Below are 57,671 nucleotides of genomic sequence, written 5' to 3'. Positions count from 1 at the left end.
AAACACCCAGAATGAAACCGAGGAACGATTGCCTGCTCATCGGGCCGCGCATTTCTTTGAAATCTGCTTTACTAAGCTTCAAACTTCCGATATCACCTTGATTTTGAAGCGATTGATCCTTCCGGTTTTTCACAAGAAAACAAATCTCAGCCAACGCGAATAATCCGAGCGCGATAACAAGAAAATCGATCCCTTCCAGTAAGTTGGGATTGCCAAACGTAAAACGGCTCGTCCCCGTCTGGCCGTCAATTCCTATGGTCGCGACCATAAAACCGATTGTCGCTGTAATCAAAGCTTTGATTGTAGAGCCATCAGATAAACTTGCGATTGCCGTCAGACCTAAGAACATGAGGGCAAAATATTGAGGCGGACCGAATGAAACAGCGACCGCAGACAAAGCAGGAGCGAATAACATCAAAAGAACGACGGAAACTGTTCCACCGACGAAAGAGGATATCGCAGCAATCGCCAATGCTTTTCCTGCCTCTCCCCGTTGGGCCATCGGATAGCCATCAAAGGATGTGGCGACCGTTCCGGATATTCCTGGCGCGTTCAAGAGAATGGAAGACGTCGAACCGCCGAATACTGCTCCATAATAGACACCCGCCATCATTACTAAAGCGACAGAGGGATCCATTCCATATGTGATCGGAATCATGATCGCAATTGCACTGATCGGACCAAGCCCTGGCATCATCCCAATAAGCGTGCCGGCAACGACGCCGATCAGAACGAACAAAATCCCCTGCCAACTGAACGCGACCTGAATTCCCTGCATTAATCCTTCCATTGCACCCATGGTGACTCACCTCCCCTTAAAATGGTAGTAACCCTTGTGGTAATCGGATTTGTAATAAGTAGTTGAACGAAAGGTACATAATCAGTGGAAATAGAACCGCAACGAGGATGGTCGTGACGAGCTTTCTGTACCCCAGGAACCAGGAACAGGCAAAAATGAATAGCATGGAACTCAAAACAAAGCCGATGATTTCAAGTAAGAAGATGTAAAGAAAAATCATGCCACCGACCGCGAGCAATACCAGCATTTCTTTTTTCGGTACCTGACGTTTTTCTTTTTCTTCTTCTGTTTCTGAAGATTTATCAAAAAATAAAAAGATGGCAAGTATGATCAATAAGAAGCCTAGGATCTTAGGAACAAAATCCGAATCGACCGGTACATAAGGGTATTCCTTTAAGTTATAGCTCAAATAAAGATAACCAGCAGCGAACAAAATCAAGAAGATACTCACTTTCTGGTTCAACGTTTTCAGCAAAAACATCACCTTCGATCTAATAGAAAAGGGCCTGCGTACAGACCCTTCCTATCTATTATTGATTCAAACCAAGCTCTTCCATTAAGCTTCCAAGTTGTTCTCTTTGTTCATCAAGGAACTGGCTGTATTCTTCACTATTCATGTACATTTCGTCCCAACCGTAGTTGTTACGGATTTCCGCAAATGCTTCCGAATCACTGACTTCTTTCAGATTTTCTTCATAATAAGCGACTTGTCCTTCGGTCATATCTCCAGGTCCGAAGAAGCCTCTCCAGTTTACAAACGTGGCATCGATGCCCTGCTCTTTCGCTGTCGGGAAGTCTTCAAGCACTTCACCATCCAAGCGTTCTTCTGCTGTAATTCCTAGCACACGAACTTTTCCGGCTTTTACTTGTTCGACGGTTTCAGCAATTCCTGTAGAATAAACGTCAGCGCTCCCGTTCAGGATTTGTGTCATCCCTCCGCCATCTTGAGCAGAAACGTACTTGATTTTTTGAATATCGACACCCGCTTCTTTAGCAATAGTGACGAATTGCATATGGTCCATCGAACCAGGAGAAGACGTTCCGACGACCGTTACGCTGGAAGGGTCGTTTTTCATATCTTCAAACAGCTCGTTCAAGTCTTGCCACTTGGCATCATCTGCGACAGCAAAAGCGGCATAGTCTGCAATCATGTTGGAAAGTGGTGTAAAATCTTCATGTGACAAATCCGACTGTCCGTTCAATGGGACGAAGATCAGTGGAGGAGAAGAAACGAAAATGTTGTGTGGGTTGTTCGTACTGTTTATGTAAGACCAACCGACAGCTCCACCGCCACCTTCTTTGTTGACGACACCGACGTTCTGCTCGGTGATGCCTTCTTCTTCAAGGATTTTTCCGACAGAACGAGCAGTCGTATCCCAGCCACCGCCGGCACCCGCAGGCGCGACGATTTCGATATTTTTATCCGGCGTCCATTCGCCATCGCCCCCGTCTCCACTCGTTTCCGAAGAGTCGCCGCCACAAGCAGCTAAGAACAAAACAATTAGTAAACTACCCATCATCCATAAATGCTTCTTCATATAATGAATCCCCTCTCTTCTTGCTATTTGATGATAGTTTATAAGAAACAGGTCTAAATGTAATCGTTTTCAAAATAATCAAAATTAAAAGCATAAAATCAATTAATCAAATAAAATTCACGAGAGTTAATATGTAAGAAACTGTAAGACCTGGTCATCCAAGAATTGGATGACCAGGTCTTACAGTTTTATCCATGCCTTTCAATCCAATAAAAAAACTCGTCCTAATGACGAGTTTCTCCTTAGCTTATCCTCTATAGTATTTCCTCTGAGGCCGACCGACTTTTCCGTAGTTCATCTCAGCCTTGCCTTTCCCAATACTGATCAAGTACTCAAGATACCTCCGAGCAGTTGTTTTTGATGCTCCCATCTGCCCGCTTGCCTGTTCAGCAGTCAATCCATTTTCCCGCGCATCAGACAGCATCCTTTCCACCTTTTCAAGCGTCAGCGGATCGATGCCTTTAGGAACAGATATGGTAGTGGCGGCCGCTTCATTGGAAGACTTGATCAACTGATCGACAGCTTCCTGATCGAACGTCTCAATTTGAGCCATCCGCTTTTTCCGCTCCTGATAGTTTTCAATCGTCTCTTGAAATCGTTCCATCGTGATCGGCTTAATGATATAGTCGAACACACCATACTTCAGCGCCTTTTCCACAATCTCTTTTTCCTTCGCGGCGGTAATCATGATCACATCCGTATGTGGAGCGATCGAACGAATGTCATGCAGGAGGTCGACGCCTAACTGATCAGGCATATACACATCCAACAAAAGAAGATCCGGATGTTGTTCCTCAAGCATCTCTAAAGTCTCTTCAGCATTCAAAGCTTTGCCGACAACTTGTACACCATCAACCACTCGCAAAAATTGCGCATGCAGTTCAGCCACCCTGAAATCATCTTCACTGATCATCACCTTCATCAGGTCCACCTCCTGTATGTTTTGGTAAAAAGATCGAGAACACAGCACCACCAGCATCACTATCATCCACTTCCATGGTCCCTGAGAGGCGCTCGACAATTTCCCTCACATTATGAAGACCATACCCTCGATGATCTCCTTCTTTCGTTGAGAAACCTCTGACAAACAGGGAAGTGTACACATCTTCAGGTATGCCCGGCCCGTTATCTGACACTTCAAAAACGATATCTTGGCCGACATCCGTCACAAAAAACTCGACTTTCTTCTCCTTTTGACCACTCACCGCTTCAAAAGCATTATCGATCATGTTGCCTAACATTGTGACTAACTCCGTCCTTGTGATATGTTGGGGAACGCGCCGTAATTCCGAATCTTCCTGAATGATGAAGTCCACTTTCTGCTCAGAGGCTGTACTCATTTTCCCCGTCAGGATTGCCTGAACCGTTTCATCCTGGATCCGGTCAAAAATCATAACTTGATGCTTTTGAGACATATGGAAATCTTCTTCGATCATACCCCTCGCCTCTTCCTGTTTCCCTAACTGCAAAAGCCCGAGCAGCACATACATCTTGTTGGCATGCTCGTGCGTCTGGGAGCGCAGACTTTCCGAGTGCCTTTTCACTTCCGACAACGTCTGAACCATGTTTCTGACTTCTGTCTTATCACGAAAACTGGAAACGACTCCGGCTACCTGCCCTTCATGCTTAATCGGAGTTCGATTGACGATGACGACCTTATCCAGCAAAATCATCTCTTCGTCCCTGGTCGCATTTCCTGTTTCCAGCACCTTGAGCATTTGTGTATTCGGAAAAACCTCAGAAATCAAACGTCCCTCGGCTCCCTCGGACAAGTTCAACAATTCAATGGCCGACTGGTTGATCATCGTCACCCGGCCCGCTGCATCAATGGATATAATCCCTTCTTTAATAGAAGACAGAATCGCTTCACGCGTTTGGTAAAAGGAAGTAATTTCATAAGGCTCCAGGCCAAGCGTATCTTTTCTTATGCTCCGCGCCAGTAAAAGGCTTCCGACAGCCCCGACCACTAATACAAGGACTGCGACACCAAAGACATTCTCAAGCTTATTCCACACAATGGAACGAACGTCCTCAAGCAAAAAACCGACCGAGACGATGCCGATAATATCCCCATTTTCACCTATGATCGGCGCTTTTCCCCTTAACGAAGGTCCAAGCGTACCTTCTGCTTTTGATATGTAATACTCGCCGTTCTTCAGCGCCCGTTCGTTGTCTCCACCGACCATACGCCTGCCGATTTTCCATTCGTCCGGATGGGCATAACGGATGCTCTCCTTATTTCCGATCACAACAAACTCCGCCCCCGACTCCTCCTGCACACTCAAAGCGATCGGCTGAATGACTTCAGATGGGTTCTCTGTTTCGAACGCTTCTTTAATGGAAGGCATAAAAGAAACGGTACTCGCGACCTGGAGAGCGAGCTGTCCCATCTGATCTTCGACATCTCTTTTTTCCATATAAGCAAAAACACCGGCTAACAGCCCGATCACCAAAACAAGTAACGACAAAATCAACACCATAATTTTCGTGCGCAGGGAAACTTTCACTGACATCTCCACCTATGAAAACGTTATCTCAATCTATCGTAACATAGGAGAAGATTCTAGAGATTGATAAATTCTGAATTTTTCATCTTCTGAAAACTCCCCTACTCTTTTTTCCTCATAAAAAAAGGATAAAGAAGCATCCAGACGTTTCTTTATCCTCTCTTTTATTAAGCGGCTTTCACATTCTTTCGTTGAAGGCTCGCCACCACGATGTATAATAGCAGACTAACAACCCCACCGAAGAATATATAAACAGGTGTGTAATAGGGCAGTCCAATCAACCACACAGGCTCTCTTGGTCCAACATCCCGCAGGAAGTGAGTAAATCCTATAAGATATACAGCTAACCTTTCCACTATAATGACAAAAAGACCCAGACGAATCACACTTTTCAACGAACTTCTCTCCCCAAGAATGATACTCGAAAACACGCCTAACAGGATATAGGGGATGGTTACAGTAAGTGCTCCAATGAAAATACCCGATACCTCAAATCCGCCCACAAACCTTGTGTCCACAAAGTAGCCAACCATCAGAACAAGAACATAAAAGAATGCGGTCATCCCTGTTCCTTCCAAGTATTTCTTCATAAAAGCCTCCATTCTTAGTTAACTAACGGCGCCTTACATTTAATTTTATTTTAGCATAAATTCCCATAACAAACTCCAAGCCTAGTAATATATTCCATGTGATACAATTGAAGAAAACCAAGGGGATTTGTCTAATGCTAAAAACGCTGTTCAGCATCATAACCATCTGTATTATAGCGGTATTTGGGTTATGGATTTATGAAAGCATGACGACCAAAGAAACCTCGGGCAATCCATATAGTGAAGCGATCCCCAGTCAAATGGGAGAACCTGATTCTAGTAAGTATATGTTCACGGAACGCTTTCCTTACACAGAAGAAGAAATCTTAGAAAAAACAGGATATGGGTCGAAAACAGGGGAAGGGTTTAACAGTAGCAATATGATCGCCCCGATTGCTGATTTTCAAATCAACCAACCTGGAGAAGAACAAGGAACATACATAGAAGGGATCCCAGAAGAACATACAGTCAAAGTAGAACTGATTGAACGGACGAAAGAATTAGAGAAAATGGCTAAGGTAAAAGAAGTGACGTACAAAGAAGGCGAGAAAGGACTCGTCGCCACCCTCCCGGAAAAAAGAGACCAACTTTATTCCCTTAGTGCAGAGATGATGAACGGGAATGGAGAGGTCATCGATACTTATGTCGGTATTGTCTATGTAACACCCGAGCCTGAAGTGAATGCAGAAGTTTCTATCGACAAGACTTCCTACTCTCCCACCGACACGATGGATTTCAGAATCACCAATTTCGGTCCTTCCAGGTTAAGTTATGGGGCCAGGTTCATCATTCAATCTTATGAGAATGAGGCATGGGAGACTGTCGAAGGACCAGAAGCAGTCGTAGCTATGGAATATATTCTGCTTCCAAAAGAATCAACTACCCATACTGTCAAACTCGAATCCTACGATCTTGAAAAAGGAAAACACCAAATCATCAAGCGTCTGGGTGTTTCCGACACCGAAGTGGAAGAAGGATTGGCTGCTGAATTTAATATCCAATAATAAAAACAACTTAATATTATATAAAAGTAGAGCCCTGGAACCAATAGATCCAAGGCTCTACTTTTTATGAGTTCAAGAAATTCAAAGCGGCTTGCCTATAGATTTCCGTTGTTTCTGCTAGTTCATCGATATCCACATATTCATCGATTTGATGTGGTACTTCACGATCTCCTGCTCCAATCGTTACAATCGGCACACCGGCTACATGTAAAAATGTACCGTCCGTCGCACCAGGAACGCCGTTGTACACCGGTTCTTTTTTCAAAACAGAACGGACCGCTTCAGAAATAGCGGTGACGACAGGTTCATCTTTCTCCGTCGATGTCCAAGGACGATCTTCAATGACCGTATAATCTGCTTTGAAATCCGGATCATCCTTGGCAAGTCGATCTAATATTTGCTGTAGCTCTTCTTTCAATACCTCATGGTCCTGACCAGGAACGGTGCGGATATCCAGCGTTGTCATGCATTGTTCCGGTATGACATTGATCTGGGCGTCCCCTTTGGCCGGCGATTGTAAGATCGTCGGGGTAATACTGGGCCAGCCTAGAGTTGGGTGCTTACCGAGCCGCTCTTGCTCCCGTTTTTCCAGTTTCTCTAATTCTACGATGATTTTCGCTATCCGCCAGTTCGGGTTGATGCCACTCCATGAGATCGCTCCATGAGCCATTTTTCCGTACGCATTCAAAACCACTCTCATAGCTCCGCGCTGGGCGATGCACACTTGGTTTTCCTCAGGTTCGCAAATAATAGCTCCATCTACGGCATCGGCCCAGCCTTGCTTGATAAAGTGTTTGATTCCGATCATCATTCCCTCTTCGTCACAGGGGATACATAATATAATTTTCCCGGACCATTCTTCTTGATCTTCCAGGAGCGATTGGACAGCCGTAATCATGCAGGAGAGGTTCCCTTTCGTATCATTCGTACCTCGGCCGTACATCCGCTCCCCAACAATCTCAGCACCGAAGGGATCGTATGTCCAGGATTCATGATCTCCTTCCGTCACGACATCCGTGTGCCCCTCAAATAAAAGCGTCGGTCCGGGCTTTCCTGAGTCGATCACCCCGATGACGTTCGGCCGCCCAGGTTCCACTTCCTCCACATGAACTTCGATGCCAAGCTTTTTCAGATGGTCAGCCACATAATGAGCCGCTTTTTCCTCATTCCCACCCTCAACTCCAGGTCTGTATACACTTGGGATACGAACAAGCTCTTGAGTTAAAGAAATGACCCGTTTTCGATCACGAATTTTTCTCGTTTCGATTTGTGTATGGGACATAAATTACATGCTCCTCTCTAATTGGTCATGAGAAATGGATTGATTTTGAATGAGCGATTTGGTCAATAAACTAATGGAGACAAAGGCGATAAAGGAAAGGAGAATTGGGACAACAACGTTATGCATACCGAATAAACTCGGGAAAAATTGGTCGACGATGATATAGGAAGCAATCCCGACGACCATCGATGCAAGCGCCCCGTATTTATTCCCGCCATCCCAATAAAGTCCAAGAACCACAGGCCAAATAAAGGTCGCTTCAAGTCCCCCGAAGGCAAACAGGTTCAGCCAAATCAATAAATCCGGAGGGCTTAAAGCCATAAGGAAAACTAAAATCCCAAGGATGGCTGTAACACCAAAGCTCATTCGCTTCACTCGTGTATGCGAAGCATCCGGTTTAATGTAATTTAAATACACATCTTTCACAACAGCAGAGCTGACAAGGAGCAGCAAGGAATCCACCGTGGACATGATGGCTGCCATCGGAGCAGCTAAAACAATACCGGCAAGCCATGGCGGCAGCACCTCCTGAGCAATTAAAGGCATGACTTTGTCCCCGACTTCAATACCAGGAAGGATCGGACGTGCGAATACACCAATCAAGTGCATGTTCAGCATGATGAATCCTACAACAATCGTTCCAATAATGAGCGCTCGGTGCATGGAACGGGAGTTTTTATAGGCCATGGCACGAACGGTTACTTGCGGCAAACCGACAACAGCGACACCGACGAGAATCCAGAAGGAGGATACATAAGTCGGGCTTAACCCACCATCGGCACCGTACGGAGTGACGAGGTTAGGATTCTCTGCTGTAAGGTCTGCCATGATGTTGTCGATTCCACCTCCTGCCATGATCGTCGCAATCAGCAAGATGAGCGTTCCCCCGAACATGACGACACCCTGGACCGTATCGGTAAGAGCGACCGCTTTGAATCCACCGATGATGACATAGACGAGAACGGAAACTGCAAAGATGAACAAGGCAGTCGTATAATTCAAACCAGTAAGAGATTCAATCAGACGTGCTCCGCCGACCCACTGGGCAGCCATTGCGGAAAAAAGGAAAACGATGATACTGAAGGCAGCTGTAAGTACGACCCATTTGCTTTGATAGCGACCTTTCAAGTAGTCGATGAGTGTGACCGCCTTATATCGACGGGCCATGATGGCAAACTTTTTACCGAGGATCATCAAGACAAAATACCCGGTAGCTACCTGGGACATGGAAAGGAGCACCCAGCCGAAACCTTGGGTGTAAGCAACCCCCGGCCCGCCGATGAAACTGCTCGCACTTCCATATGTAGCAATCATCGTCATGGCGAGAATGAATCCTCCGAGCTGCCTGCCTCCGAGGAAGTACTCCTGAAGGAAAGAATCTCCCGTCGCACTTTTAAGGGAACGACTCGACCAAAAACCGATGGCGAAAATCAAAACAAGGAAAATAGCGAGTGATATGACGACCGGTGTGTTCATGTTCGTTCACCATCCTCTTCATCAAACGGCACTTCCACAAACCAGACCTTCACGACAAAAATGACGAGTAAAGCCATGATGATGAATCCTAACACACAACTGTAAAAGAACCAGGAAGGTAACCCGAAAACGTATGAATAGTCTTCAGGTGTTCGATCTCCGAGACCGTAAGCGAAAGCAAACCACCAGATGAAGTTGAACACAGCAAGAGCGACTCCGATCAGTGCTTCCCTGTTGGCAATTCTGAACCGGTCATCCTGTTTTTTCTTCCTTTCTTTTTCCAAGACCCCATCTCCTTTTTTTATAGAGTTGAAAACTTCCAAGATAAAAGTTTTCATTGATTCATAGGGTGATCAAAGAAAATTGCGATTACATCTTGACTGCGACATTTTTCAAAATCGTATAGTTTTTCAGCGCTTCAAGCCCCTTCTCTCTGCCAAAGCCACTTTTTTTGTATCCACCAAAAGGCATCTGAATGCCTCCGCCAGCTCCATAGTTATTGATGAATACCTGTCCGGCTCTTATTTTCCTGGCTAGACGGTGCGCTCGTCCGATGTTTTCCGTCCACACACCTGTCACCAATCCATAAGGGGTGTCATTGGCAAGTTGTATGGCTTCTTGTTCTTCTTTAAAAGTGAACACGCTGAGAACTGGTCCGAATATTTCTTCCTGCGCCACTTCACTGTGGGGATCGAGTCCATCAATGATCGTCGGAGCAATAAAATGACCATCTTCACATCCATCCACATGGACACGCTTGCCTCCTGTTACAAACGAGGCGTTTTCCTTCTTCGCAATGTCTAGAAACATTTCAATCCGCTCGTATTGCTTCTGCGACAAAACGGGTCCCAAGTCAGGATCGTCCAACCCTCTCCCAAGACTTAAGCTTTCCATTTGTTTCTGGATTCGTTGTAAAAATTCTTCCTTTACCCATTCTTGTATGAGAAGGCGTGACCCAGCCGAACACGTCTGGCCGGCATTCTGAACAATCGATTTGACGACCCACTTTGCGGTCTCATCCAAGTTGGCATCTTCAAAGACGATATTCGGGGACTTTCCACCAAGCTCCAACGTGACAGGAACGATATTCTTTGAACCTGCTTCCATGACGAGCCTTCCCGTCTGGACAGAGCCGGTAAAGGTGATATGGTTGACCTCGGGATGATGGATCAACGCGTCCCCTGCTTCTTTTCCGTAGCCCGTAACGACATTGAACACTCCTTTAGGCAAAGAGGTTTCATCAAAAAGTTCCGCAAGTTTCAAGGCTGTGAGAGGCGTATCTTCCGCCGGTTTTACGACAACAGTATTTCCTGTGGCAATGGCAGCGGCCGTACTTCTTGAAGTGATTTGAATCGGGTAGTTCCACGGGATGATATGGGCCGTCACTCCGACAGGCTCCCTCACCGTGTAATCCAATACATCCGCCTGGATAGGGATGGTTTCACCAAAAATTTTGTCAGCCATGCCTGCATAATATTCAAAGTAGCGCGCGGCAGCTTCCACATCACCTCTGGCTTGAGAAATCGGCTTTCCTGTATCCTTCGTTTCCAGTTGAGCCAACTCTTCAGACGCTGCTCTAATTCTCCCTGCCATGTCAAAAAGAATCCTTCCGCGCTCTTCATCGGCAAAATCCTGCCATTCGTCAGATTCAAAGGTCTTCCTTGCGGTAAGCACAGCTCGATGAACATCCTCTTTGCCGCCTCTTGGTACTTCTGCAATGACTTCTTGTGTCGCTGGATCTTTCGTGGCTACCGTTCTTTTATCCTCACTCTCTACCCATTCACCACTTACATACATGTGCTTCATACCTTCACCCCTTCCTCTTTTTAAAGGCCTCTTCCTCCGTCAACGTTCAAGACGCTTCCTGTCACCATCCGTGCCCCGTCAGAGCTTAAATACATCGCGGCTTCTGCGATATCTTCAGGTGTCACCAACTCACCTAGAGGTACGCTTTTCTTAAACGTATCTTCTTTCACCTGATCGACGTCTCCGCCTTCAGGGCTGAATTTCCCTAGCATACTCGTATCTGACGGGCCAGGATTGATCGCATTCACACGGATTTTGTATTCGGCTAGTTCAATGGCGAGCGCTTTCGTAAAAGCTAACGCCCCTCCTTTTGATGTGACATAGGCATTCAAACCAGGTCGGGGACGTTCAGCAGCAATGGAAGCAACATTGGTGATCACACCAGCACGTTGCTCTCTCATTCCTTTTACCACTTCTTTGCTTATAAGGAATAAAGAAGTCGTATTCACAGCCAATAAACGATTCCAATCAGCGACTTCCACTTCATCAATCGGTGTCGCAGGCTGGGCGATTCCTAAAGTATTCACTAATATGGAGATAGGTCCCAGGAATTCCGTCGCTTTTTCGACGGCCTCCCTCACTTCTATTTCCTCTGTAAGGTTAGCGGAAATGACCTCGAATTGATCGCCGTATTCGCTTTTCCACTTCTCCACCTCATCGACACGCAGATCGAGAGCCGCTACTTTCGCTCCTTCTTCTAAAAACCGCTTCGTAATAACTTGCCCCATTCCACCATTGGCCCCTGTCACGACAACATTTTTATTTTGAAAATTCATCGATTCTCCTCCTACATCTGATGGTAGATTTGTTTGACGATGGCATCTCCGGTTTCAAACGTCTTCGCATTCCCTCCCATGTCAGGAGTCAAAGCTGTCCTCGTTTTTATCACTTGTTCAATGGCATTCATCACGACCAAAGCTAAGTCATCTCTTCCTAAATGCTCCAACATTAAAGCGGCCGACCATATTTGCGCAATCGGGTTGGCGATTTGTTTTCCAGTAATATCAGGAGCTGAACCATGGATCGGTTCAAACATGGATGGAAAATCCCCTTCTGGGTTTAAGTTCGCGGACGGGGACAATCCTAATCCCCCGACAAGCGCCGCTCCAAGGTCTGTTAAAATATCACCGAATAAATTGGAAGCGACGATGACTTCAAACGATTCCGGACGCTGGACTAAATGGGCAACCAAGGCGTCAATATAGACATCATCGACAGCTATGCCTTCGTAGTTCGTGGCCACTTCTTTGACTGATTCATCCCACAGTCTCATCGAGTGGACAATCGCATTGGATTTCGTTGCGTTCACAATCTTTCTAACACCGTTCTTCTGAGCATAGTCGAACGCATAACGGGCCAGGCGTTGAACCCCTTTTTTCGTAATCACCGTATTTTGAATCGCCAGTTCATCAGTTGTTTCCTGATATAACCGACCACCGATGTTGGAGTACTCCCCTTCCGCATTCTCTCTGAAGACGTAGAAGTCTATAGGTCCATCCGTTTGAATGGGACTCTGAACTCCAGGCAATTGTTTAATCGGGCGGAGGTTCACATATTGATGAAAGTTTTTACGGATCGGCATGATCAGGTCCCAGATCGGGATGTGTTCAGGAACACGACGGTCACCAATGGCTCCAAAGAAGATGGCATCATACTCTTTCAAAGTCGACAGACCGTCTTCCGGCATCATGCGGTTATGCTTCAAATAATATTCCGAATTCCAATCAAAGGATGTGGTCTCTAACTGGAAGGACGAATCCGCTTTGGTTAAAGCGTCCAAGACTTTCATCCCTTCCTCCACGACTTCAGGACCAATGCCGTCTCCTGGCAGTACAGCTAAGCGATAAGTTTTCATATAATCCCTCCTCGTCTTTTTATTGAATGAACCATAGGCTTAAGAATGGTAAAAAGGAAACAATCAGAACATCGATAATCATAATGATGATGAACGGAATGATCGCACGGACCAGCTTTTCAAATTTTGTCCCCGCAATATTCGCAGCGACAAATAAGTTGACGCCCACAGGAGGCGTAATAAAGCCGATGGCTAAATTGACGATCATAATGATGCCGAAATGCGTAAGGTCAATGCCCATCGCGTTGGCAATCGGAACGAGAATCGGTGTCAGGATAATGATGGCTGCTGAAGTCTCCAAAAAGATCCCGACGAATATGAGTAAGAGATTGATGATTAAGAGAGCGATGATCCAATTATCTGTCACTCCGAGCATCGCTTCCGTCAATTGAGCGGGGATACGTTCACGCGTTAAGTAATAGCCGAAAGCAGAAGCTCCCGCGATGATGAACATGATGACAGCTGAAATGACGACAGAAGAAGAAAAGATTTCAGTCAAGTCCGGAAGTTTGATTTCTCTATAGATGAATACGCCGACAATCAACCCGTAAACAACAGCCACAACCGCCGCTTCTGTCGCGGTGAAAATCCCACCATAGATACCACCAAGGATGATGACAGGCATCAAAAGAGCTAAGATCGCATCCGCGAATGCTCTCAAAAACTCTTTGAAGGAATGAGACTCGCCGCCCCCATATCCCTCTTTTACAGAAATGAAAAAGACAAGAACCATTAAGGAACCGACGACCAACACTCCTGGAACAATTCCCGCAAGGAACAAATCACTGATTGAAACCCCAGCCGTCACGCCGTAAAGAACAAGGGGCACACTAGGAGGAATCATAATCCCTACCGTCCCTCCAGCCGCTTGCAAGGCAGTCGAAAAGCTTTTGTCATAGCCTTTTTTCACCATCGCCGGTATCAATAAAGAACCAACGGCAGCTGTAGTAGCCGCAGCTGACCCTGAAATCGCTGCGAAAAAAGCACAAGCCACAATTGAAACAATGGCCAATCCACCTTTGACTCGTCCAACGATGACATTGGCAAAATGAATCAACCGCCGGGAAATGCCGCCGTTTTCCATCAGCTTTCCAGCTAAAATGAAAAAGGGTACCGCTAATAATGGAAAAGAGTCGACCGAATTGAACATGCGCTGAACAATGACGATGATTGATAAGTTTCCCTCAATCAGAAAAACGATGGTCGCCGCCATCCCAAGCGTGACAGCAATAGGGACATTGATTAAAAAAAGGAGGATCAAGATACTAAAGAGCAGGATCGTCATTCGATTCGCCCTCCTTTTTCAACACATCTGCAATCGTATTGGCAAGTAAATTAATGATAAGAAAAATGCCGCTGATTGGAATGACAAGATATACAAAGCCCATCGGTAAATCTAGAACAGGTGAAGTTTGGCTCGTCGATTTGCTAACAAGCTGAAATCCATAGATGACAAGAATAGAAAAAAACGAAAGACTGACGACAGATGCGACGACAGCCATGATTTTTCTACCTAGTAATGGAAAGGAATTAACGAAAAACTCCACCCCTAGATGGGCCCGTAGTGACATGGCGTAAGCCGCTCCTAGGAAAGTGATCCAAATCAGACAGTACCGGGCCAATTCTTCGGTCCATGCGAGCGGTTGTTCAATAAGAAAACGGAAGACCACCTGCATAAATACAGAAACGGTCAATACAGCCAGCAAAAGATTCAGGAAATGTTTCATCCCCAGGTTTATGTACTTTAAGAACGGTTGGATGATAACTCCTCCTCTCTGGATGAAGAGGTAGGGGAAGGGATCTCTTCCCCAGTTCCCCATCACTCTTGTGCATCAAGAATCTGGTTCAATAAGTCCTGGTATTCGATTTGATCATAAACAGGCTTTACTGCATCTTGGAATGGTTGGGTATCGACTTCTTCAATAATTTGCATTCCTTCATCTTTTAATGTTTGAAGAGACTCTTTTTCCATTTCTACAATCATGTCTCGTTCCATCGCCCCGGCCTTCTGACCTTCCTCCATAACAATGTCGCGGAGGTCTTCCGGAAGTTCATCGTATGTTTGCTGACTCATCATATAAATGGCAACAGAATACACGTGGCCGGTTAATGTCATGTATTCCTGGTTGGCTTCATAAAGTTTGAACTGGTCGGCGACAATGGCCGGGTTTTCCTGGGCGTCTACAACTCCTTGCTGCAAGGCCGTCAATGCCTCTGTCCAAGCCATCGGTGTCGGCTGCGCTCCTAATTCTTCAAAAGCTGCCAAGTGAATTTCATTTTCCTGGGTACGGATTTTCAGCCCTTCAAGATCGGCAGGTTTTTCAACCGGACGCACACTGTTCGTAACATGCCTGTAGCCATTTTCACCCCAGGAAAGTCCGATGATTCCTTCCTCTTCCATTTTGGAAAAGAGCGTATCTCCCACTTCCCCTTCTAAGACGCTGACCGCCTCTTCACGATTTTTAAAGATAAAAGGAGCATCAAGAACTCCGAGTTCTGGAACAAAGTTCGTGACAGGAGCGGTTGATGAAACAACAAGGTCTACCGTTCCAAGTGTCATCCCTTCCGTAAGTTCGCGCTCTGCTCCGATTTCACTGTTCGGGAACACTTCGATTTTCACCCGTCCGTCTGTTCGTTCTTCAACGTTTTCTGCCATTTCAAGGAATCCTAAATGATAAGGGTGATCCTCTGGTAAAGAATGACCAGCCTGAAGCGTGTACGTTTCTTCGCCACCATCAGAAGAAGCATCATCACTTCCACATGCAGCCAAAACCATCAAGAACAAAAGAGAAACCAACCAGAACGAAATTTTTTTCATTACTCAGCCCCCTATACCCTGTCGAAGATCTTCCCAGGGTTCATGATTTGATTTGGATCAAGTACCTGTTTAATTTGGTGCATCACCTCAAGTGAATCCCCATGTTCCAACTGCTGGTATTTTATTTTTCCGACTCCTACGCCATGTTCTCCCGTACATGTCCCTCCTCTTCGAAGGGCATGGTGGACAATCGCTTCATTAAAGAGATCCGCTTTGCGCTTCTCTTCCACATTATCGGAATCAATCATGAGTAACGCATGAAAATTCCCATCGCCCACATGACCAAGTAAAGCACCATCCAGTGAAAGCGCATCCATTTGTTCGCGTGCATGTTGGATGCCAATCGCTAACTGTGAGATCGGCAGACAAACATCTGTGACCATCATTTTCTTTCCCGGGTGACCATGGACAAAAGAATAAGCGAGGTTATGGCGAGCTTCCCACAGCTCATTTCTGCCTTTCACATCTTTTTCAAACTCGATATCCATTCCTTCTGCATCAGCTAATAACTCTTCAGTAAAAGAAATGTCATGCTGGACACTCGCTTCATTGCCGTGAAATTCGATGAATAAGGTCGGTGCTTCTTTGAAATTTTTATCATTCGACTCGTTCACTTGTTTGATCGATGCCTCATCAACAAGCTCCACCCTTGCAAGTTCAATACCTGCTGATAACAATTGAATTACCGCATCCACCGCTTGATTCAAATTCCTGAAAGATACACGGGCAGCGACAATTGTTTCAGGAATTCCGTAGACCTGAAGCGTAAGTTTTGTGATGCAGCCGAGAGTTCCTTCTGACCCTACAAAGAGGCTGCTTAAATGGTATCCAGAGGAAGACTTCGCGGCATGTGTCCCTGTTTGAATGATCTTCCCATTTGGGAGCACCACCTCTAAGCTTCTCACCTGGTCTTTCATCACTCCATATTTCACAGACGTCGTTCCGCTTGCATTCGTAGCAGCCATTCCCCCAAGGGTGGCATCTGCACCTGGATCGACAGAAAAGAAAAGACCATAAGGCTTTAACTTCTTATTCAACTGCGACCGTGTTACACCAGGATCCACGGTTACAAGGAAGTCATCAGGTTTGACTTCAATGTGCTGATTCATCGATGAAAAATCAAGACTTATCCCACCATGGTAAGGAATGACATGTCCTTCCAGGCTTGTCCCAAGACCGAATGGAACGACAGGAACCTGAAATTCATTGGCTATTTCAATGATGGCTGAAACTTCCTCACTCGTTACTGGAAAAACGACTACATCAGGGTTCCTTGGTTCTGAATAAACCTCATCTTTTCCGTGCTGGGCCAAAATCGTCTTATTCGTAGTGACCCGGTCCTCTGAAGTGGCTTGAATCAGCGCTTCAATGACTTCTATCATCTTTCTCCTCCTTTCCTTAATTTTTCCTGAACTTCAATGAAGATCATCTTCATACATGACCGAAAAATAAAAGCTATTGACGAGTACATCATATGTATGATGTATTATATATAGTATATTATCTGAATATTCATTCAATGTAAATGCTTTCTAAGGAAAATTCTGAAATATTAAAATACTTTTATATGAGGATGTTTTTATTGAATCTTACATTTAACAGAATTCACCCGAATCAAACAAAGACGATGGGGATTGTTTCTTTAATCAAGGACTATTTAATTGAGGGGAAGCTGAAACCTGGAGATAAATTACCGACAGAAATGGAACTGATCGAACAATTAGGAGTAAGCCGGACACCTGTCCGGGAAGCAATAAAAATCCTGGAGTCGATTGGTGTCATTCAAATCAAGCGAGGAGAGGGTATGTTCATTACGGATAACTCTTCTAAGCTGACCATGAATCCACTCGTTTTCAGTTTGATCATGCACAGTCACAACCTAGAACAGCTCATCGAATTTCGCCAGCATTTTGAAATGCTGTTGATGAACATGGTCATTACAAAGGAAAAGAAAGATTTGGACAAGATCGAAGCCGTATATCGTTCCCAAGTGGAACGGATGGCTCCTGACTTGACTCCCCAGGAGCTAGTCGATATTGATTTAGAATTCCACTATGCCATCTTAGAAGAAACAGAAAACCCGTTTACAATGGAAATTGGACGTACCATCTATGAATTGATCCGTCCGAAAATGGTACATTTCAAGGATCCGGATGGGATTGAAAGGACCCTTGCTACCCATAAAGAACATCTGGAATTTTTGAAAGGGGAGAAGGTCTTTGATCCGAAGGAAGCGGTCACTCAGATGATCAAGAATAACGAGGATATGATTAAAGATTAAAAAAGAAACAGCGCATGCTGATGCGGTTACGTCCCACAGCAAATGCCATAAAAAACGTTCACCTCTTAGCCAACCAGAGGTGAACGCTTTTCATCTTCATATCAATCTTTGAACAAATCTACTTACGAAAAAATCTCGCTAATTTTTGAAACATCTTGATCGGTCAATTGCACATCCAACGTTTTCAAGTTATCAACGACCTGTTCCGTACGCTTCGCCCCGGGGATGACAGCATCAATAGATGGTTGATTCAAGTACCAGGCCAATACAATATGAGGAACCTCCACTCTCTTCTCTTCCGCTATAGGACGCAACTGATCCACCTTAGCTAAATTCTGTTTAAAGTTCTCTCCCTGGAAAAGAGGATTCTTCGCGCGGAAGTCATCAAACGTCGTATTCTTATCATATTTTCCAGCCAGAAGACCCGATGCAAATGGGAAGTAAGGGACGAATGAGATTTGATTGTCCGCTGTATAAGGCAGCATTTCTTTTTCCGCTTCGCGCTTGAAAAGATTGTACTCCCCTTGGATGACATCCACATAGCCATCTTTGTTTGCTTCTTTCAGTTGCTCAACCGAGAAGTTCGAAACCCCAATGGACCGTATTTTCCCTTCATCTTTCAACTCTTTCAATGCACCCACCGCTTCGTCCTTCGGTGTCTTATCGTCAGGAAAATGGATATAGAAGAGATCGATATAATCCGTGCTCAAGCGCTGAAGGCTGTCTTCCACAGATTTTTTCAAGAAGGAAGGTTCATTGTTGAAAACGACATCTTCTCCCTTGAATTGGTGTGCTCCCTTTGTTGCGAGAACAATTTCATCCCTTTTATACTCTTTCATGACCTCTCCTACCAGTTCTTCGGAACGTTCAGGCCCATAGATGAATGCTGTATCCAAGAAATTCATTCCATGATTCAAAGCTGTGCGGACGACATCTTTTCCAGCTTCTTCATCCAAGTTGGGATAAATGTTATGGCCACCTACGGCATTCGTTCCAAGTCCGATCGGGTTCACATGTAAGTCTGACTTTCCTAACTGTGTCTTTTTCATTACTTTTACATCTCCCTTGAAAAAGTTCGTGTCCTTACATTGTTTACCACATCCTTTTCCAACAGAAACAATAGAATGCAGAGTGACTTCTTATCGGTTTCCTAAGACTCCAAGTACTGTCTCTACTAACACACGAGAAGCATCTGTCATGACGCTTTGATCAAATGTCATATGAGGATGATGCAGTCCTGGCTTCAAATCACAACCCACAGCAAGCATTGAGGCCTTCAGCTCTGGTTTTTGAATCGTATAAAAATGAAAATCGTCCCCTCCTGTCGTCTGAATAGCCGGTTTTAAAGCACCTTTTCCCATGACCTTGAGGATCCCCTGTTCCAAATAATCTGCTGCTTCCTCACTAATCACCGCCGCCGGAACTTGTGCCTTCTTGTCTACCTCAATACTTATACCATGCAAGTTTGATAATGCATGACTTGCAGATTTTATTTTAGTCACCAAATCATCCATAACTTCATTCGTCTGGGCTCTTACATCAATGGAAAACGTTGCTCGACCTGGAATAATGTTGGTACTTTTCCCTCCACTGTGAAATGATGTCATTTTTGCCGAATGCGGCACGCTTGGATCCATGTGGATATTATTGAGCAATTGCACCATTTCCGCACCTAACTCAATCGCATTTTTATTTAGATGTGGTCTTGCTCCATGAGCATCTTCCCCTTCAATTCGTCCTTCAAGAAACTGTACAGCCCCGTGCTGAATGGCTGGGGCAAACTCTCCTGAACGCAATTCTTGGATTGGTCTCAAATGGAGACCGAAAAAGTAATCAACATCATCCACGATTCCCTTTTCTACCATAGCAAGAGCGCCTTCAATCGTTTCCTCTGCTGGTTGAAAAATGACGCGCAACGTCCCTTTCCATTCCGCTTGTTTCTCTTCCAATGCAAAGAGAGCATGAAGTACGATCGACATGTGGGCATCATGGCCACATGAATGATTCGCTCTGAATTCTCCGTCCACTTCCTGCCAAAGAGCGTCCATATCTGCACTGAGGGCCACACATGGCTTTCCTTGACCGAGTTCTGCGACCAACCCAGGACAATCAACAAAACGTTGAAGTCTGAAGCTTGTTTTTTCTAAAAGTCTTTCTATGTAGTCGGTCGTGTTATTTTCTTGCCAGCTGATTTCTGGATGCTGATGTAAGTGTTTGTAGATGCTTTTAATCGATGGGTAACCTAGGTTTTCCATACGTCCACTCCTTCTATTATGATTTCCCTTCTTTCCTTCTACCTTACAAATACGTTTTATAACATAAAAACTCCTCCCTACTATTCACTAAGTAAGGAGGAGTAGATCAGCCCTCTATTTTTGATCATCCTCATATTCATCAGGTTTATACATGGTAAAGAGTAATACCACAATCATGATGATTGCGAAAATTGAACCGTACAACCATATGGTCATCATTTCATTGACCCACATATCTTTCCCTCCTTACATCGTTTCTCTTACATCTGAGTCTAATGAAGCTTCTTTATTCTTCGTCATATAACCTGCGACCAACATGGCAAAGACGCCAACAAGTACAGCCCAAGCGCCCGCGGCCATTGTACTCTTCTCAAAGTTCAAAATGATAATCAGCACATATGCTCCTACACCGGAAACGAGGGAAATCTTCGCTGCTGAAGTGGTCGCAATGTTAGGGAAAAACAACCCAACGAGAAGTGGGCCAAGCGTTCCTGAGGCAACTCCTGAAATCCCAATCCAGATGAACATCCCAATTGAAGCAGGAGGATTCAGGACTAAGATAAAGGAAATGACCCCTACAACCAGTACAGAATAACGACTGATTTTCAAAGCAGTACGATCGGCTTGCTCTTGAGTAGCTTTCACGTAACCTCTAGGGACAAGGAACTTTCTATAGATATCATTCGCGACCAATGTAGACATGACGACAAAGATTCCATCTGTGGTAGACATGGCAGCGGCAATGACGACAATACCGAGAAATGCAGCTACAATTGGTGGAAATGCCTGTAATACATAACTTAAAATCGCCTGGTCGATCTCATCTACCGTCACTGTTACTGATGCAAATAGACCTCCAAAAATAACAAGGATAAAACAGAAAGAGGCAAAGACATAAACCATAATCATTTTTCTCATGTCCCGTGGATCTTTCAAAGCAAGGACCTTATTAAATAGTTGCGGTTGCGAAGAGAAAGCAAATTGGATAATAAAGGCCCCAATAATAGCGGGAACGGAATAGAACACGATAGAAGAAGGGTTAATGAGCGAAACCATTGAAGGATCCCTATCGGCCAGTGTTTGAGAAATGGAAGTAAACCCTTCCGTAAGCCCTCCTGGGAACATCCAAAATACAGAGATGAAAACAAGCACACCCATGATGGCCATGAGTACTGCCTGCGCAGCATCCGTGTAAATATCTGCATAGGATCCCCCTGTGTACACATAGGCGACAACTAAAACGGCAATAATGATTAATCCAATTGTATAAGGAATATCCAACAACGTATTGAAAATCCATGCTCCTGCTGCGAATTGAGCAGCAATATAAAAGATGTTGAATAAGCACACTAAAGCTGTCCCGACTCTTATAAAGTCACTATTGTACCGATCTCCCAGCCAATCCGCTAAGGAGAGTGACTTTTGTGTCATATTCATTTTTCTCGCTCGTTTAGCTACGACAATCAACCCTAGTGGAGAAGCAATTATGAGCGTCAAAAAAATCCATATGGAAGAAAAACCCCATTGATACGCCCATCCAGGATAACCAATAAAAGTGGAAGCACTGAAGAATGTTGCCGCATATGCTAGTCCTAAAATAACAGGTCCCAGGGATTCACCAGCGATGGAAAAATCAGAAACGGTATTGGTCTTTTTGTAACCGAGATAACCTAAATAACCGATTATAATTAATAACAGAACCAAGCCGATCCACATCATGATTTGTACCTCAGCCATTCTGCTCAACTCCTTTGGCATCATTTGGCTCTAAATCGCGAAGGTAAGGAACAGCCTTCCTTTGGCGGATGATTTCATCAATGTCGATGTCACTGAATATGACTTCATCTTCTTGCTCCGCATTCGCAACAACAGTTCCCGAAGGATCTACAATTCTTGAATTCCCTGCAAAAACCGTCTCTTCTTTTTCGGTGCCTGTCCGATTACAAGCTACAACGTATGTCCCATTTTCAGCAGCCCTTGACCGAGAGGCGATTTCCCATATATGATTTCGTGGTTTTCCAAACGCCGAAGGGTAAAAAAGGACATCTACTCCACTGGAACTTAATTCTCTCGCTGGTTCCGGAAAACCTATTTCATAGCAAATCTGTAACCCTACGTTTAAATCTCCAATCTTGAACGTTTGCAGGGGCTCCCTCCCTTTCATAAACCTCTGTTTCTCTTTATCCCATAAGTACCTTTTCCGTTGTTTTCCTATGACTCCTTCAGGGCCGACAATAAACGCTGTGTCATAGACATTCCCTCTAATATCGGACTCTTCTAGAATACATCCAATCAGGTAAATGCTACATTGCTTACATATGTCCATCATCCAATCGGTGGTTTGTCCTGGAATGGTTTCTGCCAAATGATGATCGACTTCTTCCACTCGATAACCCGTGTTGAAAAGCTCTGGCAAAGCTACAATATCAGCTCCTTCACTTGAAGCTTCCCTAATAAGCCTTTCCGCTTTCTTTAAGTTTTCCGCTTTGTGGCCGAGGACACAATTCATCTGTACCGCTGCTACTTTTATGCAATTATTCACCTACACTCCTCCTTTCTTCTTCGGTTATATACAAGCAAGAATCGTGCCAATTTTCTAAATCCTTACAAAGCAGTCATTTTTCAATCGATAGATAAATAAGTAGATAAATAAATATGCATCCATGCAAGATCATTTGCATGGATGCATATTTACGACCTATTCTTTTTTCATTCGTCTACTAATCGTCGATTGATTGACACCTAAAACTTTTGCCATTTCATTCATTGTTGAACATTTCTCTTTCGCGAGAGCCAGCAACTGGTCTTCCACTAGTCTCCTAGCTTCTCGGAAAGGAATAAGTGCATGGACTTTGACCACTTCTCCATGGTTTGATTGAACGTTCTGATAAAATGGAAAGCTTTCATTGCTTATTTCTTTTTCATCTGTGAAGACGGCAATTCTTTCAACAAAGTTTTGTAACTCCCGGACGTTCCCTTTCCAAGGTTGATTCATGATTTCCTCCACAGCAGTATAAGAAAATCTCAACTCTGTATGGTATTTTTTATTGAATTGTTCCAAGAAATGATGAGCCAATGGAGGAATGTCTTCTTTCCGATCTCTTAAAGGGGGAATTTGGATGGGAAGCACGTGGACTCTATAAAAGAGGTCTTCTCTAAATTCTCCCTCTTCTACCAATTGTGATAGATTACGATTTGTGGCTGCCAAGATTCGTGTATCTATTTTAATCGTCTTTGTACTTCCAACCCTTTGGATTTCTTTTTCCTGCAATGTTCTCAACAATTTCACTTGCAGGTCTAACGGAAGCTCACTGATCTCATCAAGGAATAACGTGCCTCCATCAGAAGCTTCGAACATCCCGATTTTCTTCCCTTTCTTCGCACCTGTAAAAGCCCCTCCTTCATATCCAAACAATTCAGATTCAAGTAATTCGCGAGGGATTGCCCCACAATTAACCTTTATGAAAGGCTTGTCCTTCCTCGGGCTGCATTGATGAATAAAAGAAGCAATCACTTCCTTACCCACACCCGATTCCCCAGTGATCAGGACCGTAGAATCCACCTGGGCCACTTTCTTCGACAGCATCAATACCTCCTGCATTTTTTTACTCTTATGTATGATGGTATGGTCTTGTTCCTCTTTTTCTTTCAACTGTTCCATTTGTCTTTTATATCCTTCTAAAAGGTTTCTCGTCTTCTTCACTTCCATCTCCAATTCATTTTCTTTAGTTACATCTCTGGAAGTGTTGATGACCCTCACAATCTTTCCTTCTTCATCTTTAATGGGCGTTCCGACAACCAAAAGTCTCTTGCCGGTTTTCGTTGTCTGAATGGTTTGGACTTTCTCTTTCTTTTCCAAAACAAGAGCAGCGACAGATGGATCAAACACATGATTCTTTTCATGCTCATAAACGGATTTACCCACTAACTCCTTCGGCTCGATTCCCCATAGCATTTTTGCAGAATCACTGACACGCAAAGTCTTACCATCCCCATCCGTAACATAAATGACATCGAAACTGGATTCAAAGACGGCTTTTAAATCTAAATACATTTGTTCAGAGTCCCACTGGTCTTCACTGCTACTTGTAGAAACCATAAAAGACCTCCTACCATTTTAGAATTTTCTGTTATTTTATCATGAAAGGATAACAAGAAAGTAGAGTTTGGAAGGAACCACAAAAAAACTCAAACCAGTGAAGACTGATGCTTCATCCGTTTGAGTCCCATCCGAATTATTCTTTTATGCTCCCATTGATGAAAGAGCTTGTTTTTTCTGTTGTGCTTCTTGTTCTTGTTTCATCTGGAGAACCTTCATACGCTCTTGCTCCAACTCTTCTTGAAGACGTTGATTCTCTTTTACTAGATAATCTCTTTGATCGAGAACTCTCAGCATATCTTCTCTCATTGTTTTCCCTACTTTCTATAAATAATTTACCACTCAAAAAAAACTATCTCTCAAAGTCTCTTTTGTCAATTATTGACCTTTTTTCTCTTTTTATGACGTTAAATGAATAATACCCACTATAGGGATAACCTAAACAAGGTAACATAATTCATTCGTTAATTACCTCATAGCTGCATTCGCAGCTATTTCCTTTTCTTTATCAAATATAGGATAGCCCCCACTATCGGCATGAACCCAAGCCAATGAAGCTGGTTAACCTGACCATTCTTTCGTTCCCTCCAGTAAATAACGAAGGACGACAAAAACGTTAGTATAAAGAAGTCTATCGTCATTACATGTACAAATTGAGAAGTCTGAAAAGCTTCGAGATAAAGATGAAAGTTACCTTGGATCACCCCATATAAGAATAAAGCAACGGTTCCAATAATTAAAAAGATGTAGAATAAGACCGATTGTATTCCTTTCAATAACCACTTTGGGGTTCTTCGTTGTCTTGAAGTTTTTCCTTCTGATAGAAAGAAATATGGCATTAACGCGAAGGCTCCGAACATGAACATCCCTGCAACAAAAGGCCATAGCGGCAAGCGGCTATCATCTTCTCCAAGAAGCAAGGCAGAGAAAACAAGCGGATAGATCCCAAGAAAACTAAACACCATTAATAAAAAAGGATCCGGATCATCCATGGTCATCAATTGATGGAGGTATCCTTGGTTACCATTTGGAGCGAAGTAAACCGCATACGCAATAAAAGCAATCCAACTGATGAAAAATATGCTTTTCCGTATCGTCACTTGACCACTCTCCTTTTAAAGGGATCATTACTTTAACTTTATACTTTCTTCTCCTTGAAAGCATGACAAACACCTTGAGACCTTCACCGCGAATAAATGTAATGCTTTCTGATGGGATATAATTCAAATGACTTCCTTCTTTTAAGATTAATGCTTATGGATATAAAATACAAAAATAGCGTATCATCAACAATAAAGCGTTGATGATACGCTATTCTTTAACGTGACTAAATCAAAGAAACGGTCATCGAAAAGAACCTACACGATTTATGGTGTCAGACCCTCTTACCTGATCGAGACTTACTTATTTTCGCCGATAAACTTTACACAAACCGGTTCCGGAACATGTACATCCGATTGAACAAGAGACAACTTCCCTGTCTCCTTATCTCTTTCAAACAATGTCATCGTATTTGATTTCTGGTTTGTAGCAATCAAAAATTCTTCAGAAGGATCCAATACAAAGTCACGAGGCCAGTTTCCTTCTGTTGAAGTCCATTCGATAAACGTTAACTGGCCAGAATCTTGATCCACTTTATATACAGCGATGGAATTATGTCCGCGATTTCCAGCGTACACAAATTGTCCATCTGAAGAAATATGGATCGCACTTCCGTCATTCGTTTCGTTAAAGTCTTCTGGAATCGTTTTAATCGCTTGTTGTTCTGTGAAACTACCATCTTTCTCATCATAGTGAAGCACAAGAACTTCTGAACTCAGCTCTGTCATGACGTACGCGTATTTTTGGTTCGGATGGAAAGTGATATGTCTTGGTCCACTGCCTGGCGCTGTGTTGAATACTTGAACCTGAGTTAAGTCCCCTTGATCAGCTGCGTAAGTGATGACGCGGTCACTTCCAAGGTCGATCGCGATCACGTATTTTTCATCTGGTGTGAAACCTGCATAATGCATGTGAGGTTTTTCCTGGCGCTCATGCGGACCGGTCCCCTCGTGTTCAACCACGGTAGTTGCTGGATTCAAAGATCCATCTTCATTTGTTAAGTAAGAGACAATATTCGTTGTATGATAATTCGCCGTTACCACCGTGTTCTTATCATGATCGACACTCACATGACACGGCGGTGATCCAGCAGCGGTTTGGATATTTAATTTTGTTAATTCACCCGTTTCACCTTGAATGGAAAAAGCCGTAACGCCACCGTTTTCTCCTTCTTTTGTGACGGCATATAGATTTTTCTGATCGTCACTCACGGTTACATACGTCGGGTTTCCCAACTCAGCAGCTAATTTTACATCTTTCAATGCTTTGGTGTCTGTATCCAGCGTGAATTGATATACACCTTTACTATCCTGTTTCGTATATGTTCCAACATATCCAACAAACTTTGCCATTACGAAAACTCCTTTATATCGGTTGTATTAACATATCCTATCAGATCGACGGTTCTCTTTCATTATCTCATAAACGGTTTCACTTCTAAATCACTTCCATTTCCCCCTTATCTATACCCGGGTTTTCATTACCTTAACGGTACATCCATATCTTGTCATCCAAATCGCAGGGACGTATGATGAACATACAAAGGTGAAAACGAACAGACTGGGAGGTAGGATCATGAGATATAAAAGGAAAGATTACTTCCGCTATGAGTTCAAAGAACCGCTCCACGCTTTTTTCCGTATTCTTAGAGTTGGCAGGAAAGAGGTAAACACTTCAAAAGGTGAGGCACGGATCATAAATATCAGCCCAAACGGGATGAAGTTAAATACAAGCTTAGACCTCCCTCATAGTGATGGGCATGAGGTCAAATTGTCCATCAGCTTTCACCTGAATAAACGACCTTTCCACCTACCCGGGACTGTCGTTTGGAAGAAAAAAATCGCTGGGTACAATTATGGGATCTATATAGACTTGGATGAAACGGAAAGGAAAGGGTTGGTCGAAGCGCTCAAGGTTTACGCCAGCAACCACGACAATAGGAATGAAATATAAACAACGCCTGCTTGGCAGAGCAAAGGCTTCTTTTCCTATTAACTTCCCCGCCTTCTCATTTTATAAAACAGGATCCCTGCAAACCTTTCTACCCTGAACCAAATAAAACCAATAATTCCTTATGTCCCTCCACACACCGCGGTAAAAGGCGTGTGGAGAGATATATATAGGAAACAAAAAAAGCGCAGGGGAACGAAAGCCCGTCTCCCTGCGCTTTAATACAATCATTTAAACTGTCTTGTTGCTTCAACAGCTTTCTGCCAGCCTTTGTAAAGGCTTTGCTGTTCTTCTTCACTCATTTCCACCGTAAACGTACGGTCATTTTCAGACTGCTGCTTAATTTCTTCTTTATCTTTCCAATACCCGACCGCAAGACCTGCCAAAAAGGCTGCACCGAGCGCGGTGGTTTCCTGGACGACGGGACGCTCGACCGGTACGCCGAGGATATCACTTTGGAACTGCATCAGGAAGTTGTTTTTAACAGCTCCACCGTCGACACGAAGCGCTTTCAAATCTATTTCTGAGTCTGCAATCATCGCATCCAGCACATCTTTCGTTTGATAAGCGAGAGATTCCAATGTCGCGCGGACGAAGTGCTCCTTGGTCGTTCCACGAGTCAGTCCGAACATGGCACCTCTGGCATCGCTATCCCAGTACGGTGTTCCGAGCCCTACAAAAGCAGGGACCATATATACACCGTCCGAAGATTCTACGGCTGTCGCCAGCGCTTCTGTTTCCGGAGCGCTTTCAATCATATGCAATCCGTCGCGCAGCCATTGAATCGCAGATCCCGCTACAAAGATGCTGCCTTCGAGCGCATATTCCACTTTTCCATCAATGCCCCACGCAAGCGTTGTCAAAAGACCGTGTTCAGAAGCGACACCTTCTTCACCTGTGTTCATCAACATAAAGCAGCCTGTGCCATATGTGTTTTTCGCCATACCTTTTTCAAAACAACCCTGTCCGAATAGAGCAGCCTGCTGGTCACCAGCAATTCCTGCAATCGGTACTTCCTGGCCGAAGAAATGATAATCAACGGTATGAGCATAAATTTCCGATGATGGTTTCACTTCTGGAAGCATGGACGCTGGGACACCTAGGATGTCCAGAAGTTCTTCATCCCACTTCAAGTCATAAATGTTGTACATCAACGTACGGGAGGCGTTGGAGTAGTCCGTGATATGAGCTTTACCTCCAGAAAGCTTGTACACAAGCCATGTATCAATCGTTCCGAATAAAAGATCCCCATTCTCTGCCTTCTCTCTTGCTCCTTCAACGTTGTCTAACATCCATTTTACCTTTGTTCCAGAGAAATATGGATCTAACAGCAAACCGGTTTTTTCACGGAAAAGGTCATTGTGACCAGCTGCTCGCAGCTCTTTACAAATGTCTTCCGTCTGACGGGATTGCCAGACAACAGCTTTGTGAATCGGCTTCCCTGTGTTCTTATCCCATACCACGGCTGTTTCACGTTGATTGGTAATGCCGATCCCTGCAATTTGATTGGCACTCACATCTGATTTTCTTAACACATCAGCGATACACGCTAACACGGATGTCCATATTTCATTCGCATCGTGTTCCACCCAGCCCGGCTTCGGAAAAAATTGTTCGAATTCTTTTTGTGCGGTTTCGACGATTTTTCCAGCTTTATCGAAAAGAATCGCCCGTGAACTCGTTGTCCCCTGATCAATGGAAAGAATGTACTGGTTTTGCATATCTATCATCTCCTTATAAGAATTAACTGATTTTTTCTTCTAACTTCTCACTATAGGTTTGTTCTTTTTTCAATTCTGAAGCTGCTGCTCCTATGATAACGATTCCAATAACAATCGATAAAATCCAAAAGGCTACGGAAAATTCCTGCATGAATATCGCCTGATAAAAGAGGGCTCCGTAGATTCCTCCCACTGCTGGACCGACGACAGGAATCCAGGCATAACCCCAGTCTGAATCGCCTTTTCCGGGAATCGGAAGTAAAGCGTGGGCGATCCTAGGCCCTAAATCACGTGCCGGGTTAATCGCATAACCGGTTGTTCCACCAATGGACATCCCGATGGCTACAATGAGAGCCCCGACGATGAGTGGATTCAGTCCTTCTGTAAATTCATTCGCACCAATAAATAACAATCCCATTACCAGAACGAATGTTCCAATCATTTCTGTGACTAAGTTCGAAAAAGGACTGCGAATCGCCGGGTCTGTAGAAAATACGGCAAGTTTAGCACCTTTGTCTTCTGTCGCTCTCCAGTGTGGCAGGTAGTTAAGAAAAACAATGCCTGCTCCGATGAACGCTCCAATCATCTGGGCCGTAATATAAAGCGGAACCTTCGACCACGGAAAATCACCAATAGAGGCAAAACCTAAGGTAACCGCCGGGTTGAGATGTGCTCCGGAAAATCCACCTACAGCATAAACACCCATCGTAACGGCAAGCCCCCAGGCAATCGTAATGACGATCCAGCCGGACCCTTCGGCTTTTGAATTCTTCAATACAACACCACCGACAACGCCGCCACCAAAGATGATCAAAATCATCGTGCCAATCAGCTCTGCAACAAATGCTGACATATAGAAAACTCCTTTATTATTTTCTAGTAAGATTGGAACGAAAAAAAAGAGACCCACACTGAATATCCGAACGATAAACGTCCGGTTTCCGTGTGAGTCTCCATATCTCCGTCACATCTTTAACTTGTATCTTTGATTGTACACACCTATGTAAGCGGTGTCAATCAATATTTTTAAATCGCTTTCATATAGGAGTACTGCAGCTCACAGAATTGCCACCTTAAAGAAGGTGATTTTCCGGCAGAGGATACGAGTCTCTCCCAGCAAACTCTACACCCTCCATCCGTGTATACCATAGAGATTATTCCAAAACCAATTAAAATCCTCCTGAACAACCAATAAACACGAACGTTATTGACTGAAATTAATATAATGTTCATTTTATTCTTGTTCATTTCAATTGTGTTTGTTATAGTAGCAACATAGCCAATTACATATCGTACTCGTATATTCTCAGTAATAAGGTCTGAGCGTCTCTACCTGGTTCCCATTGAAAGAACCAGACTACGAGTTAAAGCAATAAAGCTGCGGGACAGAAGCAGCCATTTTTAGCGATGCCGCTAACTCATGCTTTGACTTTTTGTAGTCTGAAAGGTAGAACATCTCCTTTTCAGGCTTTTTTATTTGGGAGAAATGAAGTACACCGATGTGATTGAGTACTACATCAAGGGAGAGCTACTCATGAAAAACATTCGTACCAGCGCATTCTTACTATTTATCACTCTATTCTTTTCTTTCCTGACAGGGTGCCAGAATTCTACTGAGAGTGAAGCATCTGCTGAAGAAAACGAACAGGAAAAGCAACCGATCCTTATCCAGGGCCCGATGCCTATTGAAGCAGAAAATTTCGCAGCAAAGCTTGAGGATGTAGAAGAAGAAACATCCGGAAACTTTGTTTTTTATAAAGGGAAAGTCGATGATTATCCTGTGATTGTCATGAAAACAGGTAAAGGCATGGAAAATACAGCCGCCGCTACAGCGATCGCTATAGAAAAATTCGACCCGGCTGCCATCATCAACCAAGGAACATCCGGCGGTCACGATCCTGATTTGCATGTGTTTGATATCGTCTTAGGAGAAAGAACCGTCAACATTGGGTCACTAAAAACAGGACATAGAGAAGATGGAGAAGGCATTGCCCCTAAAGAGTGGATTCCAATGGACCTTATGGCATCAGAAGGCAGTGCCGGTGAAGACCCTGATGCGGAAAACATCCGTTATTTTGAAGGAGACAAGGTATTGCTGAAAGCAGCAAAAGCCGTCAAGAATACTCACGAAGAAGGAAAAGTCGTAGAGGGTACAATTGGTTCTGCAGACGTCTGGAACAATGAAGTCGACCGCATCCAATGGTTCCATGAAAACTTCGGAACTTCTGTTGAAGAGATGGAAGGAGCCGCTGGCGCACAGATTGCCAAAGCTTATGATGTACCTTACCTAGGCGTTCGCATTTTATCCAATAATAAAACGAATGATGGAGAATATAATCCAGACACGGCGGAAGCGAACCAGGACTATGTCTATGAAGTTGTGAAAAAGTATATTTCTAAGAAAAACTAAATAAACAAGTAAAGCGCAACCTATCAAGTGGGTTGCGCTTTGTTCATATTACACCAGTAAACCCCTCTCTCAATTCCACTTAAAGGGTGGTTCAGGTACTGAATGAAACATTCCCACTAGACACTTTTATCATCTGCTTCGTTTCATTCGCCTCCAAAGCGGACAAAATCACCTGCAATGACTTCATCCCTTCCTCCCCAGTAATCAATGGAGGGCGTTCATTTAGTACTGATTCAACAAAGTGATCAATCACATGAGTAGTCGTTTGTCCACCTGCTTCATTCGTTTGAATCTTATCCAAGCTATAATGGACGCTTTCTCCATTTTTATAGGTGACTTTCAGCGAGTAATCTGGATCGTTTTCCAGCTCCATCATACCCTTTTCTCCATAGATTACGGTAGAGTTATCATTGCCTGAGACGTAAGACCAACTCGCTGTTAAAGTACCGATCAAACCTGAATCCATTTTCAAAATGCAGACAGCATTGTCATCAACGTCTGTGTTTTCTTTGGCAGAGGTTTGGACGAAGGCCCCTATTTCAGATACGTCTCCTAACAAATAACGGATGAGATCCGCTTTATGTACGCCGAGGTCACCCATTGCTCCGACGAAGGCTTTCTCTTTATCAAAAAACCAGCTGGACGCGCCGTCAATGCTCCAGTTTTCAGGTCCACCGTGTCCAAAAGTCGTTCGGAAGCTGTAAATGTTGCCTAGGTTGCCGTTTTCAATGATAGTTTTCGCCTTTTGGTGGGAGGAAACAAAACGTTGATTGTGAGCGATCATCAAGGTTTTCTGATTCCATTCGGCAGCATGGTTCATAGCCTGAGCTTCTTCTAAAGATACCGCCATTGGTTTTTCACAAAGTACGTGTTTACCTTCGTTCAATGCATCTATGGTAACTGAGGCGTGTAAATAGTTCGGCAGACAGACGCTAATCGCATCGACTTCTTCCAGTTTCAACACTTCTTTATAGTCGGTGTATGCTTTGGCTCCATATTTTTGCGCCATTTCTTCTGCTCTACTTTCAACTACATCACAAACCGCCACAATTTCTACATTCTCGTTTGCCTGGTATTCAGGTAAATGGCGTTTCTGCGCAATACTTCCACAACCAATGACACCTACTTTAAAATTTCCCATACGATTATCATCCTTTCGTTTCGAGTAATGTTGATAGCATTCCAGAGCTTTGTAATTGAATTTGTTTCCCCGATTCTGAGGATGCGTGGAAGGCGTGCATCGCTTCCAACACATGCAGGGCCTGTCTTCCATTCACTTTAAATGACGTTTGGTGCTGAATCGCGTCTACCATTTCAGCGATGCCCAACCCTCTACTGTTCTCGGAAAACGGATGGGTTAATTCGACCTCTGTCCATTGCTCGTCATCCTTCTTCTTCATAAATACAGGACCACCAAAGGTGTTAGGATCCGGCACTTTCAACGTCCCTGTCTCTCCATAAATCTCAATCAGAGGAGTATCTGTTGCTGGGACGTCAAAACTCATCGTCATCGTAACTACAGGACCTTTTTCAAATTGTAAGATCCCGGAGTAATGCGTCGGGGTCTCCACATTCAGCTTGGTTCCCTTTTTGGAGCCTGTAAGTATTCTTCTTTCTGCTGGGTTCGTTTTAGCAATCGCCATGACGGATTGGATCGGACCCAGCAATTGAACAAGAGTTGTTAAATAATAGGGGCCCATATCGAAGAGAGGACCTCCGCCTTTTTGATAAAAGAACTCCGGGTTTTCGTGCCAGCTTTCAGGACCTAGTTTAAGCAAAAACGCAGACCCTGCTGTTGGTGTTCCAATTGCACCTTCTGTAATCAAGTCCTGGCATGTTTGGATGCCTGCACCAAGGAAAGTATCCGGCGCTACACCCACTTGTAAGTTTTTCTCTTCTGCCAACTCTATGATTTTGCGACCGTCTTCTAAATCGACAGCCAAAGGTTTTTCACTGTACACATGTTTGTTATGGTTTAAAGCATTTAATGTGACTTCCGCATGAGCCGCTGGTGGAGTTAAGTTGACGATCAGGTCGATATCCGGCCGGCTCATCATTTCTTCAACGGAAACGTTTGAAATGTGATAGAGATCTGCTTTCTTTTCAGCTAGTTTATCGTCAAGGTCGGCACATGCGACAATATTGAAAGTTGAATGGATCGCGCTATTTTTAAAATAGATATCGCTGATGTGACCGCACCCGACGACACCAATGTTCAGGGGTTTCACTAAAGACACCTCTCTTTTCTATTCTTTTACTGCTCCTCCCGCCAGTCCTTTAACCACTTTTTCCTGGGAGAAAAGATAAATCATAAGGATTGGCAGGCTGGCAAGTGTTAACGCTGCCATGAGACCTGGGATGTTGACGGAAAATTCGCCTCTGAAATCCTGGAGCCCAAGGGGAAGAGTCATACTTTCAGGACTGGAGATGAGCACTAAAGCAAAAATGAATTCATTCCATAAGTGGATGAAGTTATAGATCAACACGGTCATCAGAGCGGGAGTCAGCATCGGAAGAATGACCCGCCAGAATACACCGAAATGTGTACATCCATCCATCTTTGCTGCTTCTTCGAGCGACTTTGGAATCTCCTGCATGAACTGCGTCAAAATAAAGATGGAGATCGGTAAACTAAAGGCAATGTATGGACCAAGCAGAGCCCACAATGTATCGTAGAGACCAATGTTTTCCGTAAGTTTGAATATAGGGATCAATGTTGCATGAATCGGCAGCATCATCCCAGAGATGAAAATCAGAAATAACACACGGTTAAATTTGAATTTCATACGGCTTAGCGGGTAACTGGCAAGGGAAGCGATAAACATGACTATGATGACTGCAAGGAAGCTGATTAAGATACTATTGAAAAAGTAGCGGGTTAACCCCATTTCAAAAACCGAGGCGAAATTTTCAAGGTTAAATGACGTAAAGAAAGAGAAAGGGGCCTCAAAAAAGCTTGACTGATCTTTCAAAGCTGTCGACAACATGTAAAGAAAAGGGAAACCAGTGAAAACGAGCAGCAGCAATGCAATTACATACAGGGGGATTTTCTTAAATGTAGCTGTCATGAATACGCTCCTCTCTTTTTACGATAAAAGTCCAGCATTTGAATGATGATCGTGACGACTAAAGCGATAAAGAACATCAGGAAAGCGATGGCGCTTGCATAGCCCATATTGAAATTGATAAAGGCCTGTTTGAACATATATGTTCCCATTAATTCCGTGCCGTGGTTTGGCCCGCCGCCCGTCATGATATAGAAGATATCAAAAGCTTTTAATGATCCAACGATCGCTAGAATCGATGAGCTTACGATGGTAGGCATGAGCATAGGTAAAGTAATATGAATGAATTTCGTCAACGCATTCGCTCCATCCATTTTCGCTGCTTCATACAATTCTTCCGGAATGCCGACAATCGCAGCTTTAAATAGAATCATATAGAAAGGGGCGAACTGCCAGACAACAACAAGCAAAACGGCAAACATAGCGGTATCTGCCTGACTTAACCAGGAGACACTTTCAAAGCCTAAGAGCGTGACCAATTGATTGATGATTCCGTTGATCGGATCATACATGAGCACCCATAACAGTCCGATTGCGACCGTTGACATGAGAAAAGGGAAAAAGTAAACACTGCTCATAAAACGAATGCCTTTGATCGGGGCAAATAACATTAATGCCATTAAAAGTCCTAAGGGAATTTGTACAAAAACTGATACGATCACGACCCAGGCATTATTGGTTAATGAAGTCCAAAAAACTGCATCCTGAAACAGTTGAATGTAATTGGCGAAGCCCACAAACGTCATCTCACTCATTCCATCCCACGCATGAAGACTATACCGGAACGTGGAGAAAATCGGATAAAGAACGTACACCGCATAAACGATGAAAGCAGGAGCAATGAAAAGCAGGATGGTAAGCGCATCTCTGAACTTGACGTTCGTACTTTTGGTCTTTGACTTCGACATCGTTCGTGATCGCGCCATTTTATTCACAAGTGTTTGCACATGATCTCTCCTTCCATTGATAGGAGGAGGGGAAAGCCCCCTCCTTTATTCCAGTTCTTCCTGAGCTTTTTCCTCCATCTGTTTCGCCGCTTCTTCTGGTGTCATATCCAAACCAAAAATTGCCTGTGTCGTATCCTTGTGAAGCTCAGCAAGTTCCGGTGGAAGTGTCTGATCATAAGGCATTTGCAGATGTGTTGCCTGTTCGACGACATCATAGAACTGGCTTGTGAAATCATCGGTTGGAACGACTCCGCTAACGGCTGTCAGTGATCCGGTGCGATCCGTATAATTGCGCGCGGTTTCTTCACTTGTCAATTCTTTCATTAGTTCTTTCGCAAGTTCAGGGTGTTCTGTGTTTTTCGCTGCTGACCAGACCGGGCCTGTCGCTGCACCTACATGTGTTTGGTCCCCTTGGCCGCCTTCAACTTTCGGGAAGACGAAGAAATCTAATTTTTCTTCAAAATCAGGGGCTTCACTACGTACGTTGTTCAAGAAGGAGATGGTCATGTCCATCATGGCTGCCTGTCCAGAGTACAAGAGCTGTCTGCCTGTCCCTTCATCGTAAGGTACACCGTTAAATCCTTCATTAAAGGCATCTTTCTTAACCATTTCCTGTATGTACTCTCCTGCTTGTACATACGCTTCATCATCGAATCCTTTCCCTTCACGATTGAAAGCGCTGTCAAAAAGTTCTGGACCAGCAATCCGACTTGCGAAGTTCATCAGGTAATACGCACCCGGCCATTTAGTCTTGTTGGCTAAAGCAATTGGAATAATTTCATTTTCATTCAATGTATCAATGATGGTCAGCCATTCTTCATACGTTTCCGGCTCTTCCAGACCGTACTTTTCAAAGATTTCTTTATTATAGAAAACAACATCAATAGAGAGTCCTAATGGAAGCCCGTAAACCTTGTCATCAAATGTCCCATTCGCAAGGGCCAGTTCATTGAATTTAGATGGTTCGATATCTTCCGTAACGTCCATCACTTTGTCCTGATCGACAAACTGCTTCAACCATCCGCCACCCCAGCTATGGAAAACATCAGGAGGATTTCCACCAGACATCGCAACAGAAAGCTTCTGCTTATAAGCATCATTCGGAATTCTTAACACTTTTACATCGACATCCGGATTTTTCTCTTCAAACCTCTCTACCGCTTCTTCATAGATTTTTTCTTTCTCACCAGGGTCGATATGCCAGAATTCAAGAACCTTTTTCTCACTTCCACCTGCATTGCTTGAGGAATCTCCCCCGCATGCTGCCAATACGAGTAACAAGCCAAGCATCATCAAACTACATATTTTTTTCAAAGTAACCGCTCCTTTTTACTTGAAATTAAATAGATGTAACGTTTTGACTTTGTAGATAGCGAAAACTCTTTTGTATGCTCTCCAAGGCAGATCCTTTCGACTGGTCCTGTTCCACGACCCACCATTCCACTTCGTTCGCTGCACCTTTTTCTAAAACGCCTTCGACATCTACCCCGCCTGTGCCTAATTCTGCGAAGAACTGTTCGCCGTCTGTGGTCATGTCTTTCAAATGAACGAGAGGTGTACGGCCCTTAAACTGATCCAACCATGCTTGAGGAGACTCATCCGCTTTCGTTAACCAGTAAATATCAAACTCCGCTTTCACCCATCCAGGATTTGTTTCCGACAGGAGAAATTCCAGCGGTGTGCGGCCATCTTTCATCGGGTGTAATTCAAAATCATGGTTGTGATAGGACAGGCTGATGCCTTCTTCCGAAGAACGGTGTCCTGCTTCATTTAAAATGGAGACGAGACGATGGTAATCTTCATCTGTCCTTCTTTCCGGCGGCAGATGAGGGCACACGATGTGTTTACTTCCCAGAATCTTTTGAGTTTCAATTACTTTTTCCAATTCATTTTCTAACGCAGGAAGGGGAATGTGACTGGATGCTGCCTTGATCCCTAAATGATCAATCAGACTCTTGAGTTCGGTTGGTTGGTAACCTCCATATCCTGCAAATTCCACCCCATCAAATCCAATGTCCGCAACCTTTTCCAATACACCCTTGAAGTCCTTCTCACTCTCTTTTCGTAATGTAAACATTTGAAGCGCAACAGGTATGTTCGTCATCATCAACCACTCCTTTTATTATAAATGTAATCGATTACATTTTGTGAGATAGTTAACATCACACCACCTCTTTCCCTGTTCACTCATTTTTGTAATCGATTACATTTTTACTTAAATTTTTTTCACATAGGTAACAGTTTTTCTTTGTGCTTAGCCCCGCAAGAATCACGAATGATTAGTTTATCTGGGAGAACATGCTCCGTCTGAGATATCGCTTCCCCATTCAGCTTTTTCAAGAGAAGCTCCATCGACCGCTGTCCCATGCCATGTAAGGGTTGAGCAATCGTCGTCAACGATGGGTTGAACATCGAAGCAAACTTAATATTGTCAAATCCAACAACCGCAAGATCTTCAGGAACCTTCACCCCAAGCTCATTAGCAGCATTGATCGCACCAATCGCCATATCATCACTCGCCGCATAAATTGCGGTAGGTACTTCCTTTTGAGAAAGCAGGTCCAACATATGTTCATAGCCCGACTCGTAAGTAAATTCTCCTTCTCGTACAAACTTATCTTCCGGATTCAGTCCATGGTTTTTCATTGCATTTTGATAGCCTTCATAACGGTTTCTAGAAATTAGTGAATACATCGGTCCAGAAATATGAGCGACCCTTCGGTGCCCGAGACGTATTAAATGCTCCGTTGCTTTTTCACTGCTTCTTACGTTGTCGATGGATACAAATGGAATCGTAGGGGTTTCCAAATGCGCTGTTGCGAGTACAATCGGGTATTGATGGCTGATTTCAATCAAGGTTTCCTCATCTAATTTTGGAGAAAGCATAATCATGCCATCGACCTGTCTTTGCTTTAAGTGTTCAATCGACGCATATTCATTTTCCAATTGATTATTGGTATTACGAAGCAATACACGGTAGCCATTTTGTGCTGCTTCCTCTTCAATCCCCCCGACAATTTCAGAGAAAACGGTGTTACTAATGTTCGGAACAAGAACCAAAATCGTGTTTGTTTCTGTTCTTCGAAAATGCCTGGCCAGCATATTCGGTTGATAGTTCAATTGATTAATAGCTTCCAACACTTTCTCCTTCGTACTTGGAGTTACCGTATCCGGATTTCGTAAAACCCTCGATACAGTTGCGGTTGAAACACCTGCTAATTTTGCTACATCACTCATCTTCGGCATGTCTAATTCTCCTGTTCTTACCACCAATGTAATCGATTACATTCAGTGTATAGCATAGAATTCTGAATTGCAAGACAATTTCGTGGTTTTTTTTTATTCATATGAAATGACTTCGAGAAATAAGTCATTCTATCTATGATTACATTTTTCACTTAATGATAAACTCTTTAAAACAGCGCAACATCCACGCTCAAAAGGGGATGTTACGCTTTTCTATCGTGATAGGAGGCCAGGACTAATAGTGTCAGACAACAATGGATACTGCTTACCCATCATTTCGTTCTTGCTTGATTGAAAATTAATTTCACTACCTCTCATATATGGGTGGTTATGAATGGTGTGTTTTGTCATATTGCTCTCCGTAAACCTTCTTCATATGAAAGTAATGAACAAGCCGGATCGTCGGGCGAATGAGCATTTGAATACTTGCAAGAACAAATAGAGTGACACCAAAGTTTTTCAAATGTCCGAAGTAAAAGAAGATACTACCGATCAGAAACCAGAATCCGATCAAGACATCATTGATGGTATAAAGCATATCGTACGTTTTTTTGAAAAAGATATTGTGTTTCCCTATGTGGAGATCTACGTATTTTTCCTTGTCTGAATTTTGGTTCGACATCCTCTCACCTCCTCTAAACCCATTCCCTCCTCCAGCTCGTCTTATAACCTATTGATTTTGTATGAATGGGATATGGATGGCTGTCGTTTTGAATCTTCTCTTCCGTTTTGTGCAACCCACACAAATGTAAGCGCTTATATTTTGTTTTTTCAACGAACGTTTATGGATGAAAACATGATAGGGTAGAACATGGACATTATCAAAGACCGACCTACATAGACGGTTACAACAGGATTAGGAGGGTAATGATGCTAGAGGTATTGAACCAAATCAATGATGTTCTATGGGGAACACCCAGTTTGGTCCTGTTATTCGGGACAGGGTTGTTTTTGACCATTATGTTAAAGGGGCTGCAGTTCAGCAAGCTGTTTTACGCCTTTAAACTCGCATTTACGAAAGAAGATAAAACCGAATCATCCCAGGACTCCCAAGGGGATATCAGTAATTTCAAAACTTTAATGACAGCGCTATCAGCGACAATAGGAAATGGAAATATCGCGGGTGTCGCGACAGCTTTGACGCTTGGCGGTCCCGGAGCGATTTTCTGGATGTGGATCGTCGGCTTGTTAGGAATGGCAACCAAATACTCCGAAGCCCTCCTTGCAATGAAGTATCGAGTGAAGAATGAGAACGGAGAATATTCCGGTGGACCGATGTATTATGTGGAACGAGGCATCGGCAAGAAGTGGAAATGGCTCGCTGTCGCATTTGCGTTATTCGGTGCCTTTGCCGCTTTAGGAATCGGGAACAGCGTTCAATCCAATACCATCTCTGATGTTATGACGGAAAGCTTTCATATCAATGGCTGGTTCACAGGAGCTGTTCTTGCGATATTGACGGGCCTGATCATTTTCGGGGGCATTCAACGGATCAGCACTGTGGCAGGATTTTTTGTCCCGATCATGGCCTTTTTGTATATTGGCGGGGCTTTATTCATTATCATCGCCAACTACGAGGCGATTGTCCCTGCTTTTGAAATGATCTTCCAATACGCATTCAGTCCAGTTTCTGCCGCTGGTGGATTTGCCGGTGTTGTCGTCATGGAAGCTGTCAGAAGCGGTGTTTCACGAGGCATTTTCTCAAACGAAGCTGGTTTAGGTACAGCGGCATTGATTGCTGGTAATGCCAAAACCGATCATCCTGTAAAACAAGCGCTCGTTGCCATGACAGGTACATTCATCGTAACCATCGTCGTTTGTACAATGACTGGACTTGTCCTGATCATGACAGGTTTTTGGGATCCGTCCGGTGGAGCGATCTCAGGTGTCCAACATGCGACTGGCCTCGACGGTGGCGCGCTTACAAGTGCAGCATTCGGGCATGCATTAGGAACGATAGGTGAATACATCGTAGCCTTTTCCGTCATTTTCTTCGGCTTTTCAACGATTGTCGGATGGTACATGTACGGAGAAAAATGTTTCGAATACCTCTTAGGTTTGCGCTACATCGTTCCATATCGTTTCATCTACATTACTGCAACCTTCATGGGTGCCGTCATGCAGCTTGACCTTGTTTGGGCGTTTGCCAACATGGCGAATGCGTTGATGATGATTCCCAACTTAATCGCTTTATTGCTTCTTTATAAAGTGATCGTGAAAGAGACGAACAACTACTTTAATGACTATATTCATCAGCATCACTACACGCGCTCGAAAGCAAGCTAATATTGATGGAAACAACCTGTCTCCGTGCAGGTTGTTTTTCCTTATAGGTCAAAACTAATGTGGAATTTCATTACGCTTCCCTCTTATCCGTCGGAGGAGTCAAGGCTTGTCCTTGTATCTCTATCTCACTCTTCCCAGCGCCATTCATGTATAGTTCAAACCTCTTGGAATCCAGCCTCAATCCTTCTCTATAAAAATGTACCTTCCCTAAGATGTCCACCACTTCGAGAAGCAACTTAGCATTCGATTTCATCTCTGTTCTCAAACCGCCAATACTATAAAATAGGAGTACATCGGCTTTATTCTTAGGTTTTTCTATTATTTTTCTGATTTGCAGCAATTCAAGGCGTTGAAATGGTGAACCTAAATATCCCAAATCACTGAACCTTTTAGTAACATTCAAGTTATTGGCTGAACAGTAATCAAACAACACTTTATCCTGGTGGATAATGCGCTCGACTGGAGTCCATGAGTTTCCAAAATTAATAGACTTCCTGTAATAGCAGAAAACATTTTCCATCCCTTGCCCACATCCCGTTCAGTATAGTAATGAAAGACGCACAAAAAAGCATATGCATCCAACAAGCTGGATTCATATGCTAGTATGGCCTCATTAACCTCTTACATATTCACTACAAACAGATTCACGGGGTTTCTTAGTCATACTCAAAAAAAGAGTCTGGTCTTCAACCAGACTCTTCCTTACACTTAAGGCATCAATTGGATGATAAGTTTGACGGCATCGGTCAAATCCGTCTGGGACCAGCTTGGAAGTTTCCCGTGCTGAACGGCCAGCTCATGAGACGCAGGAATATGAACAAAACCAGAAGGAACCTGTTGATGGTTCACATGGAAATGATAGAGCGCTTGATACATCACATGGTTACATAAGTAAGTCCCAGCAGTATTTGAAACCTCAGACGGATACCCTTTTGATTGTAAGACTTCAACAAAGCTCTTTATCGGCAGAGTAGAAAACAATCCATCCGGTCCTTCTTCTTGGATGGGATCCCCCTCAGGTGTGTTCCCTTCGTTATCCTTTTCATTGCTTTCGTTACAGTTGATGGCAATTCGCTCAGGTGTCATTTTGTAACGGCCGGCAGCAAGCCCTAGGGAGATGACTGCATCCGGTTCGACGTCGTGGATATGCTCTAAAATTTCACGGCCGGACTTGTTATAATCGACGGAAAGAATCCGTCCTTCAATCCGATATCCATTCAGCTCTTTCCCTTTCAGTTCCTCTACGATTTGATGTGTCGGGTTAATCGGGAAGTCGAGAAATGGTTCAAATCCTGTGAGTAAGAGTGTCTTCATTTGCTGTTTCTCCTTTCATGGTTAGAGGTCTTTTTCTTTCAATGATGTGATATCCACCTTCTTGATATTTGGATACCGATTGTTTTTCAGAGATTACTTCTAAGATCGATTGATTAAATACTTTTTGTGCTTCTATACATACTTTTAATTCGTCCCCATACACCGTTTCGTCGGCGGCTTCAGAAGTGAGATCTGCACTGACCCAGTCTGGAAACCTCGAAATAGCTACATGAGATTCAGAGTCTGGAGGAGTCTCCCATGTAAAAAACAATAACGACCCTGTTTGTTCTACAGGGAAGATATCAGGAAGCCATTGGTGGCCATACTTTTTATACCTCTCCATCCATTCCTGGTTTTTCTTTTCAAGTAGGGTTCCTTGGACCTTTTCCATCATATGATTTTGGATTTGTTTCAATAGATCCCGCTGTTCTTCATACCTGTCTCCTTGCAATTTTCTTCCAATACCATAAATCAAAGCATTGGGAAGCCAATACGATTTCGGAAAACGAGGAGGACTGTTATACCCAGCAAATGGTTGGATCCACTCATGAGCTGGAATCCCGTGATTATCAATCACCACATCAGGGGCCCAGCGATGCATAAGATCAGGAACAACTCGTGCTTCCCCGAATGGAGTAGATTGATATCGATGTTCCGCATACTCCAGTCCGACAGCATTATACCGTGCTGCATGATGCTTCCATTCTGGGTTTTCCCTTGTCATTTCCTTGTGAATGCTATCCCCATCCGGATTGGCATTAGGTATCGCCACAATGTTCAAAAAATCGATACTCCTACTCTTTGATAATTCATCCATAAGTTCAATGACGGCGGGGCGACTGGACACCTCATTCGCATGGTGTCCGGTTTCTATTAAAATGGTGGGTTTATAGGCAGAAAGTTTCTTCCGAGATAAATAGGTTTCATCGGTTTCTGTGTACCATTCATAAACGGGAATCCATTTCCCCTTGTAAGATTGCTCAGGTATCCATGCGAAAGATGCACTCTCACTGTTTAATACATGTTCACCCACATGGATAGAACTTGGAGGAACGGGCATATTCTCCGTTCTGATCACACCATCCATGTCCTTAGCGAGTTCCGTTGGATAGGGATGACTGTCCTGAAAAGTGAGACCGGTGACAGCACCCTGTTCAAATGCAACGTTTTTCGTTTGATAAATTTTAATCTGAGCTTTTGGTCTCGACCCTTCCCTGACTTTCATAAAAGGGTAAACCCCGCCTGGGAAATGCTGATCTTTGCCATGGGTATCGAAGAAGTGGAGCGTATTAAAATACAGATCTTCATGCAATGCCTCCAATGAAGAAATACGCTCGTGCTCGACAGGAAGCTTCTCCTCTGGCTCACTCATTTCAACATCGATTTCAATTCGGTCGAATAATGGCTGACCTTCATTCAGTTTCAATTCATCCAAAAAGGAACCTAACACGTGGTTCTGATAAAAGTGGTAAAAGTTTTGACGGTCGGTGGTAAAAGCTTTCTGTTTACATACTTCGCCCCCTACCATCCAGCGAATCTCGTTTGAAACAGGATACACACGTTTTTTACCATCGACATAATTCATAGAATCGATAGGGACGAGAATCGATTTCTCAAAAATCACTCCGCCGCTGTTACCATAGACTTCCATGATAACCTGAGGTTCTTGCGAATCATTAAGTTCAAAGGTAACGGCATCTTTATGTAAGGAAAGTTCTTCTCCAAGCCATTCATCCAAAGGATAAAGCTCCTGGATCCAGCGAATAGGTAACTCACATCCATCTTCATTCATTTCTTCTTTACAGACAAATTTGATGTGACCAAGTTCTGAAGCTACATTCCTTAAACTTCGCATCCAATCTTCCATCACTATACTGACAATCGGCTTAAAGGAAGAGTATACATTCACCTTTTCTACACCGGTCATTCTTTGAACTTTATTCCTGATTTTCTTTCTTTCAGATAATGGTTCGGATAAGAAGATGGTCATTTCATCAGATTCACTTGAATGATATTTTCGGACAAGATCTAAACAAACATCCGTTTCGCGTTCACCTTCCCATTTCAAATCTGAAACGACATACTCTTCTGGAGGTGATTGCAAATCCGGTCGTTCCCAAAACGAAACCGTGCCCCCTTCCCGCCAGTGCTTGTCGTGCAGTAAATACCGGACAGCATGACGCAAGGAGCGTCCTTTCCCTTGGACCTTTATTTTATTTCCGTCTAAAGTGATTTCAGACTGCCCTTTGTTCTGATTCTCGATTTGAAGGAAAACACCGGCCTCTTCCACATTTGTCATTGGCAATTGTAAAGCTGTTGAGGACATCCCTATTCTGGCTGCCCCGTAACAAATATCGAGGAAAATTTCCTGGGAAATACTCTTATCTACATGAATGGACAAGGATTGTTTTTGAGTAGGATTGGGTGTCGAATCACTAAAAAAGGAATCATATTCCCAAAGCTCTGTGAGACTCTGGATCTCATTTGTTTGATTCAGATGATTTTCAACAGATTTCCGAAAAGTAACAGGAGTTCTCTCTCCTTGTTCCACCCACCATTCTTCCTCACTGAAGTAAATGGCTTCCACTGGTTTTTTCTCAATACCTGCTACAGGCCACTCGCAAGCAAGAAATTGAAGAAAACGACTTAATTCCTGCTCAGACCTATAGTGGAAAGATAATTGCTTCATTTCAGGGTGAAGTTTCAGTGCTGTTACCTGCTCATCATTAACAAAGTCCATCTGATAGCAGGCTTTCTCTTTTCCATTTAGAAAGTCAAAAGTCAAAGCAGTGGTTTCAAAACCAAGACGGGCACAAAAATCAACAAGACCTGAAGGAGTGAATCCTTCAGGCAATTGAAGATTGACGTTGATGTGGTCTGGAACCCCGTCATGATTTTGGTCAGCAATGAGATAACCTGATTCCCAAAGTTTTTTTAAATCATTCATTTTATCACCTACACATCAAGGTTTGGATCAAACTTATCCCTAAGCCAATCGCCGAATAAATTGAATCCTAGTACAGTAATCATAATCGCAATACCCGGGAATGTAGCGGTCCACCAAGCTGAACTGATATAGTTACGACTATCGGATAACATGCCTCCCCAGGAAGGAATCGTTGGATCCACTCCTAATCCTAAGAAGGTTAAAGAAGCTTCGAGCAAGATAAACTCAGCAATGAAAAGCGTACCTAACACGAGAATAGAAGACACAACATTTGGGAAGATGTGTTTTCCGATGATTCGTAGATGAGAGCCACCGACCGCTTTCGCAGCCTGAATATATTCCAGTTCTTTCAGCGACATCACCTGTCCCCGGATCAGACGGGCAAAACCGACCCAATAGGTTAACCCCAAAATGATGACAATTTTCCAAATTCCAGTACCCAGTACACTCATGATAATGATGGCAAACAAAATAAATGGGAAGGCAAGCTGAATATCAGCCAGACGCATAATCAGATCATCCATCCATTTACCAACATACCCTGAAATCAAACCTAGAATTGTTCCTACAACCATCGCTAAAAGAACACCAAAGAATCCAACCATTAAGGAGATCCTTGCCCCATAAATGATTCGGCTGAATAAATCACGTCCGATCTGATCAGCACCTAATAGGTGTTCTGTATCAGCCCCTGAGATAGAGGGTGGAGCAAGTCTTGAAGTCAATTGAGCTTCCGTCGGATCCATGGGGGCTATCCAAGGAGCGAATAACGCACAGGAAACACTGACGATAACGAGAAGGAGTCCGAACATTCCGGAAGCATTCTTCAGCAGGAATAGACCTGGCCGGAACTTTTTCTTCGGTTTCGTTTGTTGCACTTGTTCTTCTTGTTCATAGACTGCAGGTTCCATCAGCTACTGCCACCTCCCGCTTTGATTCTCGGATCGATCAGACTATAGCTGATATCAACGAGTAAGTTAACTAAGACCATGATCATCGCAAGCATGATGACGCCGCCCTGAATGACGGGATAGTCACGCTGGTTAATCGCATCAATGATCATACGGCCGACGCCTGGCCATGAAAAGACTTGTTCAATAATCACAGTCCCACCTAACAGGGAACCGAACTGAATACCAAGGAATGTAATGGTCGGAATCAGAGCGTTACGGAAGGTGTGGCGCATGATGACGACCCACTCTTTCAACCCTTTGGAACGGGCGGTTGAAACATATTGTTGTGATAGATTTTCAAGCATGGAAGATCGGACTAACCTCGCAAGAATACCGGATAGGATCATCCCAAGCGCAATGGAAGGCAGAATCAAATATTCGATCCCATCATAACCAGAAGCCGGCAGCCATTGAAGGTTCACAGAAAAAATCAAAATCAGCATGATTCCGAGCCAGAAGTTAGGAAAGGATATGCCGATGAGTGAAAAGATACGACCAAAGAAGTCTACAGCTGTCCCTCTTTTCACTGCTGATAAAATGCCTACGGGAAAGGCGATCAGCATAGCGACAAAAACCCCACCAAATGCGAGAAGCAATGTCGCTCCCATTTTGTCTACGACCATCTCTGTCACCGGTAAGCCTGTTCTGAATGACTCTCCAAGATCAAATGTTGCCAGATTTTTCAAAAATACCAAATACTGCACGGGTAAAGGTTCGTCCAGACCAAGATTTTCTCTTACGCTTTCAATGGCTTCTGGAGATGGTTCACCAGCAGCAAACATGACGGTAACCGGATCACCCGTCAGTCGAATACTAAAGAAGATGATCACGGAGATGGCTAAGAGAACTAATATACTATGTAATAGACGCCGAATAATGAACTGTAACACAATGTTCCCTCCTATCAATCAATGATATAGAAGAAGACAGGGGTGCTTCCTGCCTTCTTCCATTCCAACTATTCGACGGTTACTTCTTCTAAACGCATACGATCTTCGTGAGGTGGTTGGAAGTTTTTCACACGATCATGGACGGCATAAAGAGCAACTTCAGAGTAAAGGTTCGCTTCAGGAGCCAATTCATGCAGACGCTCCGTTAGCTTCATGAAGATTTCTTCACGTTTTTCCTGATCCACCGTTGTACGCTCTGCTTCCAGCAACTCCTCTACTTCTTCATCATAGAAAGAAGGGTTCCAGTGTTCTCCTTCGTGGTACATAAGGTAGGCCGTATTATCAAAGTCCAGCGTCCATCCGCCCCAGCCTTGACGGTACATATGGCCGGCTTCGCCACTTGGGATAAGGTCAGAAATCAACGTGTTGCTATCGACACTTTCAATGTTCGCTTTCAAGCCGACTTCTTCAAGGTAATAGGATACGACTTGAGTAATTTCTTTGAAGTTTCCATCGTTACCAGGAATATAAATGTCTACTTCCGTTCCTTCAGCGACACCAGCTTCTTCAAGAAGTTGCTTCGCCTTTTCAGGGTCATATGGATATGGCTTCAGATCAGGGTTGTTACCAAAAGAAAGCTCACTTTGGAACGTGCTGATTTTCTCTCCGTACCCACCGAGGATTTCCTCAATAATGGCATCTTTATCAATGGCGTAGTTCACCGCTTGTCTTACACGCTTATCGTCAAAAGGTTCTTTCTCCGTATTGAAACGCAAAGAATAAACCGTTGGTGTTCCCACTTCTTGAATAGAGAGAGATGGATGATCCTTCAAGGATTCAACTTGACTAATCTCCACACGCTTCATGACATCAATTTCGCCCGTTTGCAATTCAGCAAGACGTGTGGACGCTTCTGGAATGAAACGGAAAGTCACTTTATTAAGTTTTGGAACGCCGTCTTTCCAGTAGTCTTCATTCTTCTCAAGCACAGCTTTGCTATCCTGTTCATAAGAAGTCATTTTAAATGGTCCTGTACCTACAGGGTTTGTATTGAAATGTTCATCCCCGTTTTCTTCAATATACTTCGGAGGAACAATTACGGCACCATAACCCGCAAGTTTCGTCAAAAGGACCGGATCCTTTTCATTTAAGTTGAAATTAACGGTGTACTCATCCACAACTTCTACATTATCAATGGATGTATAGTTCGCTTGCTGTGGTCCTTGTGCACCTTCTTCGCCAAGTAAACGATCGAATGTAAACTTAACCGCATCCGCATTGAAAGGTTCTCCGTTATGGAAAGTTACCCCTTCTCGAAGTTTAAACTGCAGGGTTTGATCGTCTACATACTCCCAGCTTTCAGCGAGGCCTGGTTGCAGCTCAAGGTCTAAGTTTCGATCAACAAGCCCTTCAAATACGGATGTCGCAACCGTACTCCAATCCAACAAGAACGTATCGATCGGATCCCAGTTCTGTGGATCACCAGGAACTCCTACCACTAACTCATTTTCCCGGCCTTCCACTTCAATCTCGCTATCATTTTCGGCACTCGTTTCTTCTGTGTCCGAACTACAGGCAGCCAGCAATAGAACAACAAATAATAACATGAAACTCCATTTTGCTTTCTTCATTTCCTACTCCCCCATTTTTGTGATTTTTGATCCATACGGATAAGGTTCTGAAAAACCTAACTGTCTTGAAAGTGTCTCGCAAACTTCCCACATCGGTGATGCATATCTTTCCGCCTGTTTTGGTGTTACAGTCGAAGCAAATCCAGCCACACTGATTCCTGCTGCAATTTCCCCGAACCGGTCAAAAATCGGCGTCCCTACAGAGGCCGTTCCTTCTTCAAGTTCAGATTGACTGTAGCTATACCCCCGATCACGGGTTTCTTTTACCTTTTCCATAATTACCTCGTCATCGATCATCGTTTGAGAGGCATACTTCTTTTTCTCCTTCTCCTGCTGCAGAATTCGTTGAATTTCATGGTCAGGTAAAAAAGATAACAATGTACGTGGACAGGCCCCTGCGTAAAGAGGGGCTCTTCTCCCAATTTTCGTATATAAGCGGACAGGTTTATCACTTTCAACTTTTTCGATATAAATGGCTTCATCCTGATCCATGATAATGAGTTGAACGGACTCTCCGAACTCCTGCTGCAGCTTCCTCATATGCGGAAGTGCAAGGCCTCGGATCTCGAGCTGACTTGAAACCATATGTCCAAGCTCAATCAGTCGTGTGCCTAACTGATACATTTCTCCATCGATGAATACACCATTCTGATAAAAACTTACTTTTTGAATAAAACCTTCTTCCTCAAGCGTCTTCATCAACCGGTAGACGGTTGCTTTCGGAAGATCGGATGCCTCAGATATTTTATCGAGCCTCCAATAAGGCGTTTCTTCTGTAAAAAATCTTAGAAGTTGAAGTGCTTTTGATAATGTTTTACTCATCCTATCCAGTCCGTTCTGGTTCTGTAGGCTGATCATATAAATGACAGGCTACAAACCGTCCATTTTGGTTTTCCAGCTGAGGCCGGACTTCAGAACAAATGTCCATTTTCATTGGACAGCGAGGATGAAAGGCACACCCTTTAGGTGGGTCGGAAGGACTTGGTACATCCCCTTCTAAGATAATGTCTTTTTTCTTTCGCTTTGGATCCATTACGGGAACAGCAGATAACAACGCTTCTGCATAGGGATGGAGCGGTCGGTCATAGAGTTCGTGTTTCCCAGCCATCTCCACCATTCGCCCCAGGTACATGACACCGATACGATCACAAAAATGTTTAACCACACTCAAGTCGTGAGAAATAAATATGTACGTTAAACCCAATTCTTTTTGTAAATCACGCAACAGGTTCAATACTTGAGACTGTATGGAAACATCCAATGCTGAAACGGGTTCATCGGCAATGATAATACTAGGTTCACAAGCTAAAGCTCTCGCTATCCCAATCCTTTGTCGCTGCCCTCCACTAAATTCGTGAGGGTGACGGTCGATTTGTTCAGGTCTTAATCCTACCTGATCCATTAGTTCAAGCACACGATCCCTTCTCGCTTTTTTTCCTTCACACAATCCAAAGTTAATCAGAGGCTCTTCAATGATTTCTCCAACTTTCATTCTTGGATTAAGGGAAGCGAAAGGATCCTGAAAAATGATTTGTATTTCTCTCCGTAGATTTTTCATCTCTTGTTTAGAGGCCTTCGTGATATCTTTACCTTTAAACAAGACTTCTCCATCTGTCGCTTCGATCAATTGCAGAATGGTCTTGCCTGTTGTGCTTTTTCCACAGCCTGACTCACCGACAATTCCAAGTGTTTCCCCTTTCTTCACATGAAAGGAGACATCATCTACGGCTTTGACTTGATTCAACGTTTTTTTACCGAAGATTCCTCCCTTGATCGGAAAGTACTTTTTCAAATTTTTCACTTCAAGAATGGTTTCCTGCGCCAACTTCCTTCCTCCCTTCTTGAACATTTGAAGCTTCCTCATGATAGAGCCAGCAACGGCTCTTTGATTGTTCATTGACATCGAACAATGGAGGCGTCTGATGACAAGCTTCAAATGCATGCTTACAACGTGGAGCAAATCGGCACCCTGTAGGCATTTGCTCAGGTGTCGGCACGGTTCCACTGATGGAAGACAAGTACTCTTCATCCTTGTCCATATTTGGAACGGATGCGACCAATCCCTTTGTATAAGGGTGTTTAGGTGATTCGAAGAGCTCTTCTACAGTCGCTTCTTCAACAACTTCCCCCGCATACATCACGATGACGCGATCACAAGTTTCCGCGACTACACCTAAATCATGAGTAATCATCACAATTGACATATTCATCTCATCTTGCAGGGACTGCATGAGCCGTAAGATTTGCGCCTGAATGGTAACGTCCAAAGCCGTTGTCGGCTCATCGGCAATCAATAGCCCAGGATTACAAGACAAAGCCATCGCAATCATGACCCGCTGTCTCATTCCACCCGATAACTGGTGCGGATATTCATGCAGCACCTGATCGGCGCGAGGTATTCCAACCAACTTCAACATATGTAACGCACGATCATACGCTTCTTTCTTCGACTTTTTCGTATGATTACGTACAAGCTCAACGATTTGAAAACCAATGGTATAAACCGGATTAAGAGACGTCATCGGTTCCTGAAAAATCATCGCCATTTCTTTTCCACGCTTTTTTCTGTATGCATTCTTCGATAACTTGGTCAACTCTTCTCCATTAAGCGTTAAGGAACCACCTGTCACCGATAGAGCTTGCGGTAAAAGATCCATAATGGACAGAGATGTCATACTCTTTCCACAACCTGATTCTCCTACAATTCCAAGAGTCTCCCCTTCGTTGACTGAGAAGGAGACCTTATTAACTATGTTTCTTCTTTCGTTATCTATTTTTACCGATACTTCTAAGTCTTTGACATCAAGGACTTTTGACACGATCACCCCTCCATTTCACTATTTGAAACGCGATTTCATTTCCTAGATTAACCATATAATACATAATGGTCAGAAAATTATCAACCTTTCAAAAAGTATAAAAACTAGTTTTCCTCGCAAAAAAGTTACTGTTTTCCCTTTAGTTATAGGAATTAAAGGAACATAAAAAATTCTCGTAAATGTGAATCTTTTAATAGAATGAAGAAACCTTATCTGTAAATTTGTTGAAATATAAGAGAGACTCAAAAACAACAAAAAAGCATAGGGTCCTTTATCCCTACGCTTAAATCGTTTCACCTATATAACAAGTTTAATAGATAAACTTTTCTTACACCGGGCCCCAGCTAATCAACACGCCGACCGTAAGCATAATGACAGCAATAACCACCCAAATCAATAACAACGGCAGCATCCATTTTGCCCATTTAATCCAGGGAACTCCAGCTACCGCAAGACTTGCCATGAGCGGCCCTGACGTTGGAAAAATACTGTTCGTAAATCCATCACCAAACTGATAAGCCTGAACGGCAACTTGACGTGTAACTCCAATCATGTCAGCCAGCGGGGATAGAATCGGCATAGCAATCATCGCCTGTCCGCTTCCAGATGGTATGAGAAAGTTCATGACACCATTGGCTACAAACATTCCAAGAGCCGCCATCACAGGAGAAAGTCCTTCCAAAGGAACAGACAAAGCATGGACAGCCGTATCGAGGATGTTGGCATTCTCCATGACAATCAGAATGGCACGCGCAACACCGATAATAAGTGCACCATACACAAGTTTTTGACACCCATCTAGGAAGGTTAGAGCAATCTTATTGTAATTCATTCCTGCAATGATTCCGGAAACTATACCGATAATGATGAAAAAAGCGGCCATGTGGTTGATCGTCCATTTGTATTGGATAGTTGCAAAGATGAAGAAGGCAAGAGCAACTGCTACAAAGGAAAGAATCCATTTATGTCTAGCCGTAAAAGGGGCATGCAGTTCATCTTGTGAAGCATCCTTTTCATCTAATACTCCGATCAAGCTTCTTGATGGGTCATTGAGGATTCGTTTCGCGTACCTCCATGTGTAAAGAATCGTTACCCCTACGATCACTACAAAAGCGATGATTCTTAAAGCCATTCCCGAAAATAAAGGAAGGTCTGCGATCGACTGTGCAATTCCTACAGTATAAGGGTTTAAAAAGCCTACGTTAAAGCCGGCAAACGTGGCTCCAAACGTAATCGAAACCGCTACAATCGCATCAAGCTTCAACGCTCTAGCAATAATCACACCAATCGCAACAAATGGGATGACAGAGTTGGCTACCGCTCCAACTGCACCACCTAGTGCAAACAAAATAGAGACAATGGCAATCAGCCAAAACTCTTTCCCTTTCGTTTTATCGACAGCACGCAAGATGCCTCCCTTAATGGCACCCGACCGCTCAATGACCTCAAAAGCACCTCCGGCGAAAAGAACGAGGAAGATCAATCCACCTGACTGAACCATTCCCTCTTGTAACGCTAGGAAAATATCCATAAATCCTGCTGGTTCACCCTCCACACTTGCATATGTATTCGGAACGACTCGCTCTACCCCATCAAGTGTCTCTCTTTCAAATGATCCGGATGGAACGATGTATGTAGCGATAACAGCTGCTAGCAAAACAGCAAACAGAATGACGTATGTGTCCGGCATCTCCCACTTCTTCTTTCTGTTACTAGAAACCTCTGGTGCTTTTTCAGGTAAACTCATTTAACGACATACCTCCTTATAATATCCTCTACTTGAAATATAAGGGAATTATATTATAGTTCGATTATAATCGCAAAATTCAGTTTTTTATTCAACGATACTCCTAATAATTTTATAGGTAGTTTCTTAGTAAGATCTTCCTAGTGGTCATAAGTCTAAAAAGGAGACTTTTCTGGAAATCTACAGTTATTTTTCATTAATTGACAAAAAACGCTATACTCACCTTTATTTTCTAGTATAATAGTCGTGTGACTAAATGAATGGAGGTGTAAACATGAATGTCAAATTAAAGAATGATGCTGGAGTCGTCAAAGAGGTGAAAGTAGGATTCAGTTGGACTACTTTCTTTTTCGGTTTTATTCCTGCTCTTATTAGAGGAGATTTAAAATGGGCGGTCATTATGTTTGTTACTGCAATGCTTGCCGGTATTTTCACCCTTGGAATTGGTGCCTGGATCCCTGGAATTATTTTTTCTTTTGTTTATAACAAGATCTACATTAAAGGGTTGTTAGAGAAAGGGTATCGTCCTGCGACAGAAAGCGACCAAACAACATTAGAACAACAGGAGATTATCTCGCCTGTTGCAAAAGGAGCTTAATAGGGTCGGGTTGTCTATAAACAATCTTGAACCATTAAAAGCTACATAATGAATAAAGGAAGAAGAGGGAAGCAATAATTTCTGCCTCCCTCTTCTTCTTTTTTGTAAGCCCATGTCCACGATTGTATATAAGATAAAAACCTCTATGAGAGATAACATTCAATCCACGTTCTATGGTAAAATGTGTAACGGTATTTAACATAAAACGGAGGCTTTATATGAATCTATATAAAGAAAAGAAAAGAAAATTCAGGCCGGAGATAGAAGGATTACGAGCGATAGCTGCGATATTAGTCGCTGTTTACCATATCTGGTTAGGTAATGTTTCAGGTGGAGTCGATGTATTCTTCGTCGTATCCGGATTTTTAATAACAATCTCTCTTTTAAATATGTTTGAAAAAACAGGGAAAATAGACATATTCGGCTTTCTTCTAAAACTGGGAAAAAGGTTATTTCCAATAGCGTTCTCAGTTCTAATATTCGTGATCATTACTAGTTTTTATTTCCTACCTCAGTCTCAGTGGTCAACAATCATTAAGGAAGTAGCTGCTTCTTTGGTCTATTTTGAGAATTGGGAGCTGGCTAGTAACTCGGTGGATTATTTGGCACAAAATAACGTCGCCAGCCCTGTGCAGCATTTTTGGGCCATGAGTACCCAGTTTCAGTTTTATATTATTTGGACCTTAGTCTTGATCACATCCATAGCGATCGCAAAGAAGTTAAACATGAAAACAAGAAACTCTTTATTCTATACATTGATTGTGATCTTTGTCGTGTCCATCAGCTATTCCGTCTATAAGACTTCAGTGAATCAACCATGGGCTTATTTTGATACATTCGCTAGAGCATGGGAATTTGCCATCGGTGGCATTCTTTCCTTGGTCATAGCCAATATATCCTTTAATAAATCTACGAATCTAATCATTGGCTGGTTGGGTTTATTCGGACTAGTGAGTTGTGGTCTGCTCCTACAAGTGTCGACGGTTTTCCCTGGATATGCGGCTCTATGGCCGGTTCTGTCCGCGGTGTTGATCTTGATTGCTGGGAATACTGGCGGGAAATTTGGAGTACACCATCTGTTAAGTGCGAAACCACTGGTTCGGTTCGGCGGAATCTCATACGGTTTCTATCTGTGGCATTGGCCGCTATTAATCTTATATTTCAACATCATCGGAAATGACACGGTTCCAATCACACACGGTTTATTGATCATCGGGTTGGCAATAGTGTTGTCTTATGTGACTACGCATCTATTTGAAAAGCCAATCAGAAACAAAAAAATACAGTCGAAACCAAAGTTAGCCTTCATACTAGTGGCCATTGCTGTTCCAGTTGTGATTCTAAATGGCTCCTGGTCTTGGTACGTGAAGGATGCACAATTCGCCTCGGCCAGTGTGGAAATATCGAATAGCAATGATTACCCTGGTGCTTTAGTGATGGCATCCAATGATGACTTCCATTCAGATGAACCTTTCGCACCTAGTGTTTTACAGGCAAAAGAAGAAACACCGAAAAGTTATGATGATGGATGTCACCAAGGTATGGAAGAGTCAGAAGTCATTCTGTGTGAATATGGAGAAGTTGACAATCCAGATTATACCATCGCCTTAGTCGGAGGCTCCCATAGTGCCCACTGGTTGGCTCCATTGGAAGCATATGCGAACGAAGAGAACATCAAAATTCTGAACTATACACGAAGCGCATGCCGATTCTCCAGCGAGTCTTATCTATTGACCACAGAACTCGATCAAAAAACGTGTGCAGAGTGGAATGAAAGTGTCATGGACGAATTGATTGAGAAGAAACCTGACCTTGTTTATACAACTGCCGATGCTACAGAATGGGAAGGAATTCCTGAAGGGTATGTGGATCAATGGGAAAAGCTTGGGGAACATGATATCAACGTATTTGCTTTGAAAGACAACCCAAGAGCTGAGTTTGATATTCCAACTTGTATCGATGAACATGGTGCAAATGCTAAAGAATGTACGACGGAGAATGATCTTGAGGATCTATCAGACGACATTGATAAACTGGATTTAGATAATGTGTACTATGCGGATTTGACGGATAAATTCTGTGAAGAGGATGTCTGTAAACCGATCATCGGAAATGTATTGGTTTATCAGGACGGGCATCATTTGACAAGGACTTACGCGGAAACGTTGACTCCTTTCGTTGGAGAAAAAGTAAGCAAGGCACTAGATTATTTTTATGATAGTAAGTAAGACTATACTATTATCAGCACTGAACTATACCCTGAATAATGGACACTGATAAAAAAGTGCCCTTATTCGGGGTTTTTTGTGTTTCATGACCTCGGATATCCATTTATAATCAAATTAACAATAAGAGCGAGGTTATAGAGATGTCCAAAATTACTTTTACTGAATCACAAAGAAGAGAACTAGAATCCAACCCAAATGTCATCAAGGTATCCGATCGCTCCATCACCTATTCTCCTGATTTTAAGGTAACGGCAGTGAAAGAAAACATAGAAGGGAAAGGTCCTTACCAAATTTTCTTAGAGTATGGGTTTGATATGTCTATTATTGGATCTAAGAAACCTAATCAATGTATAAAGCGTTGGCGGGAAACGTTCCAGAAGTACGGAGAAGATGGATTCTATACAGAACGTAGAGGGAAAGGCGCCACAGGACGTCCATCCTCCAAAGAACTATCTACGGAAGAGAAATTGAAGAAAGCAGAAGCGCGTATTGCGTATCTAGAGGCAGAGGTAGATTTCGTAAAAAAGCTCGACGAACTCGAAAGGCAGGCGAAGAAGAAAAAGTAACGACATCAGAGAAATTTCAACTCATTGAAAAAGTGGTAAGAGAAAATGGATTTCCTCCTTTAATTCAGTATTTTTGTGAAGTGGCAGGAGTAAGTCGTTCCGGTTATTATAATTGGTTGAAAGCAGAGGAAACCCGTCAAAAAAGGGAACAAAGCGATGAAGCGGACTATACGATCATCAAGAAAGTGTACGACCAATCTAAGGGAAAAGTGGGTGCCATCCAGATCAAGATGGCTTTAGAGAATGATGAGAAGATTGTGATGAACCTTAAACGTATTCGCCGAATTATGAACAAGTACAATATCGTGTGCAAGATCCGGAGAGCGAATCCCTATAAAAAAATCGCCCAAGCGACGCAAGAACATCAAACGTGTGAAAATAAGTTGGATCGCCAGTTCGATCAACAGGAACCACACAAAGTCCTCTTAACGGATATCACTTATGTTTATTATGAAAAAGGACAAAAAGCCTATCTATCCGCCATTAAAGATGGAGCGACACGAGAAATCTTAGCTTATCATATTTCTACCTCCTTGAAGATGGATATCGTGTACACTACGCTTGATAAGTTAATGGAACGGGAGGACTTTATCCCTCACCCTGACTGTTTAATCCATTCCGATCAAGGCGTGCACTATACCCACCCTGAGTTCCAGAAGAAAGTGAGCGAACTTGGCTTGGATCAGTCAATGTCACGTCGCGGTAACTGTTGGGATAATGCCCCGATGGAATCTTTCTTTGGGCATATGAAAGATGGAATCGACTTCAAGGCGTGTTCTTCTGTATTTGAAGTCAAGCAAGCGATTGAAGAATATATGGAGTATTACAATCATCGTCGATATCAGTGGTCCTTACAAAAAATGACCCCGGCACAATACCGAGGTCACCTATTAGCAGCCTAGCACTTTTTATTAAACTGTCCATTTTTGGGGGTACAGTTCA

General features: G+C 43.4%; 52 protein-coding genes and 1 riboswitch (1 of these 53 running past the window's edge). Of the genes, 8 read left to right on the top strand and 44 right to left on the bottom strand.

Translation table 11 applies throughout. From position 1 onward, the window contains the following. The 6 genes from BLS23_RS03680 to BLS23_RS03655 all read right to left on the bottom strand — a co-directional run. On the bottom strand, positions 1 to 799 hold the 5' portion of the coding sequence (locus BLS23_RS03680) for a tripartite tricarboxylate transporter permease (RefSeq protein WP_089651188.1). It extends 719 nt beyond the left edge of the window; the window shows 799 of its 1,518 coding nt (coding positions 1–799); its start codon is at positions 797 to 799; its stop codon lies beyond the left edge, outside the window. 16 nt (positions 800 to 815) lie between these two features. Beyond that, entirely contained in the window at positions 816 to 1,274 is a 459-nt protein-coding gene (locus tag BLS23_RS03675; RefSeq protein WP_089651187.1) for a tripartite tricarboxylate transporter TctB family protein, read from the bottom strand. Between the two features lie 55 nt (positions 1,275 to 1,329). Next, positions 1,330 to 2,337 carry a tripartite tricarboxylate transporter substrate-binding protein gene (locus tag BLS23_RS03670; RefSeq protein ID WP_089651186.1) on the bottom strand — a complete coding sequence of 336 codons (1,008 nt, stop codon included), beginning with the start codon at positions 2,335 to 2,337 and terminating at the stop codon, positions 1,330 to 1,332. A 247-nt stretch (positions 2,338 to 2,584) separates the two neighbouring features. Beyond that, positions 2,585 to 3,259: a response regulator gene (locus BLS23_RS03665; RefSeq protein ID WP_089651185.1), complete on the bottom strand. Its 675-nt coding sequence runs from the start codon at positions 3,257 to 3,259 to the stop codon at positions 2,585 to 2,587. Beyond that, a complete protein-coding gene (locus BLS23_RS03660) occupies positions 3,240 to 4,850 on the bottom strand; it encodes an ATP-binding protein (RefSeq protein WP_244157067.1) in 1,611 nt (536 codons plus the stop codon). The genes BLS23_RS03665 and BLS23_RS03660 overlap by 20 nt, the downstream gene beginning before the upstream one ends. Positions 4,851 to 5,011: 161 nt before the next feature. Next, the gene (locus BLS23_RS03655; RefSeq protein WP_089651183.1) at positions 5,012 to 5,434 is read right to left on the bottom strand and encodes a hypothetical protein; all 423 of its coding nucleotides are present in this window, start codon (positions 5,432 to 5,434) and stop codon (positions 5,012 to 5,014) included. 134 nt (positions 5,435 to 5,568) lie between these two features. Here BLS23_RS03655 and BLS23_RS03650 point away from each other — a divergent pair, with 134 nt between their 5' ends. Beyond that, the gene (locus BLS23_RS03650) at positions 5,569 to 6,438 is read left to right on the top strand and encodes an immunoglobulin-like domain-containing protein (RefSeq protein WP_089651182.1); all 870 of its coding nucleotides are present in this window, start codon (positions 5,569 to 5,571) and stop codon (positions 6,436 to 6,438) included. A 64-nt stretch (positions 6,439 to 6,502) separates the two neighbouring features. Here the strand turns inward: BLS23_RS03650 and BLS23_RS03645 are convergent, their stop codons facing one another. From BLS23_RS03645 to BLS23_RS03600, 10 genes are all read right to left on the bottom strand, one after another. Then, the gene (locus tag BLS23_RS03645) at positions 6,503 to 7,720 is read right to left on the bottom strand and encodes a M20 family metallopeptidase (protein ID WP_089651181.1); all 1,218 of its coding nucleotides are present in this window, start codon (positions 7,718 to 7,720) and stop codon (positions 6,503 to 6,505) included. Positions 7,721 to 7,723: 3 nt separating this feature from the next. Beyond that, positions 7,724 to 9,196 carry a sodium/pantothenate symporter gene (panF, locus tag BLS23_RS03640; protein ID WP_089651180.1) on the bottom strand — a complete coding sequence of 491 codons (1,473 nt, stop codon included), beginning with the start codon at positions 9,194 to 9,196 and terminating at the stop codon, positions 7,724 to 7,726. After that, positions 9,193 to 9,480 (bottom strand): YhdT family protein, encoded by a 288-nt coding sequence (locus BLS23_RS03635; protein ID WP_244157065.1) that lies wholly within the window; start codon positions 9,478 to 9,480, stop codon positions 9,193 to 9,195. The genes panF and BLS23_RS03635 overlap by 4 nt, the downstream gene beginning before the upstream one ends. Positions 9,481 to 9,565: 85 nt before the next feature. After that, positions 9,566 to 11,002, bottom strand: a complete 1,437-nt coding sequence (locus BLS23_RS03630; protein WP_089651178.1) for an aldehyde dehydrogenase family protein — start codon at positions 11,000 to 11,002, stop codon at positions 9,566 to 9,568. 20 nt (positions 11,003 to 11,022) lie between these two features. Continuing rightward, positions 11,023 to 11,778 (bottom strand): SDR family NAD(P)-dependent oxidoreductase, encoded by a 756-nt coding sequence (locus BLS23_RS03625; RefSeq protein WP_089651177.1) that lies wholly within the window; start codon positions 11,776 to 11,778, stop codon positions 11,023 to 11,025. An 11-nt stretch (positions 11,779 to 11,789) separates the two neighbouring features. Next, on the bottom strand, positions 11,790 to 12,857 hold the full coding sequence (locus BLS23_RS03620; RefSeq protein ID WP_089651176.1) for a tartrate dehydrogenase: 1,068 nt from the start codon (positions 12,855 to 12,857) through the stop codon (positions 11,790 to 11,792). A gap of 19 nt (positions 12,858 to 12,876) precedes the next feature. Beyond that, complete coding sequence (locus BLS23_RS03615) at positions 12,877 to 14,142, bottom strand: TRAP transporter large permease (RefSeq protein WP_089651175.1); 1,266 nt, start codon at positions 14,140 to 14,142, stop codon at positions 12,877 to 12,879. After that, positions 14,123 to 14,584 carry a TRAP transporter small permease gene (locus BLS23_RS03610; protein ID WP_244157063.1) on the bottom strand — a complete coding sequence of 154 codons (462 nt, stop codon included), beginning with the start codon at positions 14,582 to 14,584 and terminating at the stop codon, positions 14,123 to 14,125. Before BLS23_RS03610 ends, BLS23_RS03615 begins: the two co-directional genes overlap by 20 nt. A gap of 92 nt (positions 14,585 to 14,676) precedes the next feature. Then, entirely contained in the window at positions 14,677 to 15,675 is a 999-nt protein-coding gene (locus BLS23_RS03605; protein WP_089651174.1) for a TRAP transporter substrate-binding protein, read from the bottom strand. Between the two features lie 11 nt (positions 15,676 to 15,686). Further along, complete coding sequence (locus BLS23_RS03600) at positions 15,687 to 17,057, bottom strand: FAD-binding oxidoreductase (protein ID WP_089651173.1); 1,371 nt, start codon at positions 17,055 to 17,057, stop codon at positions 15,687 to 15,689. A gap of 200 nt (positions 17,058 to 17,257) precedes the next feature. On the opposite strand from BLS23_RS03600, the gene BLS23_RS03595 reads away from it, so the two are divergent. Further along, positions 17,258 to 17,956 carry a FadR/GntR family transcriptional regulator gene (locus BLS23_RS03595; protein ID WP_244157061.1) on the top strand — a complete coding sequence of 233 codons (699 nt, stop codon included), beginning with the start codon at positions 17,258 to 17,260 and terminating at the stop codon, positions 17,954 to 17,956. Positions 17,957 to 18,078: 122 nt separating this feature from the next. Here BLS23_RS03595 and BLS23_RS03590 read toward each other — a convergent pair whose 3' ends face one another. The 8 genes from BLS23_RS03590 to BLS23_RS03560 all read right to left on the bottom strand — a co-directional run bounded on the left by BLS23_RS03590 (position 18,079) and on the right by BLS23_RS03560 (position 26,763). Beyond that, positions 18,079 to 19,005, bottom strand: a complete 927-nt coding sequence (locus BLS23_RS03590; protein ID WP_089651171.1) for an aldo/keto reductase — start codon at positions 19,003 to 19,005, stop codon at positions 18,079 to 18,081. 90 nt (positions 19,006 to 19,095) lie between these two features. Continuing rightward, the gene (locus tag BLS23_RS03585; RefSeq protein ID WP_089651170.1) at positions 19,096 to 20,211 is read right to left on the bottom strand and encodes a M20 peptidase aminoacylase family protein; all 1,116 of its coding nucleotides are present in this window, start codon (positions 20,209 to 20,211) and stop codon (positions 19,096 to 19,098) included. Between the two features lie 246 nt (positions 20,212 to 20,457). Further along, positions 20,458 to 21,948 carry a sodium:solute symporter family protein gene (locus BLS23_RS03580; protein ID WP_089651169.1) on the bottom strand — a complete coding sequence of 497 codons (1,491 nt, stop codon included), beginning with the start codon at positions 21,946 to 21,948 and terminating at the stop codon, positions 20,458 to 20,460. Further along, entirely contained in the window at positions 21,941 to 22,753 is an 813-nt protein-coding gene (locus tag BLS23_RS03575; RefSeq protein ID WP_244157059.1) for a carbon-nitrogen hydrolase family protein, read from the bottom strand. The genes BLS23_RS03580 and BLS23_RS03575 overlap by 8 nt, the downstream gene beginning before the upstream one ends. A 156-nt stretch (positions 22,754 to 22,909) precedes the next feature. Then, positions 22,910 to 24,310 carry a sigma-54 interaction domain-containing protein gene (locus BLS23_RS03570; RefSeq protein WP_089651168.1) on the bottom strand — a complete coding sequence of 467 codons (1,401 nt, stop codon included), beginning with the start codon at positions 24,308 to 24,310 and terminating at the stop codon, positions 22,910 to 22,912. Positions 24,311 to 24,454: 144 nt separating this feature from the next. Beyond that, positions 24,455 to 24,619: a hypothetical protein gene (locus BLS23_RS21665; RefSeq protein WP_167355998.1), complete on the bottom strand. Its 165-nt coding sequence runs from the start codon at positions 24,617 to 24,619 to the stop codon at positions 24,455 to 24,457. 182 nt (positions 24,620 to 24,801) lie between these two features. Next, positions 24,802 to 25,410 (bottom strand): hypothetical protein, encoded by a 609-nt coding sequence (locus BLS23_RS03565; RefSeq protein ID WP_244157057.1) that lies wholly within the window; start codon positions 25,408 to 25,410, stop codon positions 24,802 to 24,804. 300 nt (positions 25,411 to 25,710) lie between these two features. Beyond that, complete coding sequence (locus BLS23_RS03560) at positions 25,711 to 26,763, bottom strand: lactonase family protein (protein ID WP_089651167.1); 1,053 nt, start codon at positions 26,761 to 26,763, stop codon at positions 25,711 to 25,713. Between the two features lie 223 nt (positions 26,764 to 26,986). Between BLS23_RS03560 and BLS23_RS03555 the strand changes: the two genes are divergently transcribed. Next, positions 26,987 to 27,364: a PilZ domain-containing protein gene (locus BLS23_RS03555; protein WP_089651166.1), complete on the top strand. Its 378-nt coding sequence runs from the start codon at positions 26,987 to 26,989 to the stop codon at positions 27,362 to 27,364. Positions 27,365 to 27,588: 224 nt separating this feature from the next. On the opposite strand, the gene glpK is transcribed toward BLS23_RS03555, so the two are convergent. Then, entirely contained in the window at positions 27,589 to 29,082 is a 1,494-nt protein-coding gene (gene glpK / locus BLS23_RS03550; RefSeq protein ID WP_089651165.1) for a glycerol kinase GlpK, read from the bottom strand. 22 nt (positions 29,083 to 29,104) lie between these two features. Beyond that, on the bottom strand, positions 29,105 to 29,935 hold the full coding sequence (locus BLS23_RS03545) for an MIP/aquaporin family protein (RefSeq protein ID WP_089651164.1): 831 nt from the start codon (positions 29,933 to 29,935) through the stop codon (positions 29,105 to 29,107). Positions 29,936 to 30,358: 423 nt separating this feature from the next. Continuing rightward, a riboswitch (purine riboswitch) is annotated at positions 30,359 to 30,462 on the top strand. Between the two features lie 154 nt (positions 30,463 to 30,616). Here BLS23_RS03545 and BLS23_RS03540 point away from each other — a divergent pair. Next, the gene (locus BLS23_RS03540; RefSeq protein WP_089651163.1) at positions 30,617 to 31,492 is read left to right on the top strand and encodes a 5'-methylthioadenosine/S-adenosylhomocysteine nucleosidase; all 876 of its coding nucleotides are present in this window, start codon (positions 30,617 to 30,619) and stop codon (positions 31,490 to 31,492) included. A 91-nt stretch (positions 31,493 to 31,583) separates the two neighbouring features. Here the strand turns inward: BLS23_RS03540 and BLS23_RS03535 are convergent, their stop codons facing one another. The 8 genes from BLS23_RS03535 to BLS23_RS03500 all read right to left on the bottom strand — a co-directional run bounded on the left by BLS23_RS03535 (position 31,584) and on the right by BLS23_RS03500 (position 39,372). Then, positions 31,584 to 32,633: a Gfo/Idh/MocA family protein gene (locus BLS23_RS03535; protein WP_089651162.1), complete on the bottom strand. Its 1,050-nt coding sequence runs from the start codon at positions 32,631 to 32,633 to the stop codon at positions 31,584 to 31,586. Between the two features lie 7 nt (positions 32,634 to 32,640). Beyond that, positions 32,641 to 33,720 (bottom strand): Gfo/Idh/MocA family protein, encoded by a 1,080-nt coding sequence (locus BLS23_RS03530; protein ID WP_089651161.1) that lies wholly within the window; start codon positions 33,718 to 33,720, stop codon positions 32,641 to 32,643. Between the two features lie 18 nt (positions 33,721 to 33,738). Beyond that, a complete protein-coding gene (locus BLS23_RS03525; protein ID WP_089651160.1) occupies positions 33,739 to 34,560 on the bottom strand; it encodes a carbohydrate ABC transporter permease in 822 nt (273 codons plus the stop codon). Continuing rightward, positions 34,557 to 35,504 carry a carbohydrate ABC transporter permease gene (locus tag BLS23_RS03520; protein ID WP_089651159.1) on the bottom strand — a complete coding sequence of 316 codons (948 nt, stop codon included), beginning with the start codon at positions 35,502 to 35,504 and terminating at the stop codon, positions 34,557 to 34,559. Before BLS23_RS03520 ends, BLS23_RS03525 begins: the two co-directional genes overlap by 4 nt. A 45-nt stretch (positions 35,505 to 35,549) precedes the next feature. After that, on the bottom strand, positions 35,550 to 36,818 hold the full coding sequence (locus BLS23_RS03515) for an ABC transporter substrate-binding protein (RefSeq protein WP_089651158.1): 1,269 nt from the start codon (positions 36,816 to 36,818) through the stop codon (positions 35,550 to 35,552). A gap of 25 nt (positions 36,819 to 36,843) precedes the next feature. Then, entirely contained in the window at positions 36,844 to 37,608 is a 765-nt protein-coding gene (locus BLS23_RS03510) for a sugar phosphate isomerase/epimerase family protein (RefSeq protein WP_089651157.1), read from the bottom strand. A gap of 122 nt (positions 37,609 to 37,730) precedes the next feature. Then, a complete protein-coding gene (locus tag BLS23_RS03505) occupies positions 37,731 to 38,750 on the bottom strand; it encodes a LacI family DNA-binding transcriptional regulator (RefSeq protein WP_089651156.1) in 1,020 nt (339 codons plus the stop codon). 328 nt (positions 38,751 to 39,078) lie between these two features. Beyond that, positions 39,079 to 39,372 carry a YrhK family protein gene (locus tag BLS23_RS03500; protein ID WP_089651155.1) on the bottom strand — a complete coding sequence of 98 codons (294 nt, stop codon included), beginning with the start codon at positions 39,370 to 39,372 and terminating at the stop codon, positions 39,079 to 39,081. A gap of 248 nt (positions 39,373 to 39,620) precedes the next feature. Between BLS23_RS03500 and BLS23_RS03495 the strand changes: the two genes are divergently transcribed. Next, a complete protein-coding gene (locus BLS23_RS03495; protein ID WP_089651154.1) occupies positions 39,621 to 41,036 on the top strand; it encodes an alanine/glycine:cation symporter family protein in 1,416 nt (471 codons plus the stop codon). A 70-nt stretch (positions 41,037 to 41,106) separates the two neighbouring features. Here the strand turns inward: BLS23_RS03495 and BLS23_RS03490 are convergent, their stop codons facing one another. From BLS23_RS03490 to BLS23_RS03445, 10 genes are all read right to left on the bottom strand, one after another. Continuing rightward, positions 41,107 to 41,556: a recombinase family protein gene (locus tag BLS23_RS03490; protein ID WP_089651153.1), complete on the bottom strand. Its 450-nt coding sequence runs from the start codon at positions 41,554 to 41,556 to the stop codon at positions 41,107 to 41,109. Positions 41,557 to 41,744: 188 nt separating this feature from the next. Then, entirely contained in the window at positions 41,745 to 42,350 is a 606-nt protein-coding gene (locus BLS23_RS03485) for a pyroglutamyl-peptidase I (RefSeq protein WP_089651152.1), read from the bottom strand. Beyond that, a complete protein-coding gene (locus tag BLS23_RS03480) occupies positions 42,322 to 45,297 on the bottom strand; it encodes a M14 family metallopeptidase (protein ID WP_089651151.1) in 2,976 nt (991 codons plus the stop codon). Before BLS23_RS03480 ends, BLS23_RS03485 begins: the two co-directional genes overlap by 29 nt. Before the next feature lie 8 nt (positions 45,298 to 45,305). Continuing rightward, entirely contained in the window at positions 45,306 to 46,208 is a 903-nt protein-coding gene (locus BLS23_RS03475) for an ABC transporter permease (RefSeq protein ID WP_089651150.1), read from the bottom strand. Beyond that, positions 46,208 to 47,140: a nickel ABC transporter permease gene (gene nikB / locus BLS23_RS03470; protein ID WP_089651149.1), complete on the bottom strand. Its 933-nt coding sequence runs from the start codon at positions 47,138 to 47,140 to the stop codon at positions 46,208 to 46,210. Before nikB ends, BLS23_RS03475 begins: the two co-directional genes overlap by 1 nt. A gap of 68 nt (positions 47,141 to 47,208) precedes the next feature. Then, positions 47,209 to 48,771 (bottom strand): ABC transporter substrate-binding protein, encoded by a 1,563-nt coding sequence (locus BLS23_RS03465; RefSeq protein WP_089651148.1) that lies wholly within the window; start codon positions 48,769 to 48,771, stop codon positions 47,209 to 47,211. A gap of 3 nt (positions 48,772 to 48,774) precedes the next feature. Further along, positions 48,775 to 49,593, bottom strand: coding sequence for an IclR family transcriptional regulator (locus BLS23_RS03460; RefSeq protein ID WP_167355997.1), 819 nt, complete (start codon positions 49,591 to 49,593; stop codon positions 48,775 to 48,777). A 1-nt stretch (position 49,594) separates the two neighbouring features. After that, entirely contained in the window at positions 49,595 to 50,620 is a 1,026-nt protein-coding gene (locus BLS23_RS03455) for an ABC transporter ATP-binding protein (protein ID WP_089651146.1), read from the bottom strand. Continuing rightward, entirely contained in the window at positions 50,574 to 51,590 is a 1,017-nt protein-coding gene (locus tag BLS23_RS03450) for an ABC transporter ATP-binding protein (protein WP_089651145.1), read from the bottom strand. The genes BLS23_RS03455 and BLS23_RS03450 overlap by 47 nt, the downstream gene beginning before the upstream one ends. A gap of 328 nt (positions 51,591 to 51,918) precedes the next feature. Continuing rightward, the gene (locus tag BLS23_RS03445; RefSeq protein WP_089651144.1) at positions 51,919 to 53,337 is read right to left on the bottom strand and encodes a YfcC family protein; all 1,419 of its coding nucleotides are present in this window, start codon (positions 53,335 to 53,337) and stop codon (positions 51,919 to 51,921) included. A gap of 274 nt (positions 53,338 to 53,611) precedes the next feature. Here BLS23_RS03445 and BLS23_RS03440 point away from each other — a divergent pair, with 274 nt between their 5' ends. The 3 genes from BLS23_RS03440 (at position 53,612) to BLS23_RS03430 (ending at position 57,631) form a co-directional block, all read left to right on the top strand. Continuing rightward, on the top strand, positions 53,612 to 53,935 hold the full coding sequence (locus BLS23_RS03440) for a hypothetical protein (RefSeq protein WP_089651143.1): 324 nt from the start codon (positions 53,612 to 53,614) through the stop codon (positions 53,933 to 53,935). Positions 53,936 to 54,153: 218 nt separating this feature from the next. Next, complete coding sequence (locus BLS23_RS03435; RefSeq protein WP_089651142.1) at positions 54,154 to 56,163, top strand: acyltransferase family protein; 2,010 nt, start codon at positions 54,154 to 54,156, stop codon at positions 56,161 to 56,163. Between the two features lie 140 nt (positions 56,164 to 56,303). Beyond that, positions 56,304 to 57,631 (top strand): IS3 family transposase gene (locus BLS23_RS03430; protein WP_089651141.1). Its coding sequence is split into 2 segments (ribosomal slippage): positions 56,304 to 56,682 and positions 56,682 to 57,631, totalling 1,329 coding nucleotides; the frame shifts between segments, so codons are not numbered across the junction. Positions 57,632 to 57,671 lie beyond the last annotated feature (40 nt).

Source organism: Halobacillus aidingensis (genome assembly GCF_900104185.1).
In the GTDB taxonomy this organism is placed as follows: domain Bacteria; phylum Bacillota; class Bacilli; order Bacillales; family Halobacillaceae; genus Halobacillus; species Halobacillus aidingensis.
This window is presented reverse-complemented; position numbering and strand designations above follow the sequence as displayed.

Excerpts from the sequence above, each read along its gene's own strand:
- BLS23_RS03465 (WP_089651148.1), bottom strand. The coding sequence starts at position 48,771 with ATGAAGAAAGCAAAATGGAGTTTCATGTTATTATTTGTTGTTCTATTG.
- BLS23_RS03660 (WP_244157067.1), bottom strand. The coding sequence starts at position 4,850 with ATGTCAGTGAAAGTTTCCCTGCGCACGAAAATTATGGTGTTGATTTTG.
- BLS23_RS03485 (WP_089651152.1), bottom strand. The coding sequence starts at position 42,350 with ATGAAGACACTCTTACTCACAGGATTTGAACCATTTCTCGACTTCCCG.
- BLS23_RS03590 (WP_089651171.1), bottom strand. The coding sequence starts at position 19,005 with ATGAAAAAGACACAGTTAGGAAAGTCAGACTTACATGTGAACCCGATC.
- BLS23_RS03645 (WP_089651181.1), bottom strand. The coding sequence starts at position 7,720 with ATGTCCCATACACAAATCGAAACGAGAAAAATTCGTGATCGAAAACGG.
- BLS23_RS03600 (WP_089651173.1), bottom strand. The coding sequence starts at position 17,057 with ATGATAGAAGTCATTGAAGCGCTGATTCAAGCCACTTCAGAGGACCGG.
- BLS23_RS03570 (WP_089651168.1), bottom strand. The coding sequence starts at position 24,310 with ATGGTTTCTACAAGTAGCAGTGAAGACCAGTGGGACTCTGAACAAATG.
- BLS23_RS03460 (WP_167355997.1), bottom strand. The coding sequence starts at position 49,593 with ATGAGTAAAACATTATCAAAAGCACTTCAACTTCTAAGATTTTTTACA.
- BLS23_RS03480 (WP_089651151.1), bottom strand. The coding sequence starts at position 45,297 with ATGAATGATTTAAAAAAACTTTGGGAATCAGGTTATCTCATTGCTGAC.
- BLS23_RS03555 (WP_089651166.1), top strand. The coding sequence starts at position 26,987 with ATGAGATATAAAAGGAAAGATTACTTCCGCTATGAGTTCAAAGAACCG.
- BLS23_RS03525 (WP_089651160.1), bottom strand. The coding sequence starts at position 34,560 with ATGACAGCTACATTTAAGAAAATCCCCCTGTATGTAATTGCATTGCTG.
- BLS23_RS03505 (WP_089651156.1), bottom strand. The coding sequence starts at position 38,750 with ATGCCGAAGATGAGTGATGTAGCAAAATTAGCAGGTGTTTCAACCGCA.
- BLS23_RS03500 (WP_089651155.1), bottom strand. The coding sequence starts at position 39,372 with ATGTCGAACCAAAATTCAGACAAGGAAAAATACGTAGATCTCCACATA.
- BLS23_RS03440 (WP_089651143.1), top strand. The coding sequence starts at position 53,612 with ATGAATGTCAAATTAAAGAATGATGCTGGAGTCGTCAAAGAGGTGAAA.
- BLS23_RS21665 (WP_167355998.1), bottom strand. The coding sequence starts at position 24,619 with ATGAGAGAAGATATGCTGAGAGTTCTCGATCAAAGAGATTATCTAGTA.
- BLS23_RS03475 (WP_089651150.1), bottom strand. The coding sequence starts at position 46,208 with ATGGAACCTGCAGTCTATGAACAAGAAGAACAAGTGCAACAAACGAAA.
- BLS23_RS03490 (WP_089651153.1), bottom strand. The coding sequence starts at position 41,556 with ATGGAAAATGTTTTCTGCTATTACAGGAAGTCTATTAATTTTGGAAAC.
- BLS23_RS03540 (WP_089651163.1), top strand. The coding sequence starts at position 30,617 with ATGAAAAACATTCGTACCAGCGCATTCTTACTATTTATCACTCTATTC.
- panF (WP_089651180.1), bottom strand. The coding sequence starts at position 9,196 with ATGAACACACCGGTCGTCATATCACTCGCTATTTTCCTTGTTTTGATT.
- glpK (WP_089651165.1), bottom strand. The coding sequence starts at position 29,082 with ATGCAAAACCAGTACATTCTTTCCATTGATCAGGGGACAACGAGTTCA.
- BLS23_RS03510 (WP_089651157.1), bottom strand. The coding sequence starts at position 37,608 with ATGACGAACATACCTGTTGCGCTTCAAATGTTTACATTACGAAAAGAG.
- BLS23_RS03445 (WP_089651144.1), bottom strand. The coding sequence starts at position 53,337 with ATGAGTTTACCTGAAAAAGCACCAGAGGTTTCTAGTAACAGAAAGAAG.
- BLS23_RS03605 (WP_089651174.1), bottom strand. The coding sequence starts at position 15,675 with ATGAAAAAAATTTCGTTCTGGTTGGTTTCTCTTTTGTTCTTGATGGTT.
- BLS23_RS03585 (WP_089651170.1), bottom strand. The coding sequence starts at position 20,211 with ATGGAAAACCTAGGTTACCCATCGATTAAAAGCATCTACAAACACTTA.
- BLS23_RS03625 (WP_089651177.1), bottom strand. The coding sequence starts at position 11,778 with ATGAATTTTCAAAATAAAAATGTTGTCGTGACAGGGGCCAATGGTGGA.
- BLS23_RS03455 (WP_089651146.1), bottom strand. The coding sequence starts at position 50,620 with ATGTTCAAGAAGGGAGGAAGGAAGTTGGCGCAGGAAACCATTCTTGAA.
- BLS23_RS03495 (WP_089651154.1), top strand. The coding sequence starts at position 39,621 with ATGCTAGAGGTATTGAACCAAATCAATGATGTTCTATGGGGAACACCC.
- BLS23_RS03545 (WP_089651164.1), bottom strand. The coding sequence starts at position 29,935 with ATGTCAGCATTTGTTGCAGAGCTGATTGGCACGATGATTTTGATCATC.
- BLS23_RS03615 (WP_089651175.1), bottom strand. The coding sequence starts at position 14,142 with ATGACGATCCTGCTCTTTAGTATCTTGATCCTCCTTTTTTTAATCAAT.
- BLS23_RS03610 (WP_244157063.1), bottom strand. The coding sequence starts at position 14,584 with ATGAAACATTTCCTGAATCTTTTGCTGGCTGTATTGACCGTTTCTGTA.
- BLS23_RS03580 (WP_089651169.1), bottom strand. The coding sequence starts at position 21,948 with ATGGCTGAGGTACAAATCATGATGTGGATCGGCTTGGTTCTGTTATTA.
- BLS23_RS03630 (WP_089651178.1), bottom strand. The coding sequence starts at position 11,002 with ATGAAGCACATGTATGTAAGTGGTGAATGGGTAGAGAGTGAGGATAAA.
- BLS23_RS03535 (WP_089651162.1), bottom strand. The coding sequence starts at position 32,633 with ATGGGAAATTTTAAAGTAGGTGTCATTGGTTGTGGAAGTATTGCGCAG.
- BLS23_RS03665 (WP_089651185.1), bottom strand. The coding sequence starts at position 3,259 with ATGAAGGTGATGATCAGTGAAGATGATTTCAGGGTGGCTGAACTGCAT.
- BLS23_RS03650 (WP_089651182.1), top strand. The coding sequence starts at position 5,569 with ATGCTAAAAACGCTGTTCAGCATCATAACCATCTGTATTATAGCGGTA.
- BLS23_RS03655 (WP_089651183.1), bottom strand. The coding sequence starts at position 5,434 with ATGAAGAAATACTTGGAAGGAACAGGGATGACCGCATTCTTTTATGTT.
- BLS23_RS03435 (WP_089651142.1), top strand. The coding sequence starts at position 54,154 with ATGAATCTATATAAAGAAAAGAAAAGAAAATTCAGGCCGGAGATAGAA.
- BLS23_RS03560 (WP_089651167.1), bottom strand. The coding sequence starts at position 26,763 with ATGGCAAAGTTTGTTGGATATGTTGGAACATATACGAAACAGGATAGT.
- BLS23_RS03670 (WP_089651186.1), bottom strand. The coding sequence starts at position 2,337 with ATGAAGAAGCATTTATGGATGATGGGTAGTTTACTAATTGTTTTGTTC.
- BLS23_RS03620 (WP_089651176.1), bottom strand. The coding sequence starts at position 12,857 with ATGAAAACTTATCGCTTAGCTGTACTGCCAGGAGACGGCATTGGTCCT.